This is a genomic window from Pseudophaeobacter profundi, from assembly GCF_029697505.1.
In the GTDB taxonomy this organism is placed as follows: domain Bacteria; phylum Pseudomonadota; class Alphaproteobacteria; order Rhodobacterales; family Rhodobacteraceae; genus Pseudophaeobacter; species Pseudophaeobacter profundi.
Genome location: NZ_JARJEF010000003.1, coordinates 1 through 57522, shown reverse-complemented (window position 1 = coordinate 57522; position 57522 = coordinate 1). Strand labels below are relative to the sequence as shown.

The 57522-nt window shown below is 60.7% G+C and carries 51 protein-coding genes (1 of these 51 only partly in view); 25 read left to right on the top strand and 26 right to left on the bottom strand.

The features are described 5' to 3' along the window. The 3 genes in view from P2081_RS06210 to P2081_RS06200 are tightly spaced (at most 8 nt apart) and all read left to right on the top strand, a layout consistent with a single transcriptional unit that may run on beyond the window. Nucleotides 1–128, top strand: the final stretch of a protein-coding gene (locus P2081_RS06210; protein ID WP_278922011.1) for an SDR family oxidoreductase. The gene continues 622 nt to the left of window position 1, outside the view; the window shows 128 of its 750 coding nt (coding positions 623–750); its start codon lies off the left edge, out of view; it ends in the stop codon at nucleotides 126–128. Continuing rightward, nucleotides 125–751, top strand: a complete 627-nt coding sequence (locus P2081_RS06205) for an enoyl-CoA hydratase/isomerase family protein (RefSeq protein WP_278922010.1) — start codon at nucleotides 125–127, stop codon at nucleotides 749–751. Before P2081_RS06210 ends, P2081_RS06205 begins: the two co-directional genes overlap by 4 nt. 8 nt (nucleotides 752–759) lie before the next feature. Then, nucleotides 760–1953, top strand: a complete 1194-nt coding sequence (locus P2081_RS06200) for a TIGR03862 family flavoprotein (protein WP_278922342.1) — start codon at nucleotides 760–762, stop codon at nucleotides 1951–1953. Between the two features lie 37 nt (nucleotides 1954–1990). Here the strand turns inward: P2081_RS06200 and P2081_RS06195 are convergent, their stop codons facing one another. The 5 genes from P2081_RS06195 to P2081_RS06175 form a co-directional block, all read right to left on the bottom strand. Continuing rightward, nucleotides 1991–2578 carry a glutathione S-transferase family protein gene (locus P2081_RS06195; protein ID WP_278922009.1) on the bottom strand — a complete coding sequence of 196 codons (588 nt, stop codon included), beginning with the start codon at nucleotides 2576–2578 and terminating at the stop codon, nucleotides 1991–1993. 129 nt (nucleotides 2579–2707) lie between these two features. After that, complete coding sequence (gene holA / locus P2081_RS06190; RefSeq protein ID WP_278922008.1) at nucleotides 2708–3736, bottom strand: DNA polymerase III subunit delta; 1029 nt, start codon at nucleotides 3734–3736, stop codon at nucleotides 2708–2710. Nucleotides 3737–3746: 10 nt separating this feature from the next. Further along, the gene (gene lptE / locus P2081_RS06185) at nucleotides 3747–4298 is read right to left on the bottom strand and encodes an LPS assembly lipoprotein LptE (protein WP_278922007.1); all 552 of its coding nucleotides are present in this window, start codon (nucleotides 4296–4298) and stop codon (nucleotides 3747–3749) included. After that, the gene (gene leuS / locus P2081_RS06180) at nucleotides 4285–6852 is read right to left on the bottom strand and encodes a leucine--tRNA ligase (RefSeq protein WP_278922006.1); all 2568 of its coding nucleotides are present in this window, start codon (nucleotides 6850–6852) and stop codon (nucleotides 4285–4287) included. The genes lptE and leuS overlap by 14 nt, the downstream gene beginning before the upstream one ends. A 95-nt stretch (nucleotides 6853–6947) precedes the next feature. Beyond that, the gene (locus P2081_RS06175; RefSeq protein ID WP_278922005.1) at nucleotides 6948–7427 is read right to left on the bottom strand and encodes a DUF3576 domain-containing protein; all 480 of its coding nucleotides are present in this window, start codon (nucleotides 7425–7427) and stop codon (nucleotides 6948–6950) included. Nucleotides 7428–7841: 414 nt separating this feature from the next. On the opposite strand from P2081_RS06175, the gene P2081_RS06170 reads away from it, so the two are divergent. Further along, nucleotides 7842–8945 carry a porin gene (locus P2081_RS06170; RefSeq protein WP_278922004.1) on the top strand — a complete coding sequence of 368 codons (1104 nt, stop codon included), beginning with the start codon at nucleotides 7842–7844 and terminating at the stop codon, nucleotides 8943–8945. 122 nt (nucleotides 8946–9067) lie between these two features. Then, nucleotides 9068–9727 carry a YggS family pyridoxal phosphate-dependent enzyme gene (locus P2081_RS06165; RefSeq protein WP_278922003.1) on the top strand — a complete coding sequence of 220 codons (660 nt, stop codon included), beginning with the start codon at nucleotides 9068–9070 and terminating at the stop codon, nucleotides 9725–9727. 34 nt (nucleotides 9728–9761) lie between these two features. On the opposite strand, the gene P2081_RS06160 is transcribed toward P2081_RS06165, so the two are convergent. Together P2081_RS06160 and ribA are read right to left on the bottom strand one after the other, a co-directional pair. Next, nucleotides 9762–10283 (bottom strand): L,D-transpeptidase family protein, encoded by a 522-nt coding sequence (locus P2081_RS06160; protein WP_278922002.1) that lies wholly within the window; start codon nucleotides 10281–10283, stop codon nucleotides 9762–9764. Beyond that, the gene (gene ribA, locus P2081_RS06155; protein ID WP_278922001.1) at nucleotides 10280–11368 is read right to left on the bottom strand and encodes a GTP cyclohydrolase II; all 1089 of its coding nucleotides are present in this window, start codon (nucleotides 11366–11368) and stop codon (nucleotides 10280–10282) included. Before ribA ends, P2081_RS06160 begins: the two co-directional genes overlap by 4 nt. Nucleotides 11369–11541: 173 nt before the next feature. Between ribA and P2081_RS06150 the strand changes: the two genes are divergently transcribed. The 5 genes from P2081_RS06150 to P2081_RS06130 all read left to right on the top strand — a co-directional run bounded on the left by P2081_RS06150 (nucleotide 11542) and on the right by P2081_RS06130 (nucleotide 15274). Further along, nucleotides 11542–12228: a response regulator transcription factor gene (locus P2081_RS06150; protein ID WP_278922000.1), complete on the top strand. Its 687-nt coding sequence runs from the start codon at nucleotides 11542–11544 to the stop codon at nucleotides 12226–12228. A 156-nt stretch (nucleotides 12229–12384) separates the two neighbouring features. Continuing rightward, nucleotides 12385–13173, top strand: coding sequence for an exodeoxyribonuclease III (locus tag P2081_RS06145; protein WP_278921999.1), 789 nt, complete (start codon nucleotides 12385–12387; stop codon nucleotides 13171–13173). 260 nt (nucleotides 13174–13433) lie between these two features. Continuing rightward, complete coding sequence (locus tag P2081_RS06140) at nucleotides 13434–14366, top strand: tetratricopeptide repeat protein (protein WP_278921998.1); 933 nt, start codon at nucleotides 13434–13436, stop codon at nucleotides 14364–14366. 27 nt (nucleotides 14367–14393) lie between these two features. Then, nucleotides 14394–15089 carry an LON peptidase substrate-binding domain-containing protein gene (locus P2081_RS06135; RefSeq protein ID WP_278921997.1) on the top strand — a complete coding sequence of 232 codons (696 nt, stop codon included), beginning with the start codon at nucleotides 14394–14396 and terminating at the stop codon, nucleotides 15087–15089. Next, a complete protein-coding gene (locus tag P2081_RS06130; RefSeq protein ID WP_278921996.1) occupies nucleotides 15086–15274 on the top strand; it encodes a Trm112 family protein in 189 nt (62 codons plus the stop codon). The genes P2081_RS06135 and P2081_RS06130 overlap by 4 nt, the downstream gene beginning before the upstream one ends. A 64-nt stretch (nucleotides 15275–15338) precedes the next feature. Here P2081_RS06130 and P2081_RS06125 read toward each other — a convergent pair whose 3' ends face one another. Beyond that, nucleotides 15339–16565 carry an FAD-dependent monooxygenase gene (locus tag P2081_RS06125; RefSeq protein ID WP_278921995.1) on the bottom strand — a complete coding sequence of 409 codons (1227 nt, stop codon included), beginning with the start codon at nucleotides 16563–16565 and terminating at the stop codon, nucleotides 15339–15341. A 173-nt stretch (nucleotides 16566–16738) separates the two neighbouring features. Here P2081_RS06125 and P2081_RS06120 point away from each other — a divergent pair, with 173 nt between their 5' ends. The 4 genes from P2081_RS06120 to P2081_RS06105 all read left to right on the top strand — a co-directional run bounded on the left by P2081_RS06120 (nucleotide 16739) and on the right by P2081_RS06105 (nucleotide 23398). After that, a complete protein-coding gene (locus P2081_RS06120) occupies nucleotides 16739–18076 on the top strand; it encodes an amidase (protein WP_278921994.1) in 1338 nt (445 codons plus the stop codon). Nucleotides 18077–18261: 185 nt separating this feature from the next. Continuing rightward, entirely contained in the window at nucleotides 18262–19446 is a 1185-nt protein-coding gene (locus P2081_RS06115; protein WP_278921993.1) for an aminotransferase class I/II-fold pyridoxal phosphate-dependent enzyme, read from the top strand. Nucleotides 19447–19594: 148 nt separating this feature from the next. After that, the gene (locus tag P2081_RS06110; RefSeq protein ID WP_278921992.1) at nucleotides 19595–22696 is read left to right on the top strand and encodes a DNA translocase FtsK; all 3102 of its coding nucleotides are present in this window, start codon (nucleotides 19595–19597) and stop codon (nucleotides 22694–22696) included. A gap of 102 nt (nucleotides 22697–22798) precedes the next feature. Beyond that, nucleotides 22799–23398, top strand: a complete 600-nt coding sequence (locus tag P2081_RS06105) for a LolA family protein (RefSeq protein WP_278921991.1) — start codon at nucleotides 22799–22801, stop codon at nucleotides 23396–23398. Nucleotides 23399–23482: 84 nt separating this feature from the next. Here P2081_RS06105 and P2081_RS06100 read toward each other — a convergent pair whose 3' ends face one another. After that, entirely contained in the window at nucleotides 23483–24070 is a 588-nt protein-coding gene (locus tag P2081_RS06100; protein WP_278921990.1) for a transglycosylase SLT domain-containing protein, read from the bottom strand. Nucleotides 24071–24131: 61 nt separating this feature from the next. Further along, the gene (locus P2081_RS06095) at nucleotides 24132–25019 is read right to left on the bottom strand and encodes an AEC family transporter (protein WP_278921989.1); all 888 of its coding nucleotides are present in this window, start codon (nucleotides 25017–25019) and stop codon (nucleotides 24132–24134) included. Nucleotides 25020–25104: 85 nt separating this feature from the next. Here P2081_RS06095 and hspQ point away from each other — a divergent pair, with 85 nt between their 5' ends. Then, nucleotides 25105–25431 carry a heat shock protein HspQ gene (gene hspQ / locus P2081_RS06090; protein ID WP_278921988.1) on the top strand — a complete coding sequence of 109 codons (327 nt, stop codon included), beginning with the start codon at nucleotides 25105–25107 and terminating at the stop codon, nucleotides 25429–25431. Nucleotides 25432–25578: 147 nt separating this feature from the next. Here the strand turns inward: hspQ and P2081_RS06085 are convergent, their stop codons facing one another. The 3 genes from P2081_RS06085 to P2081_RS06075 form a co-directional block, all read right to left on the bottom strand. After that, a complete protein-coding gene (locus tag P2081_RS06085) occupies nucleotides 25579–27156 on the bottom strand; it encodes a gamma-glutamyltransferase family protein (protein ID WP_278921987.1) in 1578 nt (525 codons plus the stop codon). Between the two features lie 322 nt (nucleotides 27157–27478). Continuing rightward, nucleotides 27479–27910: an ATP-binding protein gene (locus P2081_RS06080; protein ID WP_278921986.1), complete on the bottom strand. Its 432-nt coding sequence runs from the start codon at nucleotides 27908–27910 to the stop codon at nucleotides 27479–27481. A 43-nt stretch (nucleotides 27911–27953) separates the two neighbouring features. Next, entirely contained in the window at nucleotides 27954–28292 is a 339-nt protein-coding gene (locus P2081_RS06075; RefSeq protein ID WP_278921985.1) for an STAS domain-containing protein, read from the bottom strand. A gap of 98 nt (nucleotides 28293–28390) precedes the next feature. Here P2081_RS06075 and P2081_RS06070 point away from each other — a divergent pair, with 98 nt between their 5' ends. Next, entirely contained in the window at nucleotides 28391–29563 is a 1173-nt protein-coding gene (locus tag P2081_RS06070; protein ID WP_278921984.1) for a thiolase family protein, read from the top strand. Between the two features lie 94 nt (nucleotides 29564–29657). Continuing rightward, the gene (locus P2081_RS06065) at nucleotides 29658–30134 is read left to right on the top strand and encodes a GAF domain-containing protein (RefSeq protein ID WP_278921983.1); all 477 of its coding nucleotides are present in this window, start codon (nucleotides 29658–29660) and stop codon (nucleotides 30132–30134) included. 6 nt (nucleotides 30135–30140) lie between these two features. On the opposite strand, the gene P2081_RS06060 is transcribed toward P2081_RS06065, so the two are convergent. After that, entirely contained in the window at nucleotides 30141–30425 is a 285-nt protein-coding gene (locus tag P2081_RS06060) for a DUF1294 domain-containing protein (protein WP_278921982.1), read from the bottom strand. A 184-nt stretch (nucleotides 30426–30609) separates the two neighbouring features. Here P2081_RS06060 and P2081_RS06055 point away from each other — a divergent pair, with 184 nt between their 5' ends. The 7 genes from P2081_RS06055 (at nucleotide 30610) to P2081_RS06025 (ending at nucleotide 39291) form a co-directional block, all read left to right on the top strand. After that, nucleotides 30610–31179 (top strand): helix-turn-helix domain-containing protein, encoded by a 570-nt coding sequence (locus P2081_RS06055; RefSeq protein WP_278921981.1) that lies wholly within the window; start codon nucleotides 30610–30612, stop codon nucleotides 31177–31179. A gap of 15 nt (nucleotides 31180–31194) precedes the next feature. Continuing rightward, on the top strand, nucleotides 31195–31824 hold the full coding sequence (locus P2081_RS06050) for a LysE family translocator (RefSeq protein ID WP_278921980.1): 630 nt from the start codon (nucleotides 31195–31197) through the stop codon (nucleotides 31822–31824). Between the two features lie 8 nt (nucleotides 31825–31832). Beyond that, entirely contained in the window at nucleotides 31833–32204 is a 372-nt protein-coding gene (locus P2081_RS06045) for a GFA family protein (RefSeq protein ID WP_417700343.1), read from the top strand. Between the two features lie 16 nt (nucleotides 32205–32220). Continuing rightward, nucleotides 32221–34689: a GcvT family protein gene (locus P2081_RS06040; RefSeq protein WP_278921978.1), complete on the top strand. Its 2469-nt coding sequence runs from the start codon at nucleotides 32221–32223 to the stop codon at nucleotides 34687–34689. A gap of 139 nt (nucleotides 34690–34828) precedes the next feature. Beyond that, nucleotides 34829–35722 (top strand): homocysteine S-methyltransferase family protein, encoded by an 894-nt coding sequence (locus P2081_RS06035; protein ID WP_278921977.1) that lies wholly within the window; start codon nucleotides 34829–34831, stop codon nucleotides 35720–35722. Between the two features lie 26 nt (nucleotides 35723–35748). Next, entirely contained in the window at nucleotides 35749–36741 is a 993-nt protein-coding gene (locus tag P2081_RS06030) for a GlxA family transcriptional regulator (protein WP_278921976.1), read from the top strand. 99 nt (nucleotides 36742–36840) lie between these two features. After that, the gene (locus P2081_RS06025; protein WP_278921975.1) at nucleotides 36841–39291 is read left to right on the top strand and encodes a GcvT family protein; all 2451 of its coding nucleotides are present in this window, start codon (nucleotides 36841–36843) and stop codon (nucleotides 39289–39291) included. A gap of 70 nt (nucleotides 39292–39361) precedes the next feature. Here the strand turns inward: P2081_RS06025 and cobA are convergent, their stop codons facing one another. The 11 genes from cobA to P2081_RS05970 form a co-directional block, all read right to left on the bottom strand. Continuing rightward, nucleotides 39362–40294 (bottom strand): uroporphyrinogen-III C-methyltransferase, encoded by a 933-nt coding sequence (cobA, locus tag P2081_RS06020; RefSeq protein WP_313790329.1) that lies wholly within the window; start codon nucleotides 40292–40294, stop codon nucleotides 39362–39364. Beyond that, entirely contained in the window at nucleotides 40291–41244 is a 954-nt protein-coding gene (locus tag P2081_RS06015; RefSeq protein ID WP_278921974.1) for a glycosyl transferase family protein, read from the bottom strand. The genes cobA and P2081_RS06015 overlap by 4 nt, the downstream gene beginning before the upstream one ends. Continuing rightward, the gene (locus P2081_RS06010) at nucleotides 41241–43868 is read right to left on the bottom strand and encodes a nitrate reductase (protein WP_278921973.1); all 2628 of its coding nucleotides are present in this window, start codon (nucleotides 43866–43868) and stop codon (nucleotides 41241–41243) included. The genes P2081_RS06015 and P2081_RS06010 overlap by 4 nt, the downstream gene beginning before the upstream one ends. After that, on the bottom strand, nucleotides 43865–44200 hold the full coding sequence (nirD, locus tag P2081_RS06005) for a nitrite reductase small subunit NirD (protein ID WP_278921972.1): 336 nt from the start codon (nucleotides 44198–44200) through the stop codon (nucleotides 43865–43867). The genes P2081_RS06010 and nirD overlap by 4 nt, the downstream gene beginning before the upstream one ends. Beyond that, a complete protein-coding gene (nirB, locus tag P2081_RS06000) occupies nucleotides 44197–46623 on the bottom strand; it encodes a nitrite reductase large subunit NirB (protein ID WP_278921971.1) in 2427 nt (808 codons plus the stop codon). The genes nirD and nirB overlap by 4 nt, the downstream gene beginning before the upstream one ends. A 3-nt stretch (nucleotides 46624–46626) precedes the next feature. Continuing rightward, nucleotides 46627–48303, bottom strand: a complete 1677-nt coding sequence (locus P2081_RS05995) for an ABC transporter ATP-binding protein (RefSeq protein WP_278921970.1) — start codon at nucleotides 48301–48303, stop codon at nucleotides 46627–46629. Nucleotides 48304–48308: 5 nt separating this feature from the next. Continuing rightward, nucleotides 48309–49382, bottom strand: coding sequence for an ABC transporter permease (locus P2081_RS05990; RefSeq protein ID WP_278921969.1), 1074 nt, complete (start codon nucleotides 49380–49382; stop codon nucleotides 48309–48311). A gap of 92 nt (nucleotides 49383–49474) precedes the next feature. Next, nucleotides 49475–50842 carry a CmpA/NrtA family ABC transporter substrate-binding protein gene (locus P2081_RS05985; RefSeq protein WP_278921968.1) on the bottom strand — a complete coding sequence of 456 codons (1368 nt, stop codon included), beginning with the start codon at nucleotides 50840–50842 and terminating at the stop codon, nucleotides 49475–49477. Nucleotides 50843–51059: 217 nt separating this feature from the next. Continuing rightward, on the bottom strand, nucleotides 51060–52250 hold the full coding sequence (locus P2081_RS05980; RefSeq protein ID WP_278921967.1) for a CmpA/NrtA family ABC transporter substrate-binding protein: 1191 nt from the start codon (nucleotides 52248–52250) through the stop codon (nucleotides 51060–51062). Next, nucleotides 52247–52831 (bottom strand): ANTAR domain-containing response regulator, encoded by a 585-nt coding sequence (locus tag P2081_RS05975; RefSeq protein WP_278921966.1) that lies wholly within the window; start codon nucleotides 52829–52831, stop codon nucleotides 52247–52249. The genes P2081_RS05980 and P2081_RS05975 overlap by 4 nt, the downstream gene beginning before the upstream one ends. Before the next feature lie 698 nt (nucleotides 52832–53529). Beyond that, nucleotides 53530–54765 carry an AraC family transcriptional regulator gene (locus P2081_RS05970; protein ID WP_278921965.1) on the bottom strand — a complete coding sequence of 412 codons (1236 nt, stop codon included), beginning with the start codon at nucleotides 54763–54765 and terminating at the stop codon, nucleotides 53530–53532. Here P2081_RS05970 and P2081_RS05965 point away from each other — a divergent pair. Then, a complete protein-coding gene (locus P2081_RS05965; protein WP_278921964.1) occupies nucleotides 54764–55822 on the top strand; it encodes an alpha/beta hydrolase family protein in 1059 nt (352 codons plus the stop codon). The genes P2081_RS05970 and P2081_RS05965 overlap by 2 nt on opposite strands. Nucleotides 55823–56363: 541 nt before the next feature. Here the strand turns inward: P2081_RS05965 and P2081_RS05960 are convergent. Next, a complete protein-coding gene (locus tag P2081_RS05960) occupies nucleotides 56364–57032 on the bottom strand; it encodes a MarC family protein (protein ID WP_278921963.1) in 669 nt (222 codons plus the stop codon). Between the last annotated feature and the right edge of the window lie 490 nt (nucleotides 57033–57522).

Genomic DNA, 57522 nt, shown 5'->3' with positions numbered 1-57522 from the left:
ATCACGTGCCCGCCGCATGGCCTGCCAAGACGTTGTTGTGGATGTGCGGTGCGGATGCCGATGAATTCCTCGGCGATGAGGTCTCGTTGCGCCTGGAAGACATTCGCAAGCGTGTCGGCCTGATATGATTGACCTCGAAATCTCCGACGCCGGGCTTTGGACTGTCACCCTCAACCGTCCGGAAAAGGCCAATTCGCTGACCGGGCAGATGCTGGAAGATCTGTTGGATATTGCCAGCCGCGCGCAGGCGGCGCGTGGGCTGATCCTTACCGGCAGGGGCAGGGTCTTTAGTGCTGGTGCCGATCTGGAAGAGGCCCGCGCAGGCCTTGCCACCTCTCCCCTGTGGGAGCAGCTCTCGGCGGCGCTGGCCCAGTTGCCCTGCCTGAAGATCGCCGCCCTGAACGGGACATTGGCGGGCGGTGCGAATGGCATGGCGCTGGCCTGCGACATTCGCCTTATGGTGCCAACGGCCAAGGTGTTTTACCCGGTGATGAAGCTTGGCTATCTGCCGCAGCCCTCGGATGTGGGGCGCATGACGGCGCTGATTGGGCCGGCGCGCTGCAAGATGATCTTGGCGGCTGGGCAAAAGATTGATGCGGCAGAGGCCTGCGCCTGGGGCCTGGTGGACCGGCTGGTTGCCCCTGAAGAGCTGATGGATCAGGCACAGGCCCTGATGGCTGATGCCTTGGCTGCCACACCGCAGATCGCCGAGGGGATTCTGGAAATGTGCCGTGAGAGGGCGCAACGGTGATGGATCCGATGCAGGATGAGGTTTGGGATGCGGTGGTGATTGGCGGCGGGCCTGCCGGCTTGATGGCGGCAGGGGAACTTGCCACTGCCGGGCACCGCGTTTTGCTGGCCGAGGCCAAGCCATCCCTGGGGCGCAAGTTGCTGATGGCGGGGAAATCCGGTCTGAACCTCACCAAAGATGAAGATCTGGTGCAATTGCTGCGGCACTATGGCAGCGCGGCCAAAGCTTTGACGCCAATGATTTCCGCCTTTGATGCGACGGCTGTGCAGGATTGGGCGCGGTCTCTGGGGCAAAAGCTGTTTACCGGCTCTACCGGGCGGGTCTTTCCAGAAACAATGAAGGCCTCGCCGCTGTTGCGGGCCTGGCTGGGCCGGTTGGAACAGCAGGGCGTGACCTGGCGCCGTCGCTGGCGCTGGACCGGCTGGCAGGGGGATATGCTGTGCTTTGACACCCCCGAGGGCGCGGTACAGATCAAGGCGGGCGCAACGGTGTTGGCGCTGGGCGGCGCGAGCTGGGCACGGCTTGGATCGGACGGCGGCTGGGTGCAGCCGCTGGCGGCGCAGGGCGTGACGCTGCAGCCGTTCCAGCCGGCAAATGCAGGTCTGCTCTGTGATTGGTCGGCGCATATGCAGGCGCAGTTTGGTCAGCCGGTCAAGGGCGTCACCTGGCAGGCGGGAACCAGCATGTCGCGGGGCGAGGCGATTATTTCGCAGCACGGATTGGAGGGCGGCGGCATCTATTCGGTCAGTGCTGAGGTCCGCGATGGTGCAGATCTTTGCGTCGATTTGTTGCCGGACCTGTCGCTGGCCCAGATCACCGAGCGCCTGGCGCGCCCCCGGGGCAAGGCCAGCCTGGCCAATCACCTGCGGCGTTGCCTGAAACTGGGGGCCGCACGCACTGCGCTGTTACAGGAATTTGGCCGTCCGCTGCCGCAGGCTCCGGCGGCACTGGCGGCGCGGATCAAGGCGCTGCCGGTCAAGCACGCGGGCCTGCGTCCGTTGGACGAGGCGATCTCGACCGCCGGGGGCATTGACTGGCGCGAACTGGATGAGGATCTGATGTTGACCAAGCGCCCCGGTACTTTTTGCGCCGGTGAAATGCTGGACTGGGAGGCCCCTACAGGTGGCTACCTTCTGACCGGTTGCTTTGCCACCGGGCGCTGGGCCGGGCGTGGGGCGGCGGCCTATCTGGCCCGGGGCTGAGCGGTCGACACCGCAGCCTGCCCCAGGCCCACTGTTGTCAGGCCAGGGCGGCTGCGCGCTGGTAGGCGGGCCGTTCCTGCATTGCCGTGCAATAGTCCAGCATCGCCTGGCTTTCGATGTTGAACTTGGCACCAAGGGCCCAGGTCAGGCAATGGGTCAGAATGATATCCGCGATGCTAAAGGTTTCTCCCATGACATAGGGGCCTTTGAATTGCTGTGCTATTCGGTTGAGATTGTTGGAAAACTCTAGCTTCAGGCTTGGCTTGATCTCGGCCACGCGCTGGTCTTGCGGCAGGATGAAGCTATGCCGCGCTGCGGTCCAGAGCAGCGAATCCAGCTCATCCAGGTAGCGCTGGGTCATGGCATCCTGCTGGGCGCGCTGCAGCGTTCCGGCCGGGGCGGTCAACTGGCCATGTTTATCCGCCAGATAGGTCAGAATTGCGGTTGAATCCGTCAGCACCGCGTCTCCCTCTTGCAGCACTGGCACCTTGCCCGAGGCATTGAGCGCCAGCACATCCGGGCTATGGGGCTGGGCTGGGTTCAGATCATACTCCAGCCCCATTTCTTCCAGCGCCCAAAGCACGCGGAAGCTCCGGGTTTTGGGCAGGCCGATAAGGGTATACATGGTGGGTTCTCCGGTTGTGCAGGTTGCGCCGCCAGCATGAAGCCGGGCGGAAATAGGTCAAGTCCGCATCGACTGCGCCTGGCAAAAGCACGCAGCGTTAGGGCATGTCGTGCAAAATCAACCCAGAGCCTAGCGCGCCCGTCCCAGCATCGCCAGCCGGATCAGCGCACGTTCCATCAGCGCCAGCGCCGGGGCGGTTTGCCCGGCAGAGCGCAACTGTAGGTCGGTATCGGTCAGCAGCGTCAAGGCGCGTTGCAGCCTGTCCGCCCCCCAGGCCTGCGCCTGTCGCTGCACCCTATCGCGGCGTTTGCCATATAGCGGCGGGCGCAACCGGCCGATGCCCTGGGCCGGGCCACCAGGATCGGCGGCAACGGTGTAGAGCGTACGAAAATGCCGGGTCGCGCCGATGCACAGTGTCACCGCATTGGTGCCCTGGGATTGCAACCGGTTGATCAGGGGGCCAATTTCCGGGGTGCGTCCCTCGGCCACCACATTCAGCACATCATCCAGGGCGGCTTCGGTGGATTGCGGCGCAATCGCCTGAATATCCTCTAGCGACAGCGGCGCGGCATCGCCGTGTTTATACAGCGACAGCTTTTCAATCATGCGGGAAAAATCACCCGGGCCAATGTCATTGGCAATATCGGTGAGCGCAGACATGCTGTCATTGGGCACATCGCGGATCTGGGCCGCTGCCAGGATCCGTTCAATTTCGGCCCGCGAGGGCGGATCGTCATACAGGCCGGCGGCATAGGTGGCCGGGTGGCTCTCAAACCCTTTGCGCAGCTTCGATGTGGCCTTGAGCTGGCCTGCCGTGACCACGATCTGGGCATCGCCAGGCTGCCATTCTTCCAGCGCCGCAAGAATGGCCGGGGCGGCAGTGTCGTTGGCCTCTTCGACAAAGACGGCGCGGGCACCGGGGAAAAAGCCCACCGCTTTGACCGCGTCCAACAACTGGGCCGGATCCTTGCGCAGCGCACTGGCAGACATCCGCGACAGGCGCATTTCCTCTTCGGCACCGGGCCCCAGAAGCGCTGTCAGCATTTGCTGACGTTTCAGGGCCACCCGCATTGCATCGGCGCCATAGATCAACAGGCCGGTTTTCTTTGGGTCGGGCCGCTGGCAATAGGCATCGGTGTCGCGCGGGGACAGTTTCATGCGTTGGGCTTCATTCGGCAGGGGCGGGTGTTGGTGCGGCTTCTGGCGCGGGTGGAGTCACAACAGCGGTGGCCAGAATGCGTGTAGCAATTTGATCGGCCAGGATGCGCATTAGCCGCTCAAAGGCATCACGTTCGCCTGCCAAGGTTTCCACTGATGACCCGGTGGCGGAGTAACCGGTGAAATTGGTCTCGCTACCGCTGGAAATCACCGCGCCATCCGACAGCCGCGTCAGGCTGTAGCCTGCCGCGCCGATGATAGAGTAGCGGGTGATCGAACTGTCAGCAGTGATCGCCTGGCCTTCGGTCCGGGTCGACAGCTTTAGGGCAAGCCGGTAGTCGCCACTGGTGGTACGCCCCAGGCGCTGTTCCAGATCGCGCACCAGGAAATAGCCATTGGCATCCCCCCGCGAATCGGGCTGATCCAGGGGGGCTACCTCTACCCGCCCATAAAGCGCAGCGCCGGTGCCCCCTGGCGCATTGACCGGGGTGAACCCACAGGCGCTGACCACCAGGGCGGCGGCCAGCGACAGGCCCAGCAGGGGCAGTCTAAGCAACGACATTGACGATACGACCCGGCACCACGATGACCTTTTTCGGGGCGCCACCATTCAGCGCCTTTTGCACAGCTTCGTGTGCCAGGGCGATTTTTTCAACCTCTGCCTTGTCGAGATCCGCAGCCACGGTGATTTCGCCGCGGCGCTTGCCATTGATCTGGATCGGCAGCGTGACGCTGGCCTCGATCAGCATGGCCTCATCTGCCACCGGCCAGGGGGCTGTGGCGATCAGGCCTTCGCCGCCCTGATGTGCCCAGATGGCCTCGGCCAGGTGCGGCACCATGGGCGACATCAGCTGTGCCAGGACCATGATGGCCTGTTTCTGCGCCGCCTGTCCCGCCTTGGACTTTGCCAGGGTATTGGTAAAGCCATAGAGCCGCGCGATGGAGGCGTTGAAGCCAAAGCTTTCCACTCCGAGGGTCACATCGCGGATGGTTTTATGCATCTCGCGCAGCAGATCTTCATCGCCCTGACCGGGGGCGCTGGGGTCCATCTGGGCGATCTTGTCGCTGAGGTTCCAGACGCGGTTGAGGTGCTTGTAGGCGGCCTCGGCACCCGCAGCTGTCCATTCCACATCCCGTTCGGGTGGCGAATCAGACAGCACAAACCAGCGCGCGGTATCCGCACCAAAGGCCGAGATGATCGACAGCGGGTCGACCACGTTGTTTTTGGACTTCGACATCTTGGCCGAGGGAATCACCGTGACCTCTGCGCCGCCCTCTTTCAGGAAGGCCTTGCCGTCGCGCAGCTCTACCTCTTCGGGGTAGTGATAGACCGGGCGGCCGGCATTCCCGGCGGTTTGGTAAATCGCATGCGTCACCATGCCCTGCGTGAACAGCGCATCAAAGGGTTCCTTGGCGCTCTCGGGCAGGTGGCCGCAGATATGCATCGCGCGGGCAAAGAACCGTGAATAGAGCAGGTGCAAAATCGCGTGTTCAACGCCGCCGATATACTGATCGACATTCATCCAATAAGAGGCCGCTTCCAGATCGGTCGGCGTTGCGGCCCTTGGTGCGGTAAAGCGGGCGAAATACCAGCTGGAATCGACAAAGGTATCCATGGTGTCGGTTTCCCGCTGGGCCGGTTTGCCACAGGCGGGGCAGGCGCAGTCGCGCCAGCTGGGGTGGCGATCCAGCGGGTTGCCGGGCACCGAGAAATCAATCGCCTTGCCGTCCTCGTCATAGGGCAGGGCAATAGGCAGGTTTTCTTTCTTTTCCGGCACCACACCGCAATCGGCGCAATGCACCACCGGAATCGGGCAGCCCCAATAGCGCTGGCGCGACAGGCCCCAATCGCGCAGGCGGAACTTGGTGACACCCTCGCCCCAGCCTTCAGCCTCGGCCTTGTCGATGGTTGTGTCGATCGCCTGTTCACCAGTGGCGATATCCAGTCCGGCGAAGTGATTGATCCACTTCACCTTTTCAGACTTCAGCGGCACAAAGGCCTGATCGGTGACTGGATTGTGGTTTTCCAGCGCTTCAAAGGTTTCCACCACGGGCAGGTCATATTTGCGGCAGAAGTCCAGATCGCGCTGGTCATGTGCGGGGCAGGCAAAGACCGCGCCGGTGCCGTAATCCATCAGGATGAAATTGGCGATCCAGACCGGCAGTTCCCAATCGGGGTTCAGCGGGTGTTTTACCCGAATGCCGGTGTCCAGACCCAGCTTTTCGGCGGTCTCGATGGCCTCTTCTGTGGTGCCACCCTTGCGGCATTCTGCAACAAATGCGGCCACCTCGGCAGAGTTTGCTTCCAGTTCCTTGGCAATCGGGTGATCAGGCGAAATACCAACAAAGCTGGCGCCCATCAGGGTGTCGGGCCGGGTGGTATAAACTTCGATCGGGGCGCCGCCATCGCAGCGTGCAAACCCGAATTGCAGCCCGCGCGATTTTCCGATCCAGTTTTCCTGCATCAGGCGCACCTTGGCAGGCCAGTTTTCCAACCCGTCCAGCGCGCTCAGCAGCTCATCCGAATAATCAGAGATCTTGAAGAACCACTGGGTCAGTTCGCGCCGTTCCACCAGCGCGCCAGAGCGCCAGCCGCGCCCGGCTTCGACCTGTTCATTGGCCAGAACTGTCATATCAACCGGATCCCAGTTGACCACGGCGTTTTTACGGTAGACCAGATCCTTTTCCAGGAAGTCCAGGAACAGGGCCTGCTGCTGGCCGTAATACTCTTCGTCGCAGGTGGCAAATTCGCGTGACCAATCCAGCGAGAGCCCCAGGGGTTTCATCTGTTCCTTCATTGCCTCGATATTGGCATAGGTCCAGTCCTTGGGGTGGCCGCCCGAGGCCATGGCAGCGTTTTCTGCTGGCATCCCAAAGGCATCCCAGCCCATGGGGTGCAGCACATTATGCCCGGTCGACATCTTGTAGCGCGCCACCACGTCGCCCATGGTATAGTTGCGCACATGCCCCATGTGCAGCTTGCCCGATGGGTAGGGGAACATCTCGAGCACATAGTATTTTTCTTTGCCAGGTGTGGCCTGGGCCTCAAAAATACCGGCCTCATTCCAGGCCTTTTGCCATTTTTCTTCGATTTCGGTGGCAGCGTAGCGCGACATTGCGAGAGGTCCTTTAAGAATGAAAACGCCGGGTTGTGACCCGGCGCCTGTAATACTGTTGTTTTGATCGCTGTGCCAGCGCTTCGTCGCGGTGTTCAGAGGTTCTTGTCGGCGATGCGCAGCTGGCGGGCGCGCGACAGGATCGCATCCTCGACTGCGCGGGTGGTGGCGGCCTCAACCGGGCGCCCCCCTTTGGTCTGAAGCGACACATTCAGAGACCGCGCATCCAGTGCCGGGTCCTTGATATGCACGGTCGCACGATAGGACCTGCCGCTGCCGGGCGGGGTGCCATATCCTGTCACGATCACCCCGGTGAAAGGGTCAACCGATTGTACTGGCAGGAATTCCAGCACATCCAGGCTGGCGTTCCACAGGTAGCGGTTTACCTGTACCTTCTGATCGGGCGTGCCGCCAAACAAATCCCAAATCGAAGAGCTGGAGCTTTCGGCCGCCTTAACATCGTTATTAAATTCTTGTGGAGTTTGTCCTCTGGGGGCCTTGCCACCGCCACAGGCTACCAAACCAAAGCACAAAAGCCCCGCGAGGGTTCTTGTCATCATCTTATGCAGTGTCATCGTCGCTCCCGGAGCCAGTATCTTGCCGCACTCCTATCGTATCGGCGCCCTGCGGAGCAAGCGCTTTAGCGCGGCAGGGGCGGTTCCGGCGAATCGAAGGGACGGACAGTTATATATAGGATACATATCATTGCCCCCGCCCCTGCGCGGGAAAACCCTGTCGTTGCAGGCTACACTGTGCGAGCGGCTAAATTCCTCTATCCGGAACACAAATGGCTGAAACACAGTGGAAACAGGGCGCAAACGGTGGGGGCAGGCGTCAGACTGTGGCAAAGCTGCACCATCCCAAAGGCCAATGCTGTCTGGTCGTTGAGCCGCTCTTGCCAAAACGGGGGTGAAAAAGCGAAACCCCTTGTCATACCCACGCCGGATTCCCCGGTTTGGGCATCAGAATTAAAACCGAGGGAAAAATCGATGAAAAAGGTTCTCTTCGCGACTACCGCGCTGATCGCCACTGCTTCCGTAGCAGCAGCTGACGTCCGTCTGTCCGGTTACGGCCGCTTTGGTCTGGACTATAACGCCGCAAACAAAACCGTTGCTGGTGTTTCCGAAACCAACATCACCAGCCGTCTGCGTCTGCAGTTCGACATGTCGACCGAAACCGACGGTGGCGTAGGCTTCAACGCGCGCTTCCGCGCCCAGGCCGAAAGCCGTGACGGTGTTGCCGGTACCGCAGTATTCAACGGCGCACGCTTTGGCGTGACCTATGGCGGCCTGACCGTCAACGTTGGCAACATCATCGGTGCGATTGAAAATGCACCTGGCCTGTATGTCACCGGCACCCGTTCCGCCGGCACCGGCATCGACGGCATGGGCTTCAACTCCCTGGTTGTTCGTGGCGCAAGCGCAGCAACCGGTTCCGTTGGCACCTTTAACTGGGATGCATATGACTCCGCAGGCGCAGGCTCCAACGGTATCGAAGCTCTGTACTCCATGGGCGGCTTCACTGGTCACGTGTCTTACAGCCAGCGCAATACTCCTGTGACAGGTACCCAGGTTCCTGGTCAGGCCGATGGCGAAGCTCGCACCGCAGTCATGCTGACATACTCGTTCTCTGACTACTATGTGACTGGTGCCTACCAGGCCGCAAGCAACACCAACGCAGCCGGTTCCGGTACCCAATTCACCACTTCGAATGGTACCATCATCGACGCCAACGACGGCCTGTACCTGATTGCAGCTGGCGGTGACTTCGGTGCCTTCGGTGCGCGCCTGGCATACGGTTCTTCCGACGCTGCTGACTCCGTTACCCTGGAAGGTAACATGGACATCGGCGCAGCCTCCAACTTGGTTCTCTGGGTTAACAGCACTGACGTTGACTCGAACCTGCTGGCAGACACCACCGTTGTCGGTGCGACCACTCGTGGCGCGAACGCTGCTGCTGCTGACGGTACTTCCTTCGGCATCAACTACCAGTACGACCTGGGTGGCGGCGCTACCTTTGTTGCTGGTTACGTGAACAGCGCTGCTGACGTAAACGACGACCAGTTCCAGGCCGGTGTATACTTCAGCTTCTAAGCTGAACTTACGCTTCGCGTGAATTGGGGGCGGGCTCTTAACAGAGCTCGCCCTTTTCCGTTTGGCCCTTAACATTTACCCCCAAAATGTGTTGTTCTGGCGCAAAAGCCGGAGAGAGCCAGATGTCGCTGCAAGAAATCAAAACCCGTATTCAGGCCGCTGAAACTGCCGCAGGCCGTGCCCCGGGATCTGTCAAGCTGATCGCCGTGTCCAAGGTGCAGCCCAATGAACGGGTTGCCGCGGTGCTGGATCAGGGGCAGCGCTGTTTTGGTGAAAACCGGGTGCAGGAAGCCATGGGCAAATGGCCTGACTTTGCCCAGACCTACAGCGATCTCGATCTGCATCTGATTGGCCCCTTGCAGACAAACAAGGCGCGTCAGGCGATGACGCTGTTCAACAGTATTCACACGCTGGACCGGCCCAAGCTGGCCAAGGTGCTGGCGCGGCTGGCGCAGGAGCTGGGGCACTGCCCGGATCTGTTCATACAGGTCAATACCGGGGCAGAGCCGCAGAAGGCCGGCATCCTGCCCGCAGATACCGACGCATTTGTCGCCGAGTGCCGTTTGCTGGACCTGCCGATCTGGGGGCTGATGTGCATCCCCCCGGTGACCGAACCCGCCGAGACACATTTCGCCCAACTGGCTGAAATGGCCGACCGTAACAGCTTGATGGGGTTGTCGATGGGGATGAGCAGCGATTTTGAACAGGCGATTGCCCAGGGGGCCACCCATGTCCGGGTTGGGTCCGCCATCTTTGGTGCCCGCACTCCAGCCGAGGGTTAGCGCGCGTCAGGCCAGCCCCGTCAGGTCAGTTCTGTCAGGTCAGATCGGGCACAACTACCCGACTGCCCAGCTGTACCCGTGCTGCCAGCCAATGCAGGTTGGCGCGCGAAAAGGCGATGCAGCCCTCGGTCGGGTAGCCGGGTCGTCGCCATTGGTGGATAAAAATGGCGGATCCCCGGCCCGAAGTTGCCACTGGCCAGTTCCAATTCAGCACCAGCACCAGATCATAGAGCGGATCGGCGCGGCGCAGGTGTTCGTGGCTATGGGGATAGGGCGTGGTGACATGGGTGTTGTAGCGCGCATCATTGCTGTCGTCAGACCACAGATCGCCAGGGCCAATCGCCCGGGCCCAGGGCGTGGGGCATGTGATGCGGTCGGGGCGATAATACAGGCCGACGACGTGATGTACCCCGATCGGGGTGGCGCCGTCCCCTTCGCGCTTGTCACTGCTCAGCCCTCCCTTACCGATACTGCAGGGCAGCAGTCGCCCGGCAAAGCGCAGTCCGCGCTTGGTCAGCACCAGATCGCCGGGATGACATGCGGGTGGCACTGTCACAGCATATGACCGGATTTTGCGGCCTTGGTGGCCAGATACTGGCTGTTGAAGGCGTTCTTTCCCACCTGCAGTGCCACGCGTTCCGCCACTGTGATACCAGTCTTTTCCATCATGGCGATCTTGTTGGGGTTATTGGTCAGCAGCCGCACCTGGTCAAATCCCAGCTCCTTGAGGATGGCTGCACCCAGTCGAAAATCGCGTTCGTCGTCTTCAAAGCCCAGGCGGTGGTTGGCCTCAACCGTATCAAAGCCCTGATCTTGCAGGGAATAGGCGCGCATTTTATTGGCCAGCCCAATGCCGCGCCCTTCCTGGTTTAGGTAAAGCAAGACGCCGCTACCTTCCGCGCCCATCTGCGCCAGCGCTGCATTCAGCTGTGGGCCGCAGTCGCATTTCAGCGACCCCAGCACATCACCGGTGAAACAGGCGGAATGCAGCCGCGCCAAGACCGGCTTGCTGCGATCTGGCCGCCCGATTTCGATGGCATAGTGTTCTTCGGCTCCATCGTTGGGGCGAAACACATGCAACCGGCCAGCCTCGGCGGCCTGCATCGGCAGGCGGGCGGCGGCCACGGCATGCAGTGGCGAGCTTTGGCTCATCAGTGGTTCGGCGGCGGCCTGCGGCAAGAGGGTCAGGCCATGCTGGCTGGCAAAGGCGGCACCGCCACCCAGCGGGACCAGCAGGGCGGCAGGCAGCAGCCGGGCCGATTTGACCAGGGCGATGGCCAGCCGGTGCAGGGTTGCGCTGCCCTCGCGGGCACTGGTCAGCGGGCCCTTCATCGGTTGGCTCAGATCATCGGCGGGATCGGCCAGGGCCTGGATCCAGCCCAGGTCGGCGGCGGCTGGCAGGCAGATGCGTGCGGTATCGCCATCATAGGCCCGCGCCTTCAGGGTTTCGGCGCGGCGCGCGGTCAGGGCCAGGGTGACCTCTCCCAGGGCCTGCATATCCTGCAACCGGGCGGCAGAGAGGCTCTCGGCGGCGATGGCCAGGGCGGCCTGATCACCATCGGTCAGAACAACAGGCAGCCCCATGCGCAGATCCACCCGCGCGCGGGCCAGGAGTTCGATCAGGGTGGGTATCAGGCTCATGCGGCAGATCCAGGGCTTGGTGACATAAATGCCAGCCTTTCCTAGGCTCAATTCTTGCAGAAGTGAAACAAATCCTTTGGCAGGGACACGACGGCGTGAATGTTTTGCAGCATATCTTGTTGTTTGCCTGTGGGCAGCGCATCTGTGACAAAGGCAACCCGGAGAATAGAGCGATGGCGCAATTGAAGAAGATCCTGCTGGTCGATGATGATGAGGACCTGCGCGAGGCCCTAAGCGAACAGTTGGTGATGACCGAGGACTTTGACGTCTTTGAAGCCGACAGCGGCCAGAGCGCCATGGAGCGCGCCAAGGAGGCGCTGTATGATCTGGTGATCCTGGATGTGGGCTTGCCTGATACCGACGGCCGAGAGCTGTGCCGCTTGATGCGCAAGCAGGGCGTCAAGGCACCCATCCTGATGCTGACCGGCCATGACAGCGATTCGGACACCATTCTGGGGCTGGACGCCGGCGCGAATGATTATGTCACCAAACCATTCAAATTCCCGGTGCTTCTGGCCCGTATCCGGGCGCAGTTGCGTCAGCATGAACAATCCGAAGACGCGGTTTTTGTGCTGGGGCCTTATACCTTCAAGCCGGCGATGAAACTGCTTGTGACCGATGAAGACCGCAAGATCCGCCTGACCGAGAAAGAGACCAACATCCTGAAGTTCCTCTATCGGTCGACGGATGGGGTTGTTGCGCGTGATGTGCTGCTGCACGAGGTCTGGGGCTATAACGCCGGGGTCACAACCCACACGCTGGAAACCCATATTTACCGGCTGCGGCAAAAGATTGAACCGGATCCTTCCAATGCCCGCATTCTGGTGACCGAATCCGGTGGCTATCGGCTGATCTCCTAAGGGTCAGGGCCAGCCCCCCGGGGGCTTGGCGCGGGATAGGAACCAGCCGCGAAATAGCGTCGTGGTGGCAGGGGTATGACATTCCTTTCAGGGCTGCTCTTCTCTGGGCGACTGGCCTATGGTAGCGAATGATACCCCTGCCAAACGGAGCACCTCATGGCCTTTACTCTTGCCACCTGGAACATCAACTCGGTTCGCCTGCGTGAAGGGCTGGTGCAGAAGCTGCTGCGCGAAGAAGCCCCGGATGTGCTGTGTCTGCAGGAATGCAAAAGCCCGGTAGAGTTGATTCCAACCGATGGCTTTGCCGATCTTGGCTATCCCCACATGGTGGCGCGCGGCCAAAAGGGATATAACGGTGTTGCCATCCTGTCGCGCCTGCCTATCGAAGAGGTGGGGTCTATGGATTTTGCCGATCTGGGCCATGCCCGCCACATCGCCGGGCGGCTGGAAAACGGGGTCACCATCCAGAATTTCTATGTGCCTGCAGGCGGCGACAAGCCCGACCGGGCGGTGAATGAGAAATTCGGCCAGAAGCTGGACTACCTTGCCGAGATGCGCGATTGGTTCAAGGCAGAGGCCCCCGAGAAATCCATTCTGGTGGGGGATCTGAACATTGCCCCGCGTGAAGATGATGTCTGGGATCACAAGAAAATGCTGAAGATTGTCAGCCATACGCCCGTTGAGGTCGATTTGCTGGCCGCCGTGCAAGAGGCTGGCGGTTGGGCTGATGTCACCCGCGCCGATATTCCCGAAGGTCTGCTGTACAGCTGGTGGAGCTATCGGGCCAAAGATTGGGATGCAGCGGATAAGGGACGTCGGCTGGATCATGTCTGGGCCACCGGCGATATCCGGCACGCGGCACATTCCAGCCGGGTTCTGCGCTCTGCGCGCGGCTGGGAAAAACCCAGCGATCACGCGCCGGTCTTTGCCACTTTCGATCTCTAGGTGGGCTGGCCGCGGCAGAAGGCAAAGGGGGAACTCCCGCCTGTTGCGGGGCATGAAATGCCCCTTCACAGTTGGGCCCGGCGCCGCGCTGTTGCGCGGCGCGGTGGCGCATCTTGCGTAGCGAAGCCGCGTGACCGCAGCTGGCTGGGCCTTGGCCCGGACAAATTCGGCCGGGGAGCCGCCTTGGTGAACTCCTCTCTTGGTTTCTTTGCTACGGGATTCCATATAGGGGCCAAGCTTCAAACGGAGAAGGTTGAGACATGGATATTATTGGCGGAGCGGGCGACGCAGCCCCCGTAGGTGATTTGGTCAAGGACGTCGATGAGGCGACCTTTATGCAGGATGTGGTCGAGGCCTCTATGCAGGCACCGGTCATCGTTGATTTCTGGGCGCCCTGGTGCGGCCCCTGCAAAACGCTGGGCCCGGCGCTAGAGGCTGCTGTTGTCAAGGCCAAGGGGGCCGTGACCATGGCCAAGATCAACGTTGATGAAAATCAGCGCCTGGCCCAGGCGCTGGCGCAGCAGGGGCTGCCGTTGCAGTCCATTCCGACCGTTGTAGCCTTTGTCGAGGGCCGCCCCGTTGATATGTTCCAGGGCGCCCTGCCCCCCAGCGAGATTGACGCCTTTGTGAAAAAGACCATCGAGGCCGCAGGCGGCAGTGCTGACGGCGGGCTGGCTGAGGCGCTGGAAGTAGCAGAGCAGATGCTGGCGGATGGCGATCATGCCGACGCGGCCCAGACCTTTGCCGCCATCATTGGCGAAGACGACAAAAGCGCTGCGGCCTATGGTGGCTTGGCGCGGGCGCATATCGCGTCGAACGATCTGGACCAGGCAGAGGCCGTGTTGAACGGCGCTCCAGCGGAGATTTCCGAAGCTGCCGAGATCGAGGCCGCGCGGGCCCAGATCGAATTGGCCCGCCAGGCCGAAAATGCCGGACCGGTTGCCGAGCTGGCGGCGAAAGTCGCTGCCAGCCCCGAGGATCTGGAAGCCCGTTTCGAGCTGGCCCAAGCGCAACACGCGGCTGGCGATGCCGAGGCTGCCGTGGCCGAGCTGCTGGAAATTTTCCGCCGCGACCGCGAGTGGAATGATGGTGCCGCGAAGGCGCAGCTCTTTACCATCTTTGATGCGCTGCAGCCCAATGATCCGGTGGTGCTGAACGGGCGACGTAGGCTGAGCTCGATGATATTTGCCTAATCGGGTCTGCGCTCTACAGTAGTAGATATGATGCACCCTGCTGATCTGCCGGACACCCTTGCGGTGTTTCCTCTGCCCCGGGCGATTTTATTGCCCCGGGCCCGCCTGCCGTTGCATATTTTTGAGCCGCGCTATTTGCAGATGTTTGAAGATGCACTGAAAACGCCTGAACGATTGATTGGCATGGTCCAGCCCTGTCCGCAGCCTGCCAGTGCAGGCAAGTCAGTTTTGCGGCAGGCAGATGCCTCCTACAGCAGCGCGGCGGGCAGCGAGCCTCTGCACAGGATTGGCTGCGCCGGCCGGGTGACGCAGTTTTCAGAAACCGAAGATGGCCGCTATCTGGTCACGCTGGCGGGTCTGTCACGCTTTCGCATTCAGGGAGAGGTCGCTGGCTTTTGCCCCTATCGGCGCTGCGATGTGACCTGGGACGGATTTGAACGCGATCTTGGCGTGGGAGAGGCCGACACGCAGTTTGATCGCGCCGATTTTCTGGCGCTGCTAGAGCGGTTCTTCAACGCGCAGGGGCTGTCAACCGATTGGGAGTCCTTGCAGGACGCAGAGGATGAGCTGCTGATCAACTCGCTGTCGATGCTGCTAGAGTTCGACGCAGAGGATAAACAGGCCTTGCTAGAGGCGCCCTGTCTTGTCACAAGACGCGAAACCCTTGTCACATTGATCGAATTTGCCCTGCGCGGTGGCGCCCATGAGGATATCTTGCAATGACTGAAACAGCCCCTGTCAGCTTTGACCGCCGGATGTTGGAAGCGCTGGTCTGCCCACAGACCCAGGCGACGCTGGAATATGATGCCGAAGCCCAGGAGCTGGTGTCAAAAGCCGCCAATCTGGCCTTTCCAATCCGCAACGGTATCCCTGTCATGCTGGTGGACGAGGCCCGCACCCTGGACTAAGGGCGCGCGAGGGGCCTGGGCCAGGCTGCTGCAACAGGGGTGCGGTAGGGGGCTGATGCGGGCCCTAGATCGCTTCACCTTTCAGCAGGCGTGGCATATCCCCGGTCAGACCTGCCGCTTCACGCATGAAACCACGGCGCAGGCCGGGCAGGGCGTTGACCATCCCCATACCAAGATCGCGCCCCAGTCGCAGCAATGGATTGTCGTTGGAAAACAGACGATTGACCATGTCCGTGCTGGCGGCCAACGTGGCGGTATCAAAGCGGCGCCACTGCTGATAGCGCGCCAAAACCAGTTCTGACCCGATGTCTTCACCGCGCCGGGTTGCTTTGGTCAGCACCTCGGCCAGGGCGGCGATGTCGCGCAGGCCGGCGTTCAATCCCTGGCCTGCAATCGGATGCATGCCATGGGCGGCATCGCCCACCAGCGCCATGCGGTCGGCAATGAAACTATTGGCGATGGTCAGGTTCAGCGGGTAGGTGAACCGCTTGCCTGCCAGGGAAATATCGCCCAGAAAATCGCCAAACCGGGGTTTCAGTGCCATAAGGTAGTCGCTGTCGGCCAGTGCATGAATAGCCGCCGCCAGCTCTGTTTTTTCGCTCCAGACAATGGAAGACCGGTTGCCCGGCAGCGGCAGGATCGCCAAAGGTCCGGCGGGCATGAAGAATTGATGGGCAATGCCATGATGCGGTTCAGCATGGTCAATGGCGCAGACCAGCGCCGTTTGCCCATAGTCCCAGCCAGTGCGCTTGATACCGGCGCGGGTGGCGGTGCCGCTGCGGCGTCCATCTGCCCCCACCAGCATGTGTCCGCGCAGGCTTTCGCCATTTTCCAGTGTCAGGGTCACGCCGGTTGGATCGCTGGCCTGCGCCACAACGCGGGCCTGGTTGATCAGCGTGATGCCGGGGGTGTCGTCCAGTGCCTGCAGAATGGCGCGGCGCAGGTAGCGATCTTCCAGCATATAGCCCATCGGGCCTTCTTCCAGCTCTGCCTGATCAAAATGCACAAAGAACGGCGCGGCCCCCTGGCCGACGTGACCGTCACTGGCCTTGATTTCCAGCATCGGCTGGGCGTGCTCCGCCACCTGCGACCAGACGCCGATCTGATCCAGCAGGCGCTGTGAGGCCAGCGCCAGCGCATAGCCGCGCCCATCGAAGGTTTCGGCTTCAAAGTCGGCGCGCGGCAGGGCGTCAACTACGGTGACGCTGTGGCCAGTTTGCGCCAGGGCCAGGGCGAGTGCAGGACCATTCAGGCCGCCGCCAACGATCAGGATGTCGGATGTATTTTTCATAGCTGGCAATATGCGCTGATTGTTTGATTTGTCCATGGGCGGTTGTGTCGCTTTTCGCGTTGGAGGCCTGGGCAGGACGCTGTCGCTGGTGCTTCGGGATTGTACCGCCGCCGCCACGGGGCTACCGTCTCCGCAAAATGGATCGGCCGTAGAACGGACAGGAGACGGGAAAGATGCAGACGTGGTTGAAGATGAGCGCAGCAGAGCTGGGGCGCGGTATTGCCGCCAAAGAGATCGACCCGGTTGAACTGACCCAGACCTATCTGGCTGCTATTGATGCACATCCGCACCGGGATCGGATCTACACGCAAGTCACCCATGATCGCGCCATGGCCGAAGCTCATGCCGCGGCACAGCGGGCACAGCAGGGCCTGCGCCTGTCGCCGCTGGATGGGGTGCCGATCAGTTGGAAGGACCTGTTTGATTCTGCGGGCACAGCCACCGAGTCGGGCTCGGCCCTGTTGCAGGGGCGGGTGCCGGATCAGGATGCGCTGGTGCTGGAAACTGCCACCGCCATGGGCAGCGTTTGCCTGGGCAAAACCCATATGAGCGAGCTGGCATTTTCCGGTCTTGGCCTTAACCCGGTGATGCAGACACCGCCTTGTATCAATGATGAGACGGCGGTGCCGGGGGGCTCTTCCTCTGGTGCGGCGGCCTCGGTGGCCTTTGGGTTGGCGGCGGCGGCGATCGGCTCTGATACGGGCGGTTCGGTGCGTATTCCGGCGGCCTGGAATGATCTGGTGGGCCTGAAAACCACCGCCGGACGGGTCAGCCTGGAAGGGGTGGTGCCACTGTGCCTGAAATTTGATACGGTTGGCCCGCTGGTGCGCTCGGTCGAGGATGCGGCCCTGTTGCTGGGGCTGCTAGAGGGGACAACCGGCCCGGATATGCGCCACCCGGCCAGCCTGAAGGGGCGGCGCTTTGGCGATCTGCGCGGTATTGCACAGGCGGATCTGGACCCCAAAGTCGCCGAGAGCTACGCTGAAAGCCTGCGCCGTCTGGAGCAGGCCGGTGCCGAGATTGTGCCGCTGCAGGTACCCGAGTTGGAGACGGCGATGGGGCTGAGCGCGATCCTGTTCACCACCGAGGCCTACGGGCTGTGGAAAGAGGTGATCGAAGCGCGGCCCGAGGTGATGTTTGACAAGATCCTTGAGCGGTTCCGGTCGGGGGCAGAATTTTCTGGGGCGGATTATGTTGCGGCCTGGGCCAAGCTGGAACAGGCCCGTGGTGCCTGGGACGAGGCCGCTGCCGGCTTTGACGCGATCCTGACGCCAAGTTGCCCGATCCTGCCCCCCAATCTGGAACGGCTGCAACAGGATCAGGCCTATTACGTGCAGGCCAACCTGCTGACGCTGCGCAATACCCGGATTGGTAATCTGATGGGTCTCTGTGCTCTTAGTCTGCCCAGTGGCACCCCCAGTTGTGGTTTGCAGATCCTTGGTCAGCCCGATTGCGAAGAGGCCCTGTTGCGGCTTGGCGCATCGGTAGAAGCGGCGCTGGCGGTAGGGTGATGTACTGGCGGGGTTGCAGGCTGCGCGCTGCAAAACCGACTGCCCAGCAATGCGCAGCTGGGTGGATGCTGGCGGGAAAGTCACAAATATTGCCTGCGGGGCAGGCAGCGGCTGGACGCGATGGTGCTTGCTCTGTAATTTATCCCCAAACGGGGCGTGAATGATCCCGAATTTGAGGCACAGCTATGACTTTCCCTGAGCGGTTTTCGAACCTGCCGGCCTATGCATTTCCGCGTTTGCGGGCCCTATTGGACCACCACAGCCCCGGCGGCGATGTGGTGCATATGACCATTGGCGAACCCAAACATCCCTTCCCGCCTTGGGTCAGCGATGTCATCGCGGAAAATGCAGCCGGGTTTAACAGCTACCCGGCCAATGACGGATCGGACGCACTGCGCGGCGCCATGAGCGATTGGGTCGCCCGGCGTTACGGTGTGACGATGGATCCTGCCACCCAGGTCATGGCGCTGAACGGTACCCGCGAGGGGCTGTATAATGCGGCTATGGCGCTCTGCCCTGAGGTGAAGAATGGGGCGCGGCCTGCGGTGTTGATCCCCAACCCGTTTTACCAGGTCTATATGGTGGCCAGCCTGTCGGTTGCAGCAGAGCCAGTGTTCCTGCCCGCCACCGAGGCCACTGGCCATCTGCCCGATTATGATAGCCTGCCACCAGATCTGCTTGATCGCACCGCCATTGCCTATATCTGCTCTCCGGCCAATCCGCAGGGCGCGGTGGCTGATCGCAGCTATTGGCAGCGGCTGATCGCATTGGCGGAAAAGCACGATTTTTGCATCTTCGCCGATGAATGCTACAGCGAAATCTACCGCGATGAAGCGCCTGTGGGCGCGCTGACCGTGGCACAGGAGATGGGGGCCGATCCCGAACGGGTGGTCCTGTTCAATTCGCTCTCCAAACGGTCGAACCTGCCGGGGTTGCGCGCCGGGTTGGTTGCCAGTGGGCCAGAAAACATCAAACGGCTGAAGCAGTTGCGCGCCTATACTGGGGCGCCTATTCCGGGGCCGCTGCAGGCAGCCGCCGCCAAGGTCTGGGCGGATGAGGTGCATGTAGAGGAAAACCGGGCGCTCTACCGGGAAAAATACGCGCTGGCGGATGAGATTTTTGCTGGTCTGGATGGCTACATGCCGCCCAAGGCCGGTTTTTTCCTGTGGTTGCCGGTGCCGGATGGCGAAGCAGCGGCGCTGAAGCTCTGGCGGGAAACCGGGGTGCGGGTGTTGCCGGGGGCCTATCTGGCCCAGGGCGTGGCCGGGGAAAACCCGGCAAGCGGCTACATCCGGGTGGCGCTGGTAGCGCCGGCAGAGGAAACGCGGGCTGCATTGACGGCTTTGCGGCGCTGTTTGTACGATAGGTGAAAGACTGCGCACAGAGACTGGACGTGGTCTCTGTGCGCCAAGAAATAGCATTGGTCCAGGGCAGATATTGGACCAAGATAAACACTGGCTGATGACACGATCCTGGGGCAAACACCGGGCGCATTGGCACTAATGAACCGAGGTTGGCATGGCATTTCAAACCCGTAGCAGGGACCCCCTGCTTGACAGCACAATGCAGGCGGCGATCGAAAAACGTGGCAAAGAGTTGATCGGGATTTTCCTTATCGCGCTTGGCCTTGCTGTGGCTGCGATGGTGGGATCCTACACGCCGGATGATCCCAATTGGATGGTTTCGACCGATGCGCCGGTGCAAAACTGGCTGGGTCGGCCCGGCGCCTCTATTGCGGCGCCTTTGTTCATGGTCGTGGGCTGGGCGGCCTGGACTCTGGCGCTGACGCCGCTTGCCTGGGGCGTGCGCTTCCTGCTTCACAAAGGGGAAGAGCGGGTGCTGGGCCGGATGATCTTTGCCCCGGTTCTGCTGGCGGTGGCGGCGATCTATGCGGCGACGCTGGTGCCAGAGGCGGACTGGAAGGCAACGCACAGCTTTGGCCTTGGTGGGCTGTTTGGCGATACTGTCATGGGGGCCTTGCTGACACTCTTGCCGGTGAGTTCGCATTTCGCGGTGAAATTGATGTCACTTGTGATGGCGGCGGCGATGCTGGGTCTTGGTGTCTTTGTCGCCGGGTTCTGCCGCACCGAGCTGTCACGTGGCGGCAACTATCTGATGCTGGGCTTTGTGTTGATCTATGGTGGTATTGCCAGCCTGCTGGGGCGGGGTGCCACTCGCGGGTTTCAGGCCGCCATTGCCCTGCGTAACGAACGGCGGGCTGCCAAACTGCAGGCCGAGCAAGACGCCTGGATCGCCGATGACGACGGTGCCCAGTTGTTTGAAACCTATCCGCAGGAGGATACGCCAGCGCCCCTGGTAGCAGAACGGCCGGAAAAAACCGGTCTGTTTTCCCGCGTGCCCACCCTGATGTGGCGCAGCGAGCCAGAGCCGATGCAGATGCCCGAGCCCGAGCTGGTGGACACTGCTGCTGGCGGCGAAGAGCTGTTGTCGGGGGATGCGCGGATCTCGGAAAAGATTGCCAGCGCCGTGCGTATTCGCCGTGCGGCCGCCCAGATGCCGGATCACGATCCCAATCTGCCTCTGACCAAGGGGCGTGGACGGCGGGCAGAGCCTTTGCTGTTCAACCCGAATGCCGCCGACGGCCTGCCACCAGAGCCACCGCTGACCGCCAGCCAACCTGTTCCGGCCGCCCCTGATGTGGCAACAGCCGAGCAGGCCAGTGCGACCCCGACCTTTGTCCCCACGGCCCCGATGGACCATATGTCTGATCCCGGATTTGAATCGCAGCCCAGTGTCCCGCAGCCCAGTATTGCGCAGGCCAGTGCGCCGGTTTCGGCAGAGGCTCCGCAGGCAGGCATGCAGATTCCCGATGGGCTGACGCCGGATCGGGTGGTGAGCGAGGACCTGCCCGCCGGGCGTGTAATCAACCGTGACGTTGACCCGGCGCCCAAGGCTGCTGCGACACCGGAAACAGCTGCCCCGGCAGCAGCGGCCCCAATGGCAGCGGCAGCTGGCAGTTTTGAACTGCCGGTGGCAGAGCCGCGCAAAGCCGTGGTGGAACAGCCGCCGCGCAAGGCGGTGCAGCCTTCGACGCGGGCCAAGGCCGAGGCCCAGCCCGATCTGGCCTTTGAAGAGGCGGACAATGATTTTGAACTGCCCCCCTTGTCGTTGCTCGGCCATCCCAGCCAGGTGCAGCGCCATCACCTGAGCGACGAAGCCCTGGAAGAAAATGCCCGGATGTTGGAAGTGGTGCTGGATGATTATGGGGTAAAGGGGGAAATCGTATCGGTGCGCCCCGGCCCCGTTGTCACCATGTATGAGCTGGAGCCCGCGCCGGGTCTCAAGGCCTCGCGGGTGATTGGCCTGTCGGATGATATCGCACGGTCCATGTCGGCGCTCTCGGCGCGGGTGTCCACCGTGCCGGGCCGTACGGTGATTGGCATCGAACTGCCGAACGAAAAGCGCGAGATGGTCAATTTCCGCGAAATCCTGTCGTCGCGCGATTATGGCGATGGCACCCAGAATCTGCCCTTGGCGCTTGGCAAGGATATTGGCGGGTCGGCCATGGTTGCCGACCTGGCCAAGATGCCGCATTTGCTGATTGCCGGTACTACCGGTTCGGGTAAATCGGTTGCAATTAACACCATGATCCTGTCGCTGCTGTACAAGCTGTCGCCAGAGGAATGCCGCCTGATCATGATTGACCCCAAGATGCTGGAACTGTCGGTCTATGACGGTATCCCACATCTGCTGTCGCCAGTTGTCACCGACCCCAAGAAGGCGGTTGTCGCCCTGAAATGGGTGGTGGGTGAAATGGAAGACCGCTACCGCAAGATGTCCAAGATGGGTGTGCGCAACATCTCTGGCTACAATGGCCGGGTGAAAGAGGCGCTGTCCAAGGGCGAGATGTTCAGCCGCACGGTGCAGACCGGCTTTGACGATGACACCGGAGAGCCAGTGTTCGAGAGCGAAGAATTCGCCCCCGAAGCGCTGCCCTATATCGTGGTTATCGTTGACGAGATGGCCGATCTGATGATGGTTGCGGGCAAAGAGATCGAAGCCTGCATCCAGCGTCTGGCGCAGATGGCACGGGCCAGCGGCATTCACTTGATCATGGCTACCCAGCGGCCCTCGGTGGATGTGATCACCGGGACCATCAAGGCTAACTTCCCTACCCGGATTTCCTTCCAGGTGACCTCTAAGATCGACAGCCGTACCATCCTGGGCGAAATGGGGGCCGAACAGCTCTTGGGGATGGGCGATATGCTTTATATGGCGGGCGGCGCCAAGATCACCCGCTGCCACGGGCCGTTTGTGTCGGATGAAGAGGTTGAAGAGGTGGTCAACCACCTGAAACAATTTGGCCCTCCTGAATATATGGGCGGCGTGGTTGAGGGGCCCGATGATGAAAAGGCCGACAATATCGACGCGGTTCTGGGCCTGTCGACCGGCGGCAATACCAACGGCGAAGATGCGCTCTATGATTCTGCGGTGCAGATCGTGATCAAGGATCGCAAGTGCTCGACCTCTTACATCCAGCGCAAGCTGGCTATCGGCTACAACAAGGCGGCACGGCTGGTTGAACAGATGGAGGAAGAAGGCCTGGTCTCGCCTGCCAACCATGTGGGCAAACGGGAAATTCTGGTGCCAGAGCAATGACACTGGACATCCCCTACAGGGTCTTTCAGCAATAAATCGCGGGGCCGGTCCGGAAATGGATCGGCCTCTTTTCTTTTGCGCCTCAAGGCTTATCTAACTCTTATGAAAAAGCTTCTCTCTGTCTTGGCGCTGGGCGTCACTGCTACGTTCATCACCTCTGCGGCCTGGGCCAGCGAAAAGCTGAGCCTGGCTGAAATCTCAGCCTATCTGAATGATATGAAAACTGCGACGGCGGGTTTCACCCAGATCAATGATGATGGTTCGCTGTCCACCGGCAAGCTGTACCTGCATCGCCCAGGACGGATGCGGTTTGAATATGACGGTGATGCGGCCGGCACGGTGGTGGCGGGCGCGGGGGCTGTGCGGGTGCATGATCCCAAATCCAACCAGCCGCCCGAAACCTTTCCGCTGCGCCGCACGCCTTTGTCGATTATCCTGGCCAAGCAGGTGAACCTGGACCGGGCCAATATGGTTGTTGGCCACGGCTTTGACGGCACCTCGACCGTGGTGCAGGCGCAGGATCCCGAAAACCCGGATTATGGCAGTATCGAACTGATGTTCACCGCTGACCCGGTAGAGCTGCGCAAATGGGTGGTGCACGACGGGGCCGGGGGCAAGACAACCGTGATTCTCGGCACGCTGGAAACCGGCATGCGCCTGCCATCGACATTGTTCAGCGGTGGCGGTGGAAATTCCCCATAACTAGAGAGGAAAGTCGGCTATGCGGGACGAAAGCCGCCGTTCTCTGCGGTGCGGAAAACGACAGCTTCGCTGTAGGTGCTCAGACTAGCGGGCGTGGCGGCAGGTGGCCAGTTGCGTTTGATACATCTGCGAGCGGGCCTCGACTTGGCTGGCGACGCGCACCAACCAGGGTTTGGAGTTATAGGTTCCGCGGGAATAGCCGGTATGGCCGTCGTGATAGGCCAGATATTGGTTGCGCGCATCGTAGAGCTGGATGCCGTTTCTTTCCTTGCTGGTGTTCATGTACCAGCCCATGAAATCGGTGGCGTCCTCTATCCGGTCGCGCTTGGCCCGGCGCCGCCCGGTGTCGCGTTTATAGTCTTCCCAGGTGCCATCCAGGGCCTGACCGTAGCCAAAGGCGCTGGACTGCCGTCCCATGGGGATCACCCCCAAAAGATACTTGTGCGGCGTACGGGCCTTGCCGCGAAATCTGCTTTCCTGGTGGATGGTGGCCATCTGCACATGCATGGGAACGCCCCAGCGCCGTTCAGCCGCGCGAAAGGCTTTGAGGTATTTTGGGCGCTCTTTGATGATGGCGCATGCATTGTCCAGATTGCGCGGCGGCGTGTTGTGACCGCCTCCGCAGGACGCGACGACCAAAAGAAGTGCGAGCGCGACGATGATTCTGCTCATTGTCTCTGCCTAAGTTGTTATCTTTTTTTGCCATTCTAGCGAATTTGCGCAAAAGAGAAAATCACAAATCAATCAATACTGACAGGACCAGCGGCAATGCGGCGATGGCCATCAGGGTTGAAACCACCACAAGCCCTGCAACGGCTTCGGCCTCGGCACCGAATTTCTCGGCCAAGAGATATGAGGTGACGGCAACCGGGGTGGCCAGCTGCAGAACCAACACGCCAAAGGCGATGTCATCAAGACCAAAGGCCAGCCCCAGCCCCCAGCCAATGGCGACGCTGGTGCACAGCTTTGCCAGCGACAGCAACACGGCGAGCCCCGTTTTTCCGGGCGACAGCCGGGCGATGGCCACGCCCAGGGTGATCAGCATCATCGGGATCGCCATTTGCCCGATCAGATCCAGCGTATTGGTCAAGAACTGCGGCGTCTGCCAATCCTGCCAGAGAAACAGCGCCCCCAGAAGGGTGGCCCAGACCATGGGTTCTTTCAGTGCCTTGCCGCCGCCGCCCTTGCCCGCCACCAGCGTCAGGCCCAGGGTAAACGACAGGACGGCAGAAACCGCCAGCATCACCACCGCATAGCCCAGCCCGGCCTCGCCAAAGGCGAACAGCGCCAGCGGGATGCCCAGGTTGCCGGTATTGCCAAAAATGAAGGGTGCCAGATAGGTCTGCCGATTCAAATGGCCAAGCTTGACCAGTATCGCGCCAACCAGCGCCAGCAGCAGATGCCCCAGAAGGGCCGCGATCACAAAGACCCCAAGGGCGCCTTTGTCGAGGTCGGTTTTCATCAAGGCGGTGAAGATCAGCGCCGGTACCGCAAGGGTCATCGCCAGCCGGGTAACAAACTGAATACGGTATTCAAATCCCAGCCGGACCCAGGTGAATCCAACCCCGGCAAGCAGAAAAACGGGGGCGGTGATTTCAAGCACTGTCAAGGCCAGGTTCACAGTCTGTTTCCTTTAAAATTTACGTCAAGAGTTGGACATTTGCCAGTGTTTCGCGTTAGTAACAAGAGACGGAGACAGTCAAGAAATGCTTAGAACGCGCGCGAAATATAACTTGGGGCAGGTTGTCCGGCACCGCAAACACCCGTTTCGCGGCGTGGTTTTTGACGTGGACCCAGAGTTCGAGAATACACAAGAGTGGTATGACGCCATTCCTGAAGGCAGCAGGCCAATGAAAAACCAGCCGTTTTATCATCTGCTGGCAGAGAATGATCAGACCTATTATGTCGCCTATGTGTCAGAGCAGAATCTGGTTGCCGATTATTCGGGCGAACCGATCAGCCACCCGGACCTGCCAGAGATGTTTGGTCGCTTCGATGGCGCGGCCTACTCTTTGCAGTATCAGCTGAACTGATCTCGCTACACGCGTTTGCTGTGACCTGCTGCTTGCCGCCTTCGGGCTTCCTTCCATCTTATTTCCTTGCACTGCGCGCGGTTGCTTGCCGGGTGGCTGGTGATGCCGGGCTGTGGCCCGGCGTTTGACCAAAGAAAATAGCCCTGATCAATAGCCGAGCGCGCAACCGTCTTTGCGCGGATCGCTGGCACCTTCCAGGATACCATCTGCCCGCAGAGTGATCGCCTGGGCACCGCCGATGGCGGTCTTTGGGGTTTCAATTTGATGGCCCATGTCGCGCAGTGCCTGACGGGTTTCATCGCTATAGCCGCGTTCAACCTTTAGAATACCGGCATCGCTGTAGCTGCGCGGTGCGTCTATGGCCTGCTGTGGATCCATGCCAAAATCCTGCAGGTTAGAGACAAACCGCGCATGGCCATTGGGCTGATAGGCCCCCCCCATCACCCCAAAGGGCATCAACACGCGCCCCTCTTGCCGCAGCATGCCGGGAATGATGGTATGCATCGGGCGCTTGCCGCCTGCCAGCGCGTTTGGATGGCCCTCTTGCAGGGTAAAGCCGGCGCCTCTGTTCTGCAGCAGGATGCCGAATTTCTCCGAGGCAAGGCCAGAGCCAAAGCCGTGAAAGATCGAATAGATCAGCGAGACGGCCATGCGATCTTTGTCGACCACGGTGATATAGATCGTATCCTTGTGGACCGCCTCGCTCAGCGCTGCGGGGGCCGCCATCGCGCGCTTGTGGTCAATCAATGCCGCCAGCCGCGCTGCTGTTTCGGGTGCCAGCATGTGATCCAGCTGCGTCGTATGATCGGCATCGGCCAGAAATCGGTTGCGGGCATCATAGGCCAGTTTGGCCGCTTCGGCTTCGATATGGGCCCGCTTGGCCCCCAGCGGATCCATTGCCGCAATGTCAAAATGTGACAGGATATTGAGCAGCAGTAGCGCGGTTGCCCCCTGACCATTGGGTGGATGCTCGACCAGATCTATCCCCTTGTAGCAGGCCGAAACCGGGATGACCCGGTCGCATTGCGCGGCGGCAAAATCTGCGGCGTTGTGATGCCCGCCAGCCGCCTGCAGCGTCGCCAGCATATCGTCGGCGATTTCGCCGGTGTAAAAGGCATCGCGACCATCCCGGGCAATTCGGCGCAGGACTTCGGCCTGGCCCGGGGCGCGAAATATCTGGCCGATCTTTGGTGGCTTGCCGTCAAAAAGGTAGGCGTCGCGGGCCGATCCCTGCAGGGCGTCGGCGTCATTGGCCCAGTCAAAGGCCACACGCGGCGCAACCGGAACGCCGGTCTCGGCGTAATGGATCGCAGGGGCCAGCAGGGCGTCCAAGCCCAGTTTCCCTTCGGTTTCGGCCAGGGTGCAGAAGGTTTCGATCGCGGTGGGCACTGTAACGGCATGGGCGCTGCGCAGCGGCACGGTGGCCTTGCCCTGGTTCCGCAGCTCTGCAGCACTGGCACCAGCGGCGGCGCGCCCGGATCCATTCACCGCGTGAATGTCGTTGCTGCCGCCACGGGAAAAGAGCACGAAGCAATCGCCACCGATCCCGGTCATCTGCGGCTCACAAATGCCCAGCAGAACGGCACCTGCGATGGCCGCGTCCATGGCGTTTCCGCCGCGTTTCAGCACATCAATCGCCGCACCGGCAGCCAGCGGGTGCGAGGTGGCGCAGAGGCCATTCTGGGCAAAGACGGCGGAACGTCCGGGGGATTGAAAATCGCGCATTTACCACTCCTGTTTGGTCGTCGGCAGGGTAGTTCCTGGGCTGGGAATGGCAATGAAAATTCAAACCGGCAAGCGGCCTGCGGTGCCATCCGCCCAGGCGCTCTTTGGTCCAGCCAAACGATAGCGGTAACATCCTCGCCATCTAGGCCTAGGATGCCACGCGCTTATATTCATGGGGGTATCCCTGGCGTTGCACGGTTGGTGGGGGCTTAGATGTCCAGCGCCAGGGGAAGCCTAGGTCAGCTACAGGTTAACTCATAGATGAGGCCTGTGACGAGAGTAGGTCCGCATTGTGGCGCGTTTTGGGCGCTCTTGATCACCCTCAAGTCGGTGGTACCTGAAAATACAGCGAGAGCCGATTGTTCCGCCCCAGTCGTTCGTAGTGCAGCCGGCTGGTTAGCTCGCGGATCAGGAACCAGCCAAAGCCCCCCTCGGGGAGGGTCTCAATCGGGCCGGACAAATCGGCGGGCTCGCCCGGCGGCAATGCGCAATCAGTCAGCGGGAACCCTGCATCGCAAATCTGGATTCGCAGTTCCTGTGGGTAAAGATTGCACTTGATACGCACATCCCCTTTTTCTGTGCCCGCATAGGCGTGTTCGACAACGTTATTCACCGCCTCGGCCAAAGCAATTTGGACGTCTCCGGCCCGCTCATCGGGCAAATCTATCTCTCGCAGTCGTTCCATAACCGCCGAGATGCCGCTTCTGGCATCCAACTCTGTTGCGGTGAACGAGCATGCAAAAATTTCAGCCATTCATCTCTCACTTCCTACCCTGGGATCATTTCGTGGGCGAAGTTCAGGTCTTGGTCTCGGTGACGGCTTCGTTCAGCGTGCTATAGAGATTGAAAATTGTATCCATGCGGGTCAGGCGAAAGACCTTCTCCACCATTGGGGTCGGGCCGGCCAGATCAAGGCGGCGATCACGACCCAGCTGTTTCATGGCGGCGACGATGGCCCCCAGACCGCTGGAATCGATGAATTGCACCAGGGATAGGTCCAGAATGATACGATCGGTGCCGTCTTCGGTTTCGGCCCGCATGTCTTCTTTGAATTGAATGGCCATGGCTGCATCAATGCGTTCTGCGTTTACAGTCACGATCTGCGCGCCATCTGCCCGTGTACTTGTCAGGCTCATAGGGATCCCCCAGGTGTTGTCTCAACGTATTTATACCAGTCTAGACCTCAAAGCTTAGCATTCGGTATTCATATTGGCGACGATTGGAGGAATATGTGATGAAAAATGTTGTGATTGCAGGTGCAGCCCGAACCCCTATGGGTGGGTTTCAGGGGGCGTTTTCCGGGCTTTCGGCCTCTGCCCTGGGTGGTGTCGCCATCAAGGCAGCCCTGGAGGGCGCAGGTGCCAAAACGGTAGACGAGGTCCTGATGGGCTGTGTGTTGCCCGCAGGGCAGGGCCAGGCCCCGGCACGCCAGGCAGGATTCGCGGCGGGGTTGGGCGAAGAGGTGCCCGCAACCACCCTTAACAAGATGTGCGGATCCGGCATGAAGGCGGCGATGATCGCCTATGATCAGATCGCCCTGGGTCAGGTGGACAGCGTTGTCGCAGGCGGCATGGAAAGCATGACCAATGCACCCTATCTGCTGCCCAATCACCGAGGCGGTGCCCGAATTGGCCATGGTCAGGTGATCGACCATATGTTCCTTGATGGCTTGGAAGATGCCTATGACAAGGGCCGCCTGATGGGCACCTTTGCCGAAGACTGCGCCACCCAATATCAATTCAGCCGGGAAGCCCAGGACGAGTATGCGCTGAAATCCCTGTCCAATGCACTGGAAGCGCAACAAACAGGCGCTTTTGACGGTGAAATCGCTGCCGTCCTGCTGGAAACGCGTCGGGGTGAAACCACTCAGGCGGTTGATGAACAGCCCGGCAATGCCCGCCCGGAAAAAATCCCGGCGCTGAAACCCGCCTTCCGCAAGGATGGCACGGTGACCGCAGCCAATGCCTCGTCAATCTCCGATGGGGCGGCCGCCTTGGTACTGGCGTCGCAAGAGGCCGCGGCGGCGCAGGGGCTGACAGTGCGCGCCCGCATTCTGGGTCATGCCAGCCATGCCCAGGCTCCGGGCCTGTTCACCACTGCACCAGTTCCAGCGGCCAAGAAACTGTTGGACAAGATCGGCTGGAGCACCGAAGATGTCGACCTCTGGGAGGTAAACGAGGCCTTCGCAGTGGTGCCGATGGCCTTCATGCACGAGATGGGCATCAGCCGCGACAAGATCAATGTGAACGGCGGCGCCTGCGCGCTGGGCCATCCCATTGGCGCTTCGGGCGCACGCATCATGGTAACCCTGCTCAATGCGCTTGAAAAACGTGGCCTCAAACGCGGGGTGGCGGCGATTTGCATTGGTGGCGGCGAAGGCACCGCCATCGCAATCGAACGGGCTTGATCTTCATCTTGCGATAAATACCTTCGGGGGTGAATTGACCCTCGGGTCAAGAGGGGGCAGACAGCCCCCTTACACCGCCGGAAGGAAGACAGGCATGCGCGCAGATTACCAGATGTTGGCCAAAACCATCCGGGCTTTGACCGAAAATGAGCAGGACGAAATCGCCCTTATGGCCACCGTCACCTGCGAATTGCACCATAGCGATGACCGCTTTGACTGGACAGGGTTTTATCGGGTGGTTGCGCCTGATCTGTTGAAGATCGGCCCCTATCAGGGCGGGCATGGCTGTTTGCAAATCCCGTTCTCGCGCGGCGTCTGCGGTGCGGCAGCGCGCAGCGGCAGGGTACAGCTGGTGGCGGATGTCGAGAATTTTCCCGGCCATATTGCCTGTGCCTCTTCAACCCGCTCCGAAGTGGTGCTGCCGGTCTGGAACCATGCAGGCGATCTGATCGCGGTGCTGGATATCGACAGTGACCAACCCGCAGCCTTTAGCCAGCAGGACGCAGACCAATTGGCGGCGATCCTGACCCAGGTCTTTGGCGGGGCGGGGCCAGCCGGGCCGACAGTCTGATCTGTATCAGGTGAAGCCAAGCACCCATATGAGGGGCAGCAGCAGCTGCGCCCAGGCGATCCTGTTCAGGCGGCGACAAAAGGGCTGTTTGCGGGTCTTGTGACGAAACAGCCACCGCGCCAGATAGGCGGCAGGGCTGCCGCCAAGCGCGGCCAGCAGCAGTAACCGTGCCTCTGGTACCCGCCAGAACCCGTGTTTGGCGCAGAATTTATCCAGACCGAATGCGATAAAGCTCAGCCCGTTTATGGCAAGGAGGCAGGGCAGCGCCCAGGCCCAGAACTCTGACTGCATCGGTTTCTCTTTTGTCTGTCGCCTATATCTGCGGGGTTTTGCCCAGGGATGTTGCAGACGCAAGGGCAATCTTCTGGCGGATTTGGTGAAAAAATCCTTGGAAATTTCATTCAAGGAGGGCAGTGTACCGAGAATGGTGAAACTTTGCCGTCAAATTTCATCCATGCCGCAGGAGACGTCAACCGTGACCAGCCAAGCCCCCCATGCCGCAACCCTGGGCGCTGACATTCGCGCCCTGCGCAAGGCGCGTGGGCTGACCCTGACAGCAATTGCAGGGCAGCTGGAGAAATCGGTGGGTTGGCTCAGCCAGGTAGAGCGGGATCTGTCGGATCCTTCGATCTCTGATCTGCGCCTGCTGGCCAAATGCCTTGGCGTGCCGATGTCGATGCTTTTTGCCCATTCCGATGCGCCGGTGCGGGAACATGGCTATATCGTGCGGGCGGGATCGCGCCGCCCCATGGGATCAGGAGAAGAAGGTCTGATCGAAGAGTTGCTGTCACCAGACCTGACGGATGATTTTGAAATGGTGCATTCCACCTTTCAGCCCCATTCAAAGATGCAACAGCCTGCTGATCGTCCCACGCAAGAGCTGGGCTATATGATCTCGGGGAAGCTGGATCTGGTGATTGATGGCAAGGGCTTTACCGTAGGGCCGGGCGACAGTTTCCGCATCAAGCACCAGCCCTACCAATGGGCCAACCCCTATGATGATGCAGCCGTCGCGGTCTGGGTCATCGCGCCGCCAGTGTATTAAGGCGGTGTCTGTGGGATGAGTTTTGAAGCATGGACCATATTTGCCCTGTTCTGGGTCGTTTTTGTCACCACGCCGGGGCCAAATGCGGTGAATTGCATCAGCAACGGCATGATGCTCAGCCTGCCAAAGGCAATGCTGGGGGTGCTGGCAATCCTGACCCAGGCGACGCTGTTTTTGCTGCTCTCGGCGTTGGGTGTCACGGCGCTGATCGCGGCCGCGCCGCTGTGGTTCTTTGTGGCCAAGATCATTGGCGCCGGATTTCTGATCTTCATGGGGCTGCGCAGTTGGCGCAATGCGACCAAACCGGCCCCGGCCGTAGAGCGCCCGGCGCGCCATGTCTATTTGCATGCTCTGGCAGTGGCCACGATCAATCCCAAGAGCGTCGCTGGGTACCTGGCCGCCTTTTCCCAGTTTGTGCAGCCTGATGTACCGATCTGGCAGCAGATGGGGGGCATTATGCCCACCGCCCTGGGGCTGACCGCGCTCAGCTATACCGGCTTTACCCTGCTGGGATTTGTCATGGGGCGGGCGGCGCTGAAGGCGGTGTTCAACGCCTGGATCCGCCGGGGGCTGGCGCTGTGTTTTATTGTCTACGGTATGTTGCTGGGGGCCAGTAGCGCACCACAACTGGAGGAATTTCGATGACAACAGGCATAACCAAAGGCGCCTGCCTCTGCGGCGATATCACCTTTGCAACCGGGGCCAGGCCGCAGGGGGCTTCGATGTGCCATTGCAGCCAGTGCCGCAAACAGTCCGGCGGCATCTGGTCCTCGGCCTATGTCAAAGACGATGATCTGACCATTTCCGGCCCGGTCAGTTGGTTTGAGGCCAGCCCTCAGGCCAAACGCGGCTTCTGCGCCCGGTGCGGATCCTATTTGTTCTGGAAGGCCCACGATGAGGATACCACGAGTTTTGCCCTTGGCGCTGTCGAGCCCCCCAGTGGGCTGAAGATCGAAAAGCACATCTTTGTTGGTGACAAGGGTGATTTCTACGACATCGCTGATGGCGTTGCGCAACAAGACTAACCGGGAGAGAGCAAACATGTCCGAGAGCACAGACAAGGCCCGCCTGCCAAGCAAGGCCCGCGTGGTGATCATTGGCGGCGGTGTGGTCGGGGCCTCATCGTTGTATCATCTGGCCAAAAAGGGCTGGAGCGATTGCGTCTTGTTGGAAAAGAACGAGCTGACGGCCGGATCGACCTGGCATGCGGCGGGCAATGTGCCGACCTTCTCGACCTCCTGGTCGATCATGAACATGCAGCGCTATTCGACCGAGCTTTATGCCGGTCTGGGCGAAGAGGTCGATTATCCGATGAACTATCACCAATCCGGCTCTATCCGGTTGGCCCATAGCAAAGAGCGGATGCAAGAGTTTGAGCGTGCGCGCTCCATGGGGCGGTATCAGGGCATCGCGATGGAAATCTGGACGCCAGAGCAGGCCAAGGAACGCTATCCCTTTCTGGAAACTCATGATCTGCAAGGTGTGCTGTTTGACCCGTCGGATGGCGATATTGATCCGGCGCAGCTTACCCAGGCTTTGGCCAAGGGGGCCCGAGACATGGGCGCGAGAATTTTCCGCTTCTGCCCTGCGACCGGGGTGACGCAGAATGCGGATAAGACCTGGATTGTCCATACGGATCAGGGGGATATTTCCTGTGATTATGTGGTCAATGCGGCGGGCTACTATGCGCAGCGCGTGGGCGAATGGTTCCGCCCCTATGGCGGGCGGCAGGTGCCGATGATGGTGATGAGCCATCAATACCTTCTGTCGGAAGAGGTGCCAGAGGTCGAGGCCTGGACCAAGGCCAATGGCGGCAAAAAGCTGCCTCTCTTGCGCGATGTTGATGTGTCCTACTACCTGCGGCAGGAAAAACACGGTTTCAACCTTGGCCCCTATGAACCCAATTGCCGCGCCCATTGGCTGAGCGAAGCAGATCCGATGCCAGAGGATTTCTCGTTTCAGCTGTGGAACGATGATCTGGACCGCATCGAGGATATCGTCACCGACGCTATGGAGCGGGTGCCACTGATGGCGCAGTCCGGCGTGGCGCGGGTGATCAATGGACCGATCCCCTACGCGCCAGATGGGCTGCCGCTACTGGGGCCGATGCCGGGCGTCGATAATGCCTTTGAGGCCTGCGTCTTTACATTTGGTATCGCCCAGGGCGGCGGGGCAGGCAAATGTCTGGCGGAATGGATCGTCGATGGTCAGACCGAATGGGACATGTGGGCCGTCGATCCGCGCCGCTACACTGATTACACTGACTCCGATTACTGTGTGCAAAAGGGGATGGAGGTCTACGGCAACGAATATGCCATGCATTTCCCGCATCACGAATGGCCTGCGGGCCGGGATAAGAAGCTCAGCGCTGTGCATGATCGTGTTACTGCGCTGGGCGGTGTCATGGGGGCCTATAACGGTTGGGAGCGCGCAAACTGGTTTGCCAAGCCGGGCGACGACACATCCGAGGCGGCAACCCAGACCTGGGGGCGCTCTGGTCCCTGGCAGCAGCGTATCCGCGAAGAATGCGAAGCGGTGCGCGATCACGTGGGCGTGCTGGACCTGCCGGGCTTTTCCCGCTTCAATCTTGCGGGCACCGGGGCTGCCGCGTTTCTGCGCGGGCTGGTGACCGGGGGCCTGCCCAAGGTCGGCCGAATGAACCTGGTGTATTTTGCCGACAGCCGGGGTCGTATCCTGACTGAGATGTCCTGCATCCGCCACGCCGAAGACCACTTTACCATGATCACAGCGGGCAGCGCCCAGTGGCATGACTATGACATCCTGCGCAAAGCGCTGCCTGCGGGGATCAGCCTGACGGATCATACCGCTGAATTTGGCACCATGATCGTCACTGGCCCCAAGGCGCGCGATCTGTTCGCTGGCCTGTCGGATGCGGATCTCTCCCTCGGGTGGCTGACCCATCAACAGGCGACTGTCGCCGGCCAGCCTGCCTTTTTGGCGCGGGTCTCCTTTGCGGGGGAACTGGGCTGGGAGGTACACTGCGCCAATGCGGACCAGCCTGCGATCTATGCCGCCATTCTGCAGGCAGGTGCCAAACCCTTTGGCATGTATGCGCTGAATTCGCTGCGGATTGAAAAGGGCTATCGCAGCTGGAAGGGCGATCTTTCCACTGACTATTCGCTGATGGAAGGCGGTCTGGGCCGGTTTGTCAAACTCGACAAGCCGCAGGATTTCCCCGGCAAGGCGGCGATCCAGAAAGAACAGCAGCAGGGGCGGCAAAAGGCCTTTGTCACGCTGGTGGTCGACGCGGAAGATGCGGATGCGCCCTATATGTCCTGTATCTGGAAAGATGGTGTGATCGTGGGAGAGACCACATCGGGGGACTGGGGCTACCGGGTCAACGCCTCGATCGCGCTGGGAATGGTACGTGCCGATCTGGCGGTTCCGGGCACCGCGCTGGAGGTGGAGATATACGGCACGAAATGCCGCGCCGTGGTACAGGAAGACAGGCCGCTTTGGGATCCCGAAAACGATCGTTTGCGGGCCTGAACGGGCTTTGGTAGCAGGGCCTGTATCGTCATGGAGGCCTTGCCTGTGAATATGTTTCAGGCACTCAAGGGTGCGCGCTTTCGCGGCTCTATCGGGGGGCTAGCGGGCGGTGGCCCGGGTTTGTGAAAGGACAAGATACATGGAAATAACCCTGTTGGACGGCTCGATTGGCCAGGAAATTGTTAAACGTTCCGGCGACCGTCCGACGCCGCTTTGGTCTACATCTGTGATGCTGCACAAGCCAGAGCTGGTGGGGGCGGTCCATCGCGACTATTTTGCCGCCGGGGCGACGGTGGCCACCGCCAATACCTATGCGGTGCACCGCGACCGTCTGGTGCGCGCCGGGCTTGAAGACCAGTATGAAGCGCTGCTGGCCATGGCGATGACCCAGGCTGAAGCCGCCCGCGATGCCCATGGCACGGGGCGCATCGCGGCTGCCCTGGGGCCGCTCGGGGCCTCTTATCGCCCCGATCTGTTGCCCCCGCTGGCCGAGGTGCAAAGGCTCTTTGCCGAACAGGTAAGCCTGCTGGACGCAAGGGCCGATCTGTTTATGCTGGAAACCGTTTCCTCGTTGGATCACGCCCGTGGTGCCCTGATGGCCTGCAGGGCAACCGAAAAACCGGTCTGGCTGGCGGTTTCGGTTATGGATGAGGATGGCACCCGGCTGCGTTCAGGTGAACCGGTGCGGGAGCTCGCTGATCTGGTTGAGGCCTTGCAACCCGCTGCGGTGCTGATCAATTGCTCGCTGCCCGAGGTGATTGCCGCCGGGCTGGAAATCATCAAGACCTTTGGCAAGCCCTTTGGGGCCTTTGCCAATGGCTTTACCCGCATTACCGAAGGCTTCTTGCAAGAGGCCCCTACCGTAGAGGCGCTGGAGCAACGTCATGATATGGGACCCGCCGAATATGCTGCCTTTGTCATGACCTGGGTGGCGCAGGGCGCAACAATTGTTGGCGGCTGCTGCGAAATCGGTCCGGCGCATATTGCCGAAATAGCGCGGCAACTGCGACAGGCCGGGCATCAGATCGTTTGAACCCCTGCGCAAGAAAGGCGGCATTCATGGGCAAGCAAGCGGAGAAACAGCAGTGTGCCGCCACGTCTCGGGTCTGGTGCGTGGATATTCTGCTGGCCGATGGGTTTGTGCTGACCGAGATGGCCGCTGTGGCCGATACGCTGCGCATCGCAAATCGGGTTCTGGCCCAGCCGCCTTTTCGGATCTGCATGCGCTCTGTCCGGGGGGGGCAGCTGTCCTGCCGGGCCGGGCTGTTGGTTGATACTCAGGCCCTTGCGGATCGCCCCGAGGCGGATTTTGCCTTTGTTCTGGGGAATACCGATCCTGATCACCCCGATCTGTCACTGGCGTCGGTGATAGAAAGCTATACCAACCGGGGCGCGCAGGTTTATCTATTGGCCGAGGCGGCGGCGCGCCATCTGAAAGATCGCGGCGGGTCTGGGGCCACGCATTGGGAAAACGCCGCCCTGCTGCGCGAACGCCTTGGCCTGTTCGAAGCGAGTCAGGCCCTGGCCAGCACCGATGGTCCGGTGATCACCTGTGCCGGCATGGGCGCGACCACCGATATCGTGTTGGCGCTGATTGGCCGACTGACCTCGGCGGCGGTGCAGATGAGCGTAGCCAATATCATGCTGCATGAACAGGTGCGCGACCCGGCTTCTTTACAGCCCTATTCGGGGGCCCAATCCAGCCTGACCGGTGACCGCGATCTGGATCACTGCATGCGCCTGATGCAGACCAATATCGAGGATCCGCTGCCCATCGGCAGTATTGTCGCCGAGTTGGGCGTTTCCCCCCGGTCGCTGGAGCGCAAGTTCAAGACCAGCCTTGGTACCACGCCCAATGGGTTCTACCGTGAAATGCGGCTGAACAAGGCCAATAACCTGTTGCTCAACACCAGCCTGAGCCTGCGCGAGATTGGCCTTGCCTGTGGGTTCCCCAACGGGTTTTCATCGCTCTACAAATCCGTCTTTGGCATCACGCCCCATGCCCTGCGCAAACAGCGCCGTAATGGCGGCAATGGCCATAAGGAAATGTGAGCTCACAGGGAAACTTGCGGGATAGCTGACGTTTTTGATGCCTTTTCTGGCGCCGGGCGGTGGTAGTCTGGTGCCAGTCGGTTTTATCGGAGGCATGATATGCACGATCTTCCTGCCCAGGCCCGTGTGGTCATCATCGGGGGTGGCGTTATTGGCTGCTCGGTTGCTTATCACCTGGCCAAGCTCGGTTGGCAGGATGTGGTGCTGCTGGAACGCAAGCAACTGACCTCTGGCACCACCTGGCATGCCGCCGGTCTGATTGCCCAGCTGCGCGCCACCGCGAATATGACCAAACTGGCGAAATACAGCCAAGAGCTCTACGGCGCGCTGGAAGAGGAGACCGGTGTTGCCACCGGGTTCAAGCGCTGCGGGTCGATCACCGTGGCCCTAACGCAGGAGCGCCGCGAAGAGATCTTTCGCCAGGCGGCCATGGCGCGGGCCTTTGGCGTGGATGTCGAAGAAATCTCTGCGCAAGAGGTCAAGGCCCGCTATGCGCATCTGAACACGCGCGACGTTACCGGCGGCGTCTGGTTGCCCAAGGATGGCCAGGGCGACCCTGCCAATATCGCGCTGGCCCTGGCCAAGGGCGCACGTCAGCGCGGCGCCCTGGTGAAGGAACGCACGAAGGTCACTGGCGTGACCAAACAGGGACGCCGGGTGACGGGCGTTGACTGGGTTAGCGATGATGGCGCGGCCCAGGGGCATATCAAGGCTGACATGGTGGTGAACTGTGCCGGCATGTGGGGCCACGAAGTTGGCCGCATGGCCGGCATCAACGTACCGCTGCATGCTTGTGAACACTTCTACATCGTGACCGAGGCCATCAAGGGCCTGACCCAGCTGCCGGTGCTGCGGGTGCCGGATGAATGTGCCTACTACAAGGAAGATGCGGGCAAGATGCTGCTGGGCGCCTTTGAAGCCAAGGCCAAGCCCTGGGCCATGGCGGGCATTCCTGACGGGTTCGAATTTGACCAGCTGCCGGAAGATTTTGACCACTTCGAACCCATTCTGGAAAACGCTTGTAACCGGATGCCCATGCTGGCCGAGGTCGGCATCCACACCTTTTTCAACGGCCCCGAGAGCTTTACCCCCGACGATGCCTACCATCTGGGCCTGGCACCTGAGATGGACAATGTCTGGGTGGCGGCGGGTTTCAACTCGATTGGTATTCAATCGGCCGGCGGCGCGGGCATGGCGCTGGCGCAGTGGATGGATGCGGGCCAGAAACCCTTTGATCTGGGCGATGTCGACATCAGCCGCATGCAGCCCTTTCAGGGCAATAAACACTACCTGTTTGAGCGTTCACAAGAAACGCTGGGGCTGCTCTATGCGGATCACTTCCCCTATCGGCAAAAGGCCACAGCGCGCGGGGTGCGACGCACGCCTTTCCATCACCAGCTGCTGCAGCAGGGGGCGGTCATGGGCGAATTGGCCGGTTGGGAACGTGCCAACTGGTTCGCCAATGAGGGGCAGAAGGCGGAGTATGAATACAGTTGGAAACGGCAGAACTGGTTTGAAAACGCGGCAGCGGAACACCGCGCCGTGCGGGAAAATGTCGGCATGTATGACATGTCCTCCTTTGGCAAGATCCGGGTCGAAGGCCCTGATGCCGAGGCCTTTCTCAACCATGTCTGTGGGGCGAACCTGTCGGTGCCTGTGGGCAAGATTACCTATACGCAGTTTCTCAATACCCGCGGCGGCATCGAGGCGGATGTCACCGTCACCCGGCTGAGCGAGACCACCTATCTGGTGGTCACTCCGGCGGCCACGCGGCTGGCGGATGAGGTCTGGATGCGGCGGCACCTTGGCGATTACCGCGTGGTGATTACCGATGTGACGCCGGGCGAAGGCGTGCTGGCCGTGATGGGGCCCAATGCCCGCAAACTGCTGCAACGGGTCTCTCCCAATGATTTTTCCAACGCGGTGAACCCCTTTGGCACCGCGCAAGAGATCGAGCTGGGCATGGGCCTGGCCCGTGTCCACCGGGTGACCTATGTGGGGGAACTGGGCTGGGAAATCTACGTCAGCGCCGATATGGCGGGCCATGCCTTTGAAACGTTGCATGCGGCGGGGCAGGATCTGGGGCTAAAGCTCTGCGGTATGCATATGATGGACAGCTGCCGGATCGAAAAAGGCTTTCGCCATTTTGGCCATGACATTACCTGCGAAGACCATGTGATCGACGCGGGCCTTGGCTTTGCGGTGAAAACCGACAAGCCAGATTTCATTGGCCGCGCGGCGGTGTTGGACCGGCGCGAAACTGGCCCAAAGGCGCGGATGGTGCAATTCATGCTCAATGATCCGGAACCGCTGCTCTATCACAATGAACCGGTGCTGCGGGATGGTGAAATCGTCGGTTATATCGCATCGGGCAACTATGGTCATACGCTGGGCGGCGCGATTGGCCTCGGCTATGTGCCCTGCGAAGGCGAGAGCGCAGCAGAGGTGCTGGCCTCGGCCTATGAAATTGACGTCATGGGAACACGGGTCCGTGCCACGGCGTCGCTGAAACCGATGTATGACCCCAAATCGGAGCGGGTGAAGCTTTGACCAGCTCTACCCATTTGATTTTGCATGTTCTTGCTGCGTAGTGCAGGGATTCGCTTTGGCGCAGCATACGCTAGCTGGGCAGATGTGGACGGGTCAGAAACATGATTGCCGGGTTTGAAACGCCACTGGTGCGGATCGTTTCCTGCAGGGTTGCTGCGCGGCAATGGGCCACCACCTGGTCGCTGTGTTCAGCCCGCGACACGATGTCGATGGTCACCTCTTGCGCCAGCCCGGCCTGTGTCAGCGCCTTTGTGATCTCAGCTGCCGCGCCGACGCCCATGTAGATGGCCATGCGGGTGCCGGGTTGCAACTGGGCAATCCAATTGGCATTCCCGGCGGCCTTCTGCGTCTGTCCGGTGGCCAGCACCAGGGTGTCGCAGGTGCCGCGCTCTGTCAGAAACCCGCCAAGCGCGGCCGAGGCGGCACTGGCGGCGGTCACACCGGCCACGATTTCATAGGGGATATTGGCGGCGCTCAGGGCATCAACTTCTTCAGCACCGCGGGCAAAGACGCCGGGATCGCCGCATTTCAACCGCACAACCCGCTTGCCCTGCCCGGCAACTGCCACCAGCGCGGCGCAGATCTTGTCCTGCGTCCAGTGGTGCTGGCCGGGGGCCTTGCCGACATAGATGCGTTCTGCCCGCGCCGGGGCAAGAGCCAGCACTTCGGGATCCACCAGCCGGTCATAAAAGATCACATCGGCGGCCTGCAGGCGGCGCAGCCCCCGCAGGGTGATCAGATCGCAGGCTCCCGGCCCAGCCCCAACCAGAGCCACGGTCCCGGCCTGTTGCCGCCCTTTGCGGTGGAGCCGTCGCGCTGGCTTATCCGGCCAGTCAAGCAACCAGCTCAGAGGATTTGCACTGCGTGGCCAAAGCGGAGGCGCTGATTGGGGCAGGCGCGGTAGCAGCGGGCCGTAATAACCGCTGATCTTGGACCAGATCTCGGCCAGTTTCTGCCCCGAACGCGGACGACTGGAGGCGGGCTGCAGGGGAAGGGTCTTCATAGCGAACTCCGATTTTGGCTGTGGCGCTGCTGCCAAAGTTTGGTTGCCAGCGTTGTTGCTGCGGGAAGTGTGGGGGCGGCTTGCAGGCTCCATAGTGCGAGGGCAGCGGTGCCGGTCACGGTGGTCCGGGCAAAGGCATCATCCTGCGCGCCGGACCAGATGGCCCCCAGGTCCAGCGGGTGATCCGGCTCATGCAGGCGGCGGGCATCATCCTGCAGCAGCGGCGCGGCGCGGGCATCCAGTTCTGTGCCCTTGCGGCGGCCAAAGAGGATGATTTCCTTGCCGGGGTGGCGTTCAAACTCGCCGCCGCCACCCTTGATGACCAGCAGATCCTGATCCCCCAGCAGTACAGCTGCCCGCGATTGCAGCCCGCGATAGGTGGGATGAAACACCCCCTGCACCGAAACCGGCGCGGCCAGCGGGTTCCACATGCGCAGCACCGTGTTGATACAGCTGCGCAGGCCAAAGGTATCGCGCAGTCGCAGCAGGTCAAAGGCTGCAGGGTTCAGAAGTTCCAGCGGGGTATAGCTCAGGCCTCCTCCTTCTAGCGGCAGTTCTTGCAGGGCGCGGCGCAGATCGGCGGTGCCGCCTTGATGCGAATTCCAGCCATGCAGCGCCACCCGGTAGCCCGCCTGTGCCACCAGTTTGGCTGCCAGCAGAAACAGCGGTGCGCCACGGGTGCGCCCGGCGGCATAGCAGGGCCAGTCGAGATCTGCCCCTTTCGCGGTATCTGGCAGCCGGGTGGCGGCGCGCAGCGCGGCGGTGAAGCCCGCGATCTCGCTGTCGGTTTCGCCACGCAGGCGCAGCACCATCAGCAGGGCACCCAGGGCTTCAGGGGCGGCTTTGCCCGCCAGAATCAGGGCCATGGCCGCCTGGGCTTCGGTCTGGGTCAGGGGGCGGGCGCGGCCCTTGCCCTGGGCCACGATGCGGACAAAGGGTGCCAGGGTCATTCGGCGGCCATCGCGACACTGTGCTGCGCGATCAGGCTGGTCAACTCGGGTTTGCAGGATCCGCAGCTGGTGCCGGCGCAGGTCGCCTCCCCCAGAGCCTGAACCGTCGTGGCCCCGGCAGCAATCGCGGCGCGCAGGGTATTGACGCCCACATTCATGCAGGCGCAGACGCTGGCACCCGGGTCGGGCTGATCGCTGCCGCTGCGCCCGGCCAGCGCCTGCAGCGGTGGCGTTTCACTGCCAATCAGCGAGATGGCAAAGGCACGGGCCAGCGACACCGGTTCGGGCCTGGCAAAGAACAGACCTGCCAGGGTCTCCCCCCGATAAAAGGCCAGCCGGGTCTGGCGCTGATGCGGATCGCTCACCTCGGTGACCTCGCAGTCGGCCATATTCAGCAGATCCTGCGCCAGTCCCTGCCAGCTTGGCGGGGTCTCTTGCCCGGCAAATTCGCCCTGCCATCCGGTCAGCGATCGGGCGATGGCGCCATAGACCCCACCAGGCCGAAGCGGCGAGACAGAGGCGGCAAACCCATACCAGGCGGCAGTGAATTTCTGCGCCGAAACCGCGGTGAGCTTGGAGGCAGGCTGCCCCGATATCGGGTCGGTGATCGACGGCACAAGCGCATTGATGCAGCCACCCGTGCTGTTCTGGCGGGTCCAGTGCATCGGCGCAAAGAGCTGCCCCCGTGTACCGCGATCTGTGATCAGCGCCCGTAGAACGGCCTGGCCATAGCCGGTTTTCAAATGTACCAGATCACCTGCCTGCAGCGCCAGATCGGAGGCATCACCGGGGTGGATTTCGACATAGGGTTCGGCCAGATGCGCGCCCAGACGTGGTGCCTTGCCGCTGCGGGTCATGGTATGCCACTGGTCACGGTTACGCCCGGTATTGAGTGTCAGATCAGATCCCTGCCTGCGCACCGGCGCGCGGACCGCCACCATGCGGGCCTTGCCGTCGGCGTGGTAAAACCCGCCATCCGCAAAGAAGCGTTTGTCGTTTTGCGGCCATTGGGTGGGCAGCAGATTGGCGTAGTCAACATCGGCAAAGATGCTGAGATCAAGATCGCGGCCAAAATCCGCAGTGGCAGACCCAAGGGCGACATATTCGGCAAAGATTTCCGCCGGGCCAGTGTAGTCGAAGGCCTTGCCCCAGCCCATGTGACTGGCGAGATCGCAGATGATCTGCCAGTCAGGCCGCGATGCGCCGGGGGCGGGCAGAAAGGCGCGTTGCCGCGAGATCCGGCGTTCGGAATTGGTGACGGTGCCGTCCTTTTCGCCCCAGCCTGTGGCAGGCAGCAGCACATCAGCCAGATCGCCAGTATCGGTGCGCGCCATGATGTCAGAGACGGCAACAAAGGGCACCTTGGCAATGGCTGCCACGACCCCATCGGCATCGGGCAGGCTGACAGCGGGATTGGTGGATATCACCCAGAGCGCCTTGATCTTGCCACTGGCGCAGGCCTGAAACAGATCGACGGCCTTGAGACCGGGCTGGGCGCAGATCGTCGGGCTTTGCCAAAAGGATTGTACGCGGGCGCGGTGATCAGGGTTTTCGATATCCAGGTGGTTGGCCAGCATATTGGACAATCCGCCAACCTCGCGCCCGCCCATGGCATTGGGCTGGCCAGTCACCGAAAAGGGGCCGCACCCCGGTTTGCCGATCCGCCCGGTGGCAAGGTGGCAGTTCAGGATCGCGTTGACCTTGTCGGTGCCACAGCGGGATTGATTGACCCCCTGCGAATAGACCGTCACCACCTTTTGGGTGCCTGCCCAAAGCTGGTAAAACTGCGCCAGCTCTGGCTGCGTCAGGCCGCTGTCCAGCGGATCACCCAGACGCGCCTGGGTGACCGCAGGGCGGCGGCCGGTGATGTGCTTTGCCAGGTAGTCATCGTCGAGCTGCCCGGTGTCAGCCAGATGGGCCAGCAATCCGTTGAACAGCGCCACATCGCCATCCGGCACAATCCGCAGGTGCAGGTCGGCAAGCGCGGTGGTTGCGGTCTTGCGGGGGTCAATGTTCACCACCTTCAGGCCGGGTCTTGCGGCTTTGGCAGCGGCAATGCGCTGATGCAGCACCGGGTGGCACCAGGCCAGGTTTGATCCAACCAGCACGACCAGATCGGCCTCTTCCAGATCTTGGTAGCTGCCCGGAACGGTATCACTGCCAAAGGCGCGTTTATGCCCCGCCACCGAAGAGGCCATGCAAAGCCGGGAATTGGTGTCGATATTGGCTGACCCGATAAAGCCCTTCATCAGTTTGTTGGCAACATAGTAGTCTTCGGTCAGCAATTGCCCCGAGACATAAAAGGCAACGCTGTCGGGGCCGTGGTCCCGAATGGCTGTGCTGAATTTATCTGCCATCAGGTCAAGCGTTTCGTCCCAGGTGGCATCCTGGCCTTTGATCCGGGGGGTCAGAAGCCGCCCTTCAAGATCAATAGTCTGGCCCAGGGCGGCGCCTTTTGAACAGAGCCGCCCAAAGTTGGCGGGATGTTCGGGGTCGCCTTTGATGGTGCCATCCGCCCCGGCAAGCACGCCGCAGCCGACGCCACAATAGGGACAGGTGGTCCGGGTCAGGGCCGGGGCTACGGCCTGGGTTAGGGGCTGATCCAGATCCTGACGGCCTGTCATGCGACAGCTCGCTGTTGCAGGAAATCGGCATCCAGCAGAATGCGGCCCCCGGTGACCTTGGCGGGATAGGTGGCAACCTGCCCCTTATCCGCGCCCTGCGCAGCGCCGGTCTCCAGTGAGATGACCCAGTTGTGCAGCGGGCAGGTCACCGCCTTGCCATGCACGATACCATCGGCCAAGGGGCCGTTTTTATGCGGGCAGGCATTGTCGAGCGCAAAGACCTCATCCCCGGCGGTGCGAAAGATGGCAACGCAGCCATGCGGGGTTTTCACCAGACGCGCCCCGCGTTGGGGCACCTCTTCCAGGGCGGCGATATCGATCCAGTTGCTCATTCGGCGGCCTCCAGCGTGAGATTGGCAAGGGGTATATAGGGGGCAGATTTGACAACCTGCTGCGCCCAGGGGTCCTTACGGTAGATGGTCTGTGACAGATCAAACCGGGCCACCAGCGCAGCGCGGGTATCGAGATCGGCGATCTGCGCCTGGATCCAGTCAAGCCCGACCTTGTCCATCCATTTGTAGATCCGGTCCAGATATCTGGCGTTCTCGCGATAGGACTGCGTGACGGCCTTGACCACATCCATGACCTCTGCCTCGGTTGCCACCTGACACAGCAGCGAGGTCTCGCGCACATCCATGCCCGCCGCGCCGCCAATGCTGATCTGATAACCGCTGTCGACGCAGACAATGCCAATGTCCTTGCAGGTGGCTTCGGCGCAGTTGCGTGGGCAGCCAGACACCGCCAGCTTCAGCTTATGCGGTGTCCATGAGCCCCAAAGCGCCTTTTCCAATTGGATGCCCAGCCCGGTGCTGTCCTGGGTGCCAAAACGGCAGTGATCACTGCCAACACAGGTCTTCACCGTGCGCAGCCCCTTTGAATAGGCATGCCCGGAAACCATGCCAGCCTGGTTCAGATCATGCCAGATCGCGGGCAGGTCTTCGTTTTTGACCCCCAGGAGATCAATGCGCTGACCGCCGGTGACCTTGACCGTGGGCACCGCATATTTCTCCGCCGCATCAGCAATGGCGCGCAACTCATCCGGGGTGGTGATGCCGCCCCACATGCGTGGAACCACGCTAAAGGTACCGTCTTTCTGGATATTTGCGTGTTTGCGCTCGTTTACAAAACGCGACTGTGGATCGTCTTCATAGTCCAGCGGCCAGTCGGCCAAGAGGTAGAAGTTCAGCGCCGGGCGGCAAACATGGCAGCCACAGGGGGTTTTCCAATCGCAGGCCTGCCAGACGGCTGGCAGGGATTTCAGCTCTTGGCTCTTGATCATGCGACGCAGATCTTCGTGGGTCATATCGGTGCAGCCACAGACAGGCTGGGCGGTTGGCAGGACAAAGTCATCCCCCAGAGTGACGGAGAGCACCTGTTCCACCAGCCCGGTGCAGGTTCCACAAGAGGCCGAAGCCTTGGTCTGGCTGCGCAACGCCTCGATATCTGTGGCGCCAGCGGCAATTGCATCCTCGATCTGTCCTTTGCAAATGCCGTTGCAGCCACAGATTTCCGCGTCACGCGGTAAGGCTGCAACGGCCAAGAGCGGGTCCGAGGGGGCACCCCCCTGATAGGCGGGGCCAAAGATCAGCGTGTCGCGCATATCCGCGATATCGGTCTTGTCGCGGATCAGGCCAAAGAACCAATTGCTGTCGCTGGTATCGCCATACATCACCGCACCGATGACGCAGTCATCTTCGATCACCAGACGGCGATAGACGCCACGGGCAGGGTCGCGGAACACGATGTCTTCGCGCCCTTCGCCACTTGCAAAATCCCCGGCACTGAACAGATCACAGCCGGTGACCTTCAGCTTGGTCGACAGCTCCTTGGGGGTGAAAACCGCAGGCGTCTCCATCAGGCTATGGGCCAGTACCTTGGCCTGGTCATAAAGCGGCGCCACCAGGCCAAAGAGCTGACCGTCGAATTCAACACATTCGCCAACCGCAAAGATATCAGGGTCCGAGGTCTGCAGCTGAGCGCCAACCTCGATGCCGCGCGCCACCTCCAGCCCGGCGTCGGTGGCCAGACGGGTTTCGGGGCGGATGCCTACGGCCATGACCACCAGATCGGCCTCCAGCCCTTCGTTATCTTCCAGCAGCACACCTTCGACCTTGTCGGTGCCGAGGATGGCAGCGGTAGAGGCGCGGCATTTCACCGTGATGCCGCGCTTTTCCAGATCGCGTCGCAGCAGAAATCCGGCGGCCTCGTCCAGTTGGCGCTCCATCAGATGACCCATCAGATGTAACACGGTCACCTCCATGCCGCGCTCGGCCAGGCCGGCGGCGGCTTCCAGCCCCAGCAGCCCGCCGCCAATGACCACGGCCTTGCCGCCGGTCTCTGCGGCCTGGATCATGGCATTGGTGTCATCCAGATCGCGATAGGTGATGACGCCGGGCAGGTCCTTGCCCTGCACCGGAATGATAAAGGGCGCCGAGCCGGTGGCGATCAGCAGTTTGTCATAGGAGGTCGTGCCCTTGGTGCTGGTGACGGTTTTGGCCTGGCGGTCAATGGCGGTGACATGGGTGCCAAAGTGGCAGGTCACATTGTTGGCCTCATACCAGTCGGCGTCATGGGTGACGATATCCTCATAGGTTTTTTCACCCGACAGCACCGGCGACAGCATGATCCGGTTGTAGTTGCCGCGCTCTTCGGCGTTGAACAGGGTGACGTCAAAATCAGCGTTGCCCTCAAAGAGATGTTCCAACACGCGGCCAGATGCCATGCCCGCACCGATAACAACAAGTTTCTGGGTCATGTCTTACTCCGCCGCGATGTTTGTGGGTTTTGATTTGGGTTTGGCGCCGTGCTCGTATTCTTCCAGAAAGTCGAGAACCTCGGCGCGGTAGTTATAATAATCGGGGTGCTCCAGCAGCGCCTTGCGGGTGCGCGGGCGGGGCAGTTTGACCTCGGTGATTTTACCAATTGTGGCCTGTGGGCCATTGGTCATCATCACCACCCGCTCGGCCAGCAGGATTGCCTCGTCCACATCATGGGTGACGCAGATCGCGGTTACTTTGGTGCGCGACCAGACCTCCATCAGCACCTCTTGCAATTCCCAGCGGGTCAGGCTGTCGAGCATGCCAAAGGGTTCATCCAGCAGCAGCAATTTGGGGGACAGGGCAAAGGCCCGTGCAATGCCGACGCGCTGGCGCATGCCGTTGGACAGACCCGAGGCCTGTTTATCCATGCTGTCGGCCAGGCCAACCCGTTCGAGATAGTATTCCACCACATCCTGGCGCTCCGCCTGGCTGGCACTTGGATAGACCCTATCTACCCCAATAGAGACGTTTTCCTTGGCAGATAACCAAGGAAACAGGTTCGGCGACTGAAACACCACAGCGCGTTCGGGATTTGCGCCTTCAATGTGTTTTCCATCCAGCCGGATACCGCCTTTGGAAATTTCGTTCAGGCCAGCAGCCATGGTCAAAACCGTGGATTTACCGCAGCCGGAATGGCCGATCAGGCTGATGAATTCACCCTTCTTTACCTTCAGGTCAAAATCTTCCACCACGGTCAGCGGACCCTTGGGGGTTGGGTAGACCTTGTGCAGCTGTGAAAACACCAGATAGCGCTCTTCCAGCATGGTTTGTTGCGCTTTGGACAGGGCGGCAGGAACACCATGGATGGGGGTGGCATCGGGCAACAGGCGGGTTTCCTCGATCTTGGAGGCGATGCCCACATCCATCAGATATTTGGTGATCTTGGCCCGCAGCGCCTTGAAGGTTGCATCGTCATTCATGGCGCCGCGATCCCGCGGGCGCGGGATGTTGACGGTGACCGGATCAGCCAGGGTGCCATCCGGGTTCAACGGGATGATGCGGTCGGCCAGCAAAATCGCCTCGTCCACGTCATTGGTGATCAGGATGCAGGTCTTTTTCTCTTGCTCCCAGATCTCCAGGATCTCATCCGCCAGATTAGCCCGCGTCAGCGCATCCAGCGCACTTAACGGCTCATCCAGCAGCAGCATTTCCGGGTTCATCGCCAGGGCGCGGGCCACGGAAACCCGCTGCCGCATACCGCCGGACAGCTCGGCGGGGCGACGGGCGGTGGCATGGGAGAGGCCAACCATGCCGACGTAGTGGTCAATCTTGGCCTGGCGTTCAGAAGCCGACAGTTTTGGAAAGACCGCATCCACCGCCAGGCCGATATTGCCGCCCACGGTAAGCCAGGGCATCAGCGAGTAACTTTGGAACACCAGCCCGCGTTCGGGGCCGGGGGCGGTGATGGGCGCGCCCTTGAAGGTGACGCTGCCGGTGTCAGGCATTTCCAACCCGGCAACCAGGTTCATCAGGGTGGATTTCCCGGTGCCGGAAAATCCGAGGATGGCGACAAACTCGCCCTCGTTGACCTCGAGGTTGATGTCTTTCAGCACATCCACCCGGTTGGTGCCCTGACCAAAGCTCTTGGAGACGTTCTCGAACTTGAGGATACTCATTGGACTCACCGGTTTTCTGTGAAGGTGAACATGGACTGCAGGGCATACATCACCCGATCCAGCAGGAAGCCGATGATGCCGATGGTAAAGACGGCGACCATGATCTTGGCCAGCGACTGCGACGAGCCGTTCTGGAATTCATCCCAGACAAATTTGCCAAGGCCAGGGTTCTGCGCCAGCATTTCGGCGGCGATCAGCACCATCCAGCCAACCCCCAGCGACAAGCGCAGCCCGGTGAAGATCAGCGGTAGCGCCGAGGGCAGCACCAGCTTGGTGATCTTGGAATAGGTGCTCATCTTCAGCACTTTGGAGACGCTGATCAGATCCTTGTCGATGGAGGCCACCCCAAGCGCTGTATTGATCAGGGTGGGCCAGAGCGAACAGAGCGTGACGGTGATTGCCGAGACAAGGAAGGATTTTGAGAACATACCGTCATTGGTGGCGTAAACCGCCGAGACAACCATGGTCACAATCGGTAGCCAGGCCAGCGGGCTGACCGGTTTGAAAATCTGGATGATCGGGTTGATGGCGGCATTGGCAGTGGGCGACAGCCCGGCCATGATCCCCAGCGGAATGGCAATGGCAGACCCAATCAGAAAGCCAAAGAACACGGTTTTGATCGAGGTCCAGATTTGCTGGTAATAGGTGGGTTTGCCGGTATAGCTGCGCTGGCGCACCTTGTCGGGCTTGCCCTCGGCGATCAGCTTGGCGTTGCGGATATCCTGACGTTCATAAAAGGCATCGGCCTTGGCGCGGGCGCGCTGGGCATCGGCGTTCAGATTGCGGGCCTGGTCCCAGACCTGGGCCGGACCGGGAATGGCACCAAGCGAGGTTTGCACCTTGGGGGCCAGGGCGGCCCAGCCGGCGAGGAAGATCACAATGGCCAGCAGCGGCACCCCCAGTAGGCGCCAGATTTCCCCAACCTGCGCGCGCGGATTATCCCCCGCAGCCGCCTTTAGCATCGGCGTGATCCAGGCCAGGCCAAGCACTTTGAACCAGGTGTCTGCCTTGTTTATGCGGGTGAAAAGACGGGCTCGGCGGGCTTCGGCGTTCAGGGTATCTGGGTCAATGGCGGTCATGACAGGGGGCCTATGATCTGGAGAAATATGCAAAGCGAGTACCCGCCGCCGCGACTGAAGCGCCCGGCGGCGGAGCGGGAACAGAGGGGGAATTAGTTCACGATGTCAGAGCCCGAGAGCGTCTGATCACCTTTGAGGCCAATCGGCAGGCTGTCGAGATAGGCGTTCGGGCTACGCCCGTCGTAGGCAATCCCATCGATGATATCTGCCGCCGGTGTTGGTGCCTTGTAGCCATCGCTGTCCCAGGGGAAATCGGCCTCATTTGCCTGATCGTCATCCACCAGCATGCGGGCGGCCTGTAGGTAGATATCGGGGCGGTAGACCGATTTGGCAGTGTCGTGGAACCAGGCATCTGTCTGCGCAGTGGCGATCTGACCCCAGCGGCGCATCTGTGTCAGGTACCAGATGGCATCGGAATAATAGGGGTAGGTCGCGTTGTGGCGGAAGAAGACGTTGAAGTCGGGGACCTCGCGGATGTCGCCTTCTTCATATTCAAAGGTGCCCGTCATCGAATTGGCGATCACCGCCTCATCTGCACCCACATATTCGGACCGTGACAGGATCTCGACCGCTTCGGCGCGGTTGGCGTTATTGTCTGCGTCCAGCCAGATCGCCGCCCGGATCAGCGCCTTGGTCAGCGCCAGGGTGGTATTGGGGTTTTCTTCAACAAATTCAGCCGAAAGCCCAAAGACCTTTTCCGGGTTGTTTTTCCACAGCTCATAATCGGTGATCACCGGAACCCCGATGCCTTTGAACACCGCTTGCTGATTCCAGGGTTCACCAACGCAGTAGCCAAAGATGGTGCCCGCTTCCATGGTCGAGGGCATCTGCGGCGGTGGTGTCACGCTGAGAAAGACATCGGCACCGATCTGGCCGCTGACATCTTCGGGAGAGTAATAGCCGGGCTGCAAGCCACCCGCAGCAAGCCAGTACCGCAGTTCATAGTTGTGGGTCGAAACCGGGAAGACCATGCCCATTTTGAAGGGAATGCCCTGATCCTTGTAATCTGCCACCACCGGTGCCAGCGCGCTGGCACTGATCGGGTGCTGCGGGCGGCCATCCTCCATCAGGGGAATATGGGGTTTCATCTGTTCCCAGACGCCATTGGACACGGTGATGCCATTGCCGTTCAGATCCATTGAAAAAGGTGTGACGATATGGGCCTCGGTGCCATAGCCGATGGTCGCCGCCAGCGGTTGACCCGCCAGCATATGGGCACCGTCCAGCTGGCCGTCGATCACCCCATCCAGCAGCACCTTCCAGTTTGCCTGCGCCTCAAGCGTGACAAACAGGCCTTCGTCTTCAAAATAGCCGTTTTCATAGGCCACAGCCAGCGGCGCCATATCGGTGAGCTTGATGAACCCAAGGGTGAGCTCGTCTTTTTCCAGGTCCAGCATATCGGCCAGGGCGGGGCTGGCGCAGAACGCGGTGGAGGCAATAAGCCATGTAAGAGTTTTCATTGCATTGGTCCCTCTGAAACAGAAAAACCGCTCGATTGCTGCACGCGGGAGGAGGGGCGTGCACAATCGAGCGGCTTTGCTCTTGAATTTCGTGGTCGACAGCGTCGTCAACCTGATGGGGCATCGTTGCCTTGATTTGATTGTGCTAGCCAGAGGAGCGCGAATCTAGCAAAACCTACGCTGCGTTGCTGGGGTTTTTCTGCGATGCAGCATATGCCTAGTTTTTGAGCGGATTTTGCGCCGGAAAGTCGAATACCGCGCCGTTAAAAAAACCATCCGGCCCGAGAATCATTTCCCCCATGGTGGATGGAATGGCACTGGGCTGGTACTGCGCGCCCTCGGGTTTTTGCGAGGCCAGCGGCAGATTGACCCCCAGCGGTGTCAGGGCATCGCGGTACAGATCGGTGCGGAAACAGGCACGCGCAGTGGCCTCGGCCTCGGCGTGGTCAAGCCCATGCCATCTGGATAGAAACGCGGCAATCCAGCTGGCCTGGCTCAGCCAGGGGAAATTGGCCGCGCCCTGATAGAATCGCAAAAATCGGTCGGTCTGCCGGGGGGATTGCCCCAGCCGGGTGGTCAACCGCTGCGTCAGGGCCGGGTCGATGGCATGTTCGGGCAGGTCCAGATGCTGGCTGCGCGCCAGGATGCTGACCGCCAGCGGCGTGTTTTCTGGCTGATCCAGCCACTGGGCGGCCTTTGACATCGCGCGGATCATCGCCGCGCAGGTGGCGCTGTTCTCTGTCGCCCACTGGTGGCGCACGCCAAGAACCTTTTCTGGCGCAAATTCCCATATGCGTGATCCTGGCAGGATCATTGCCGCACCGCTTTGCTGGACGGCAACGGTGCCCCAGGGTTCGCCCACGCAGAACATGTCCAGCGCGCCACGGCACACCGCATCGGCCATTTTCGGCGGTGGCACGGTTACGATTTGGATCTGCTCTGCGCTGTAGCGGGGGGCCTGTGACAGCCAGGTCTCTAGCAGCATCCGGTGCATGGAAAAGGGAAAGGGCACGCCAATGCGCAGCGGCTGGGTCGTGGCGCTGAACAGCGCCTCGGATGTGGCCTCTGGGCTGCTGAAATTATTTTGCCAGCCGGTGGCCTGCATCCGGCGCTCCAGATCGGCAGAGACGCCAATAACCGTGCCATTCACCGAAAGCACCATCAGCGCATCAACCTGTGTCGTCACGCCGCCAAGGCCCAGCGACATCGCAATCGGCATCGGTGACAGCATATGGGCAAAGTCGATCTGCCCAAAGGCAAGCCGATCGCGCAGGGCCGACCATGAGGGCTGCTTCATCAGCTGCAGGTCCAGGCCTTCTTCGGCGGCAAAGGTCAATTCCTTTGCGATGATCAAGGGGGCGCAATCGACCAGAGGCAGGTAGCCGCAGTGTATTCGGGAACTCTTCATTGCAGCAGATCTGCGGCGGTGACCAGGGCGGTTGCCACATCGATCACCTTGCGCCCCTGATCCATCGCCGTCTTGCGCAGCAGGCTATAGGCCTCGTCTTCGGATATGTTGCGGGCGCTGATTAACAGGCCCTTGGCCCGGTCAATGGTCTTGCGGTCAGACAGCGCCTGCTTGGCGGCCTCCAGCTCTGATTGCATTTTGGCGATCATGGAAAACCGGGCAATTGCGGTTTCCAGCACGGGTTTGATGCGATCCTTTTGCAAGCCGTTCACCACATAGGCGCTGAGTCCGGCGGAAATGGCAGCCTGGGTCATGGCATTGTCCGTCTGGTCGACAAACATGGCAACAGGCCGGTTGCGCGCGTTGGAGACAAAGCACAGATGTTCCAGCGTGTCGCGATCAGGGTTGGCCAGATCAATCAGGATGATGTCGGGGTCCTGTTGTGTGAGGGTACGTTCCAGCGCCGCAGTCGTGGCAATGACAGTCGCTGTGGTCCAGCCGCCTTCCTTCAGCGCCTCCAGGATCTCTTGCGCCTTGGCGTGGTCGGCTTCCACCACGAGTATGTTCAAATCCTTGTGCACCCGGACTGGGTAGCCGCAAGGAGGGCGCAAAAGCGAGCCGCCGGGGCCCGTTGCCGGTATTTGGCCGCGAAACCGTAGGCGCTGCACAAAAATGCGTCAGTTTGTGGGGTGGGTGCCTGCAAACAGGACGTTTTGCGAATAGTTCAGCGGACGAGTGCTGACGCCCCAATGCGCTGATCTTCGCCCGCGTCTTAGTAAACGCCCTGCCACAGCCAAGAACGAATGGGCACCACCAGCGCGGCCCAGCAAGCCATCAGTAAAAATAATGAAAAACAGATTCCTGCCAATACACCATAAGTTTGCAAAAATAGATAATTCGGGATCGGTGCGTTTGTGAAATATACTATATATTTCAGCGCATTGTGAGGTGGTCTTTGATGCCGCAAGGCATAAGCATGCACAGGCGACACATAAGCATGCACAAGCCGAAGGCGCGGATCAGCGGCTCGATGACGAGGCCCCAGCGTGATGCGCAGGCAAAACCCCGGCGCTGCAGGAAATCGACTTCAACGAGGTTGTCGACATTGATATCGGCGCGTTCGGCATAGGTATAAGCCTCGAAAGCGGACCTTCGTTTCTGGGGTTTCTGGCCAGTCCTGTTTAGGGACAGTTCCTAAGGTCATCGCAGGCTCCCGCAGCCCCATCCGGTCTCATCAGTCCACCCGAGCTTTCGTTGAACCTTTTAGAAATTATGCGCGTCAGACCCTTTGATTTCGTGTACCATGACCAGAAATGTGTCGGGCCCGAAATGCTGCGGGCGTCATCCCTTTGCGCCGCTTGAACTGCGTGTAGAAGTTGGACTTCGAGCCAAAGCCTGCGGCGTACATGATATCCAACAGCGAGCGGTCCGGATCTTCGCCCATGAGGCGTGTGGCCAGAATGATCCTTCTGTCATTGAGCAAATCAGAAAAGCTCTGCCCGGTCACCCTGTTCACGGCGACACTGACCGCGCGCGCCGGGACGCCCAGGCGTTTACTCACGCGGCGAAGGGTCAAGGCATCATCTGCGAGAACATCCGGGTTCGCAAGAAATGTGTCGAGGCGCTGAACGAGCGCATGATCGGCGGGGCCGGGTTCCGGCCTTGCGTCTTTGACGTCCGGCAGGGACGCCCGGTCAACGACCATGTCATACACATGCTCAAAAAGAGAAGGACGTCCCATCGCCCCAAGCAGCGCATAAGACACGAGGCCAAAGAAGAGCGCAGTAGAGAGCAGGAGAGGCCGCGACGTCTCGATTGCGCCGCCCCGAACCAGTTCGGTAAAGATCGCCACCTCAAGCGCCAGGCTGGCGCAGAGCACTGCGATGACAATGCGCAACCAGATGAGCGTCGTTGCCACGTCAGGGCCGAGACAGCGGAAGTGCTGCGCCCCGCGACCATGCAGGCGCAACAGCGCCCAAAGATATCCGCCATAGGTCACGAGCAAGATCGGGTCGATTGCCCAGAATGCGTTGACTAGAAGGGATGTTGCGACAGCCACCATCGGAACTATGTGAAACAATTCTGCAGAGCCCGGGCGACGCCCGGGGGCTGACCCGAAGGCGAAATGCAGGTAGAGCGCGGGGAGCGCCGCCGCGCCTAATACAGCACGCCATTGTCGCAGAGAGGTGTCCGGCCAAAGCAGCGTGGCGAGGAGGAGGCCTGCAGAGACGGTTGTGAGCCCGAAAAAGGCGCCGAGAGCTGCCGAGGAGGCGCCATAGCGCCCGGCCACAGCGATACGGGCCATGAAAAGGGTCATCACGGCACTTAGAGACATTGTCGCCGCAAGAATTGCGATGTGCAGCACCGGAGGCCTCCTTTTGTCCAGCCCAGTCCGGCTGCGTTCTGGATCGCAACACAGAACCACGAAGAGCCGTCCTTGATCGCGTTTCAGGACGCCGGGTGATCGGTGTCCCTGATAGGCCACTTGTGTTTCAAAAAAAAGGGCACCAACCATGAAACCTCTCTATTCACTTGCCATTTTGATCCTCGGCCTGACGTCTGGTGGCGTTCAGGCACAAGAGCATATTCCAGTCGCAACCCAGAAGTATGAAGCCGGATTGAGCACGCTTACTGTTCTTGACGACCGACACGACCGGGGCCTCGAAGGGCTGATCTGGTATCCGGCCAACGCCGCCGAAGCGACGAGCCTGGACTTCGAGAGCGCGGTTTGGGTCGGCTCAGAGGTCATCCGGGATGCAGACGCGGCACCAGGGTCCTTCCCGTTAGTTGTTCTGTCCCATGGCATGTTCGGAAACTCCCGAAACCAGGCGTGGTTCGCAGCCGAGATGGCCCGAAGAGGATTCGTTGTGGCCGCAGTCGATCATCCGGGAACATCGACCTGGTTGCGCGATCCGGACCAGCGACGTGCGCTCTGGGAACGCCCGGGCGATATCACTCGGGTGATTGATTTCGCGGTTTCGCCAGGCGCATTGCCGGTGCAGGTCGATCCCGATCAGATCTTCATGGCAGGCCACTCTCTTGGCGGTTTCACAGCGCTGGCGCTGGCCGGTGCCCGATATGACGCGCAACGTCTTGAGCGGTTCTGCGATACAATGCCAGGCGAGTTGGCCTGCGGGATCTTTGCGGATTGGCAAATCGCACAAACACCTGAAGACAGGGAACAGATGCAGGGCGATTTGGCGGATGAAAGAATTCGCGCATTCGCAGTCTTCGATCTGGGCGGAACCCAAAGCTTTTCAGACGAAAGCCTGAACAAGATTGACAGGCCGCTGATTGTTTTCGGAGCCCCGATCATGAATTCTGGCTTGACGCTCGATATCGAGTCTCGCGCGCTTGTCATGGCGTTGCCCTCAGGGACCTTCCGATACATTGAGCCAGCCACATTGAGCCATTTCGATTTCTTCAACCTGTGCAAACCGGCAGGCTACGAGATTCTGGCCAAGGAACTGCCGGGAGACGAAGTCGTTTGCGAAGATGGCGGTTCTCACCGGGGGGGCATGCATGATTTGATCCTTGATGAGGTAACGGCATTCTTCGCGCGAAGCCTTTGATGACACAGACAGAAGCCAGCAGAGACGCCCCAGGAAACCTGCTGATCAGCCCCACTTGTGTGTTCAAGTTTGATTGTTAGTGCATGACTGGCCTCGGGGCCATCAGGACGATGTCTGCCGGGGCTGGAGGGCGGTACTGGCACTGGCTGGTGGGAGCTAACTTGATCCATTGCGAACACAACGTCGTCGATACGAAGCGGACCAAAGTGGTCGAGACCATGATATTTTCCGGATGGCCGCAATGGGTCGAGGTGTTCGCCGTGACGACAGCATCACGGCGACATAGTGTTCTCTTGCGAAACTGGTGAGCCCGGCCACCCCAGTGGCGTGCCTTATCAGAATTGCATCGAAACTGGAGGTCCGAGAAGCGCACGTTAGCGACATTTGCAAGGTCGCGGAACCTGCGATCCTGGCGGCGGTCCCACGCTGCAGGAGCAATGGAAGGAGCAGACCTTCACCGCAGGTGCAGCCGACAAACATCCTCGAACGGAAGGGATGCGGACAAAGTTGCCGCTGGCGTGACTGTTTCGAGAGACCGCTTTCATTCGGTTTCTACGTGCGTCAGCGGGCTTTCGACCGGCGGCGGAGCGACATCCAATACACCGAGTGCGTCCAAACCGCCCAGAATTGAATCCACAGCGATTGTTGCGAGAACAATTCCCATGACCCGGCTGATGACGCTTGCACCGGTGTTTCCGATCACTTTGTGGACGGCGCTGGCAACAAGCAAAAGGAGCAGAGTTAGTAGCAAAACGATCAATAGAAGGCCTGCTGTGATAGCCTGATCTGCAATAGACTCCGTGTGGTTGTCCGTCAGGATCACGATGGCCAGCATCGCACCGGGTGAGGCGATGGATGGCATAGCAAGCGGGAAAACTGCCCCGGCGAGGTGATCGCGCTCGGCCTCCTCGATCTCGCGTGCGGGTTTGGATTCGCCAAAAACCATCGTCATTGCGAACAGGAACAGAATTACCCCGCCAGCGATCTGAAACGAGCCGAAGCGAAGTCCAAGTGCCTCAAGAAGAAACTGACCGCCAACAAGGAACGCGAGAAGAACAAACGCCGCTATAAGGACAGCGCGCATGGCAAAGCGTCGGTGCAGCGTTCGAGGCACGCCCTGAACGGCAAACAGAAATACCGGGATGGACCCAATCGGGTCGATGACGACGATCAGTGTGATCAATTCCTTGGCAAGCGCAGCCCAATCCATGGTCGGTCAACAGTCTTTCTGTTAAGTTAGAGCCTTCTATGTCGGCAAGTTGAGCAAGAGGCAATGTCTATGTTGAGAGCAACGATACTGAAAGCAATCGTGATTCTGAACCTTTCAGGTGTCTCCGCTCTGTCGCAGAAACTTGACGAAGCGAGGCGTCTCCCGAAGCGCAGGAAGCGCCCTTTGCAAACTCGGCCGTTTGACCCAACCAGCTGAGATTATATGCTGCGGCGCGGCCCGCCGTTCCCGCCGTTCGCTGCACCTGCGCCACAACGACAGAGAGGGCGCAGAATTGGGCCAGGGCCTTTCCTTGCAGCTCTACTCCAATGAGCATCTTTACACGCGTAAATTGTATGTTAACCTCGCGTATGTCCGTCGTCATATAAAATGGGACATCAGAGCGGCTTGAACATTGGAGGCTCTGGTTCGGTTGCGTGATTGATTATGCTGCTTGTTTTTGATGTTGCAAGCGGCGGCTTTGGATCGTCAT

Coding starts and splice junctions, on each gene's coding strand:
- P2081_RS06205 (WP_278922010.1), top strand. CDS start 125: ATGATTGACCTCGAAATCTCCGACGCCGGGCTTTGGACTGTCACCCTC.
- P2081_RS06200 (WP_278922342.1), top strand. CDS start 760: ATGCAGGATGAGGTTTGGGATGCGGTGGTGATTGGCGGCGGGCCTGCC.
- P2081_RS06195 (WP_278922009.1), bottom strand. CDS start 2,578: ATGTATACCCTTATCGGCCTGCCCAAAACCCGGAGCTTCCGCGTGCTT.
- holA (WP_278922008.1), bottom strand. CDS start 3,736: ATGAAACTGTCCCCGCGCGACACCGATGCCTATTGCCAGCGGCCCGAC.
- lptE (WP_278922007.1), bottom strand. CDS start 4,298: ATGTCGTTGCTTAGACTGCCCCTGCTGGGCCTGTCGCTGGCCGCCGCC.
- leuS (WP_278922006.1), bottom strand. CDS start 6,852: ATGTCGCGCTACGCTGCCACCGAAATCGAAGAAAAATGGCAAAAGGCC.
- P2081_RS06175 (WP_278922005.1), bottom strand. CDS start 7,427: ATGACACTGCATAAGATGATGACAAGAACCCTCGCGGGGCTTTTGTGC.
- P2081_RS06170 (WP_278922004.1), top strand. CDS start 7,842: ATGAAAAAGGTTCTCTTCGCGACTACCGCGCTGATCGCCACTGCTTCC.
- P2081_RS06165 (WP_278922003.1), top strand. CDS start 9,068: ATGTCGCTGCAAGAAATCAAAACCCGTATTCAGGCCGCTGAAACTGCC.
- ribA (WP_278922001.1), bottom strand. CDS start 11,368: ATGAGCCTGATACCCACCCTGATCGAACTCCTGGCCCGCGCGCGGGTG.
- P2081_RS06150 (WP_278922000.1), top strand. CDS start 11,542: ATGGCGCAATTGAAGAAGATCCTGCTGGTCGATGATGATGAGGACCTG.
- P2081_RS06145 (WP_278921999.1), top strand. CDS start 12,385: ATGGCCTTTACTCTTGCCACCTGGAACATCAACTCGGTTCGCCTGCGT.
- P2081_RS06140 (WP_278921998.1), top strand. CDS start 13,434: ATGGATATTATTGGCGGAGCGGGCGACGCAGCCCCCGTAGGTGATTTG.
- P2081_RS06135 (WP_278921997.1), top strand. CDS start 14,394: ATGATGCACCCTGCTGATCTGCCGGACACCCTTGCGGTGTTTCCTCTG.
- P2081_RS06130 (WP_278921996.1), top strand. CDS start 15,086: ATGACTGAAACAGCCCCTGTCAGCTTTGACCGCCGGATGTTGGAAGCG.
- P2081_RS06125 (WP_278921995.1), bottom strand. CDS start 16,565: ATGAAAAATACATCCGACATCCTGATCGTTGGCGGCGGCCTGAATGGT.
- P2081_RS06120 (WP_278921994.1), top strand. CDS start 16,739: ATGCAGACGTGGTTGAAGATGAGCGCAGCAGAGCTGGGGCGCGGTATT.
- P2081_RS06115 (WP_278921993.1), top strand. CDS start 18,262: ATGACTTTCCCTGAGCGGTTTTCGAACCTGCCGGCCTATGCATTTCCG.
- P2081_RS06110 (WP_278921992.1), top strand. CDS start 19,595: ATGGCATTTCAAACCCGTAGCAGGGACCCCCTGCTTGACAGCACAATG.
- P2081_RS06105 (WP_278921991.1), top strand. CDS start 22,799: ATGAAAAAGCTTCTCTCTGTCTTGGCGCTGGGCGTCACTGCTACGTTC.
- P2081_RS06100 (WP_278921990.1), bottom strand. CDS start 24,070: ATGAGCAGAATCATCGTCGCGCTCGCACTTCTTTTGGTCGTCGCGTCC.
- hspQ (WP_278921988.1), top strand. CDS start 25,105: ATGCTTAGAACGCGCGCGAAATATAACTTGGGGCAGGTTGTCCGGCAC.
- P2081_RS06085 (WP_278921987.1), bottom strand. CDS start 27,156: ATGCGCGATTTTCAATCCCCCGGACGTTCCGCCGTCTTTGCCCAGAAT.
- P2081_RS06080 (WP_278921986.1), bottom strand. CDS start 27,910: ATGGCTGAAATTTTTGCATGCTCGTTCACCGCAACAGAGTTGGATGCC.
- P2081_RS06075 (WP_278921985.1), bottom strand. CDS start 28,292: ATGAGCCTGACAAGTACACGGGCAGATGGCGCGCAGATCGTGACTGTA.
- P2081_RS06070 (WP_278921984.1), top strand. CDS start 28,391: ATGAAAAATGTTGTGATTGCAGGTGCAGCCCGAACCCCTATGGGTGGG.
- P2081_RS06065 (WP_278921983.1), top strand. CDS start 29,658: ATGCGCGCAGATTACCAGATGTTGGCCAAAACCATCCGGGCTTTGACC.
- P2081_RS06060 (WP_278921982.1), bottom strand. CDS start 30,425: ATGCAGTCAGAGTTCTGGGCCTGGGCGCTGCCCTGCCTCCTTGCCATA.
- P2081_RS06050 (WP_278921980.1), top strand. CDS start 31,195: ATGAGTTTTGAAGCATGGACCATATTTGCCCTGTTCTGGGTCGTTTTT.
- P2081_RS06040 (WP_278921978.1), top strand. CDS start 32,221: ATGTCCGAGAGCACAGACAAGGCCCGCCTGCCAAGCAAGGCCCGCGTG.
- P2081_RS06035 (WP_278921977.1), top strand. CDS start 34,829: ATGGAAATAACCCTGTTGGACGGCTCGATTGGCCAGGAAATTGTTAAA.
- P2081_RS06030 (WP_278921976.1), top strand. CDS start 35,749: ATGGGCAAGCAAGCGGAGAAACAGCAGTGTGCCGCCACGTCTCGGGTC.
- P2081_RS06025 (WP_278921975.1), top strand. CDS start 36,841: ATGCACGATCTTCCTGCCCAGGCCCGTGTGGTCATCATCGGGGGTGGC.
- cobA (WP_313790329.1), bottom strand. CDS start 40,294: ATGAAGACCCTTCCCCTGCAGCCCGCCTCCAGTCGTCCGCGTTCGGGG.
- P2081_RS06015 (WP_278921974.1), bottom strand. CDS start 41,244: ATGACCCTGGCACCCTTTGTCCGCATCGTGGCCCAGGGCAAGGGCCGC.
- P2081_RS06010 (WP_278921973.1), bottom strand. CDS start 43,868: ATGACAGGCCGTCAGGATCTGGATCAGCCCCTAACCCAGGCCGTAGCC.
- nirD (WP_278921972.1), bottom strand. CDS start 44,200: ATGAGCAACTGGATCGATATCGCCGCCCTGGAAGAGGTGCCCCAACGC.
- nirB (WP_278921971.1), bottom strand. CDS start 46,623: ATGACCCAGAAACTTGTTGTTATCGGTGCGGGCATGGCATCTGGCCGC.
- P2081_RS05995 (WP_278921970.1), bottom strand. CDS start 48,303: ATGAGTATCCTCAAGTTCGAGAACGTCTCCAAGAGCTTTGGTCAGGGC.
- P2081_RS05990 (WP_278921969.1), bottom strand. CDS start 49,382: ATGACCGCCATTGACCCAGATACCCTGAACGCCGAAGCCCGCCGAGCC.
- P2081_RS05985 (WP_278921968.1), bottom strand. CDS start 50,842: ATGAAAACTCTTACATGGCTTATTGCCTCCACCGCGTTCTGCGCCAGC.
- P2081_RS05980 (WP_278921967.1), bottom strand. CDS start 52,250: ATGAAGAGTTCCCGAATACACTGCGGCTACCTGCCTCTGGTCGATTGC.
- P2081_RS05965 (WP_278921964.1), top strand. CDS start 54,764: ATGAAACCTCTCTATTCACTTGCCATTTTGATCCTCGGCCTGACGTCT.
- P2081_RS05970 (WP_278921965.1), bottom strand. CDS start 54,765: ATGGTTGGTGCCCTTTTTTTTGAAACACAAGTGGCCTATCAGGGACAC.
- P2081_RS05960 (WP_278921963.1), bottom strand. CDS start 57,032: ATGGATTGGGCTGCGCTTGCCAAGGAATTGATCACACTGATCGTCGTC.